At 67.9% G+C, this 54795-nt stretch carries 62 protein-coding genes (1 of these 62 only partly in view); 36 read left to right on the plus strand and 26 right to left on the minus strand.

What is annotated here, in order from left to right:
- The coding region (locus JHD82_RS11955) for a YitT family protein (RefSeq protein ID WP_199136641.1) at window positions 1-396 on the minus strand (396 nt) is incomplete at its 3' end.
- Window positions 397-569: 173 nt separating this feature from the next.
- Window positions 570-1067: an outer membrane protein assembly factor BamE gene (bamE, locus tag JHD82_RS11960; RefSeq protein WP_012203765.1), complete on the minus strand. Its 498-nt coding sequence runs from the start codon at window positions 1065-1067 to the stop codon at window positions 570-572.
- Window positions 1068-1113: 46 nt separating this feature from the next.
- Here bamE and JHD82_RS11965 point away from each other — a divergent pair, with 46 nt between their 5' ends.
- The 10 genes from JHD82_RS11965 (at window position 1114) to JHD82_RS12010 (ending at window position 8162) form a co-directional block, all read left to right on the plus strand.
- Window positions 1114-1317, plus strand: a complete 204-nt coding sequence (locus JHD82_RS11965) for a DUF3460 family protein (protein WP_012203764.1) — start codon at window positions 1114-1116, stop codon at window positions 1315-1317.
- A 75-nt stretch (window positions 1318-1392) separates the two neighbouring features.
- Window positions 1393-2259, plus strand: coding sequence for a ScpA family protein (locus JHD82_RS11970; RefSeq protein WP_013803906.1), 867 nt, complete (start codon window positions 1393-1395; stop codon window positions 2257-2259).
- A 59-nt stretch (window positions 2260-2318) separates the two neighbouring features.
- On the plus strand, window positions 2319-2957 hold the full coding sequence (queE, locus tag JHD82_RS11975) for a 7-carboxy-7-deazaguanine synthase (RefSeq protein WP_034390787.1): 639 nt from the start codon (window positions 2319-2321) through the stop codon (window positions 2955-2957).
- An 8-nt stretch (window positions 2958-2965) separates the two neighbouring features.
- On the plus strand, window positions 2966-3331 hold the full coding sequence (locus tag JHD82_RS11980) for a 6-carboxytetrahydropterin synthase (RefSeq protein WP_012203761.1): 366 nt from the start codon (window positions 2966-2968) through the stop codon (window positions 3329-3331).
- A 143-nt stretch (window positions 3332-3474) separates the two neighbouring features.
- Window positions 3475-3855 (plus strand): aspartate 1-decarboxylase, encoded by a 381-nt coding sequence (gene panD, locus JHD82_RS11985; RefSeq protein WP_012203760.1) that lies wholly within the window; start codon window positions 3475-3477, stop codon window positions 3853-3855.
- 27 nt (window positions 3856-3882) lie between these two features.
- Entirely contained in the window at window positions 3883-5205 is a 1323-nt protein-coding gene (bioA, locus tag JHD82_RS11990) for an adenosylmethionine--8-amino-7-oxononanoate transaminase (RefSeq protein WP_097203313.1), read from the plus strand.
- On the plus strand, window positions 5202-5903 hold the full coding sequence (gene bioD / locus JHD82_RS11995; RefSeq protein WP_046984872.1) for a dethiobiotin synthase: 702 nt from the start codon (window positions 5202-5204) through the stop codon (window positions 5901-5903). The genes bioA and bioD overlap by 4 nt, the downstream gene beginning before the upstream one ends.
- Complete coding sequence (gene bioF, locus JHD82_RS12000; protein WP_199136643.1) at window positions 5900-7117, plus strand: 8-amino-7-oxononanoate synthase; 1218 nt, start codon at window positions 5900-5902, stop codon at window positions 7115-7117. Before bioD ends, bioF begins: the two co-directional genes overlap by 4 nt.
- A 31-nt stretch (window positions 7118-7148) precedes the next feature.
- Window positions 7149-7508: a 5-carboxymethyl-2-hydroxymuconate Delta-isomerase gene (locus JHD82_RS12005; RefSeq protein ID WP_012203756.1), complete on the plus strand. Its 360-nt coding sequence runs from the start codon at window positions 7149-7151 to the stop codon at window positions 7506-7508.
- A 15-nt stretch (window positions 7509-7523) separates the two neighbouring features.
- Window positions 7524-8162 (plus strand): tRNA-uridine aminocarboxypropyltransferase, encoded by a 639-nt coding sequence (locus tag JHD82_RS12010; RefSeq protein WP_199136645.1) that lies wholly within the window; start codon window positions 7524-7526, stop codon window positions 8160-8162.
- A gap of 48 nt (window positions 8163-8210) precedes the next feature.
- On the opposite strand, the gene JHD82_RS12015 is transcribed toward JHD82_RS12010, so the two are convergent.
- From JHD82_RS12015 to JHD82_RS12035, 5 genes are all read right to left on the minus strand, one after another.
- Window positions 8211-9194: a tripartite tricarboxylate transporter substrate binding protein gene (locus JHD82_RS12015; RefSeq protein ID WP_199136647.1), complete on the minus strand. Its 984-nt coding sequence runs from the start codon at window positions 9192-9194 to the stop codon at window positions 8211-8213.
- Between the two features lie 138 nt (window positions 9195-9332).
- The gene (locus JHD82_RS12020; protein ID WP_199136649.1) at window positions 9333-9968 is read right to left on the minus strand and encodes an aminotransferase class IV; all 636 of its coding nucleotides are present in this window, start codon (window positions 9966-9968) and stop codon (window positions 9333-9335) included.
- Window positions 9969-9982: 14 nt separating this feature from the next.
- Window positions 9983-11152 carry an aminodeoxychorismate synthase component I gene (gene pabB, locus JHD82_RS12025; RefSeq protein WP_199136651.1) on the minus strand — a complete coding sequence of 390 codons (1170 nt, stop codon included), beginning with the start codon at window positions 11150-11152 and terminating at the stop codon, window positions 9983-9985.
- A gap of 189 nt (window positions 11153-11341) precedes the next feature.
- Window positions 11342-11653: a DUF4148 domain-containing protein gene (locus JHD82_RS12030; protein ID WP_013803916.1), complete on the minus strand. Its 312-nt coding sequence runs from the start codon at window positions 11651-11653 to the stop codon at window positions 11342-11344.
- 221 nt (window positions 11654-11874) lie between these two features.
- Window positions 11875-12600, minus strand: coding sequence for a Crp/Fnr family transcriptional regulator (locus JHD82_RS12035; RefSeq protein WP_199136653.1), 726 nt, complete (start codon window positions 12598-12600; stop codon window positions 11875-11877).
- A gap of 165 nt (window positions 12601-12765) precedes the next feature.
- On the opposite strand from JHD82_RS12035, the gene JHD82_RS12040 reads away from it, so the two are divergent.
- The 5 genes from JHD82_RS12040 (at window position 12766) to JHD82_RS12060 (ending at window position 17716) form a co-directional block, all read left to right on the plus strand.
- Window positions 12766-13998: an ABC transporter ATP-binding protein gene (locus JHD82_RS12040; protein WP_199136655.1), complete on the plus strand. Its 1233-nt coding sequence runs from the start codon at window positions 12766-12768 to the stop codon at window positions 13996-13998.
- Between the two features lie 3 nt (window positions 13999-14001).
- Window positions 14002-15564, plus strand: a complete 1563-nt coding sequence (locus JHD82_RS12045; protein ID WP_199136657.1) for a hypothetical protein — start codon at window positions 14002-14004, stop codon at window positions 15562-15564.
- 87 nt (window positions 15565-15651) lie between these two features.
- Window positions 15652-16533, plus strand: coding sequence for a 3-methyl-2-oxobutanoate hydroxymethyltransferase (panB, locus tag JHD82_RS12050; protein WP_012203749.1), 882 nt, complete (start codon window positions 15652-15654; stop codon window positions 16531-16533).
- A 73-nt stretch (window positions 16534-16606) separates the two neighbouring features.
- Window positions 16607-17458, plus strand: a complete 852-nt coding sequence (panC, locus tag JHD82_RS12055) for a pantoate--beta-alanine ligase (protein ID WP_199136659.1) — start codon at window positions 16607-16609, stop codon at window positions 17456-17458.
- 45 nt (window positions 17459-17503) lie between these two features.
- Window positions 17504-17716 carry a DUF3079 domain-containing protein gene (locus tag JHD82_RS12060; protein WP_199136661.1) on the plus strand — a complete coding sequence of 71 codons (213 nt, stop codon included), beginning with the start codon at window positions 17504-17506 and terminating at the stop codon, window positions 17714-17716.
- Between the two features lie 22 nt (window positions 17717-17738).
- Here the strand turns inward: JHD82_RS12060 and JHD82_RS12065 are convergent, their stop codons facing one another.
- Window positions 17739-18668 (minus strand): LysR family transcriptional regulator, encoded by a 930-nt coding sequence (locus tag JHD82_RS12065; protein WP_199136663.1) that lies wholly within the window; start codon window positions 18666-18668, stop codon window positions 17739-17741.
- A gap of 102 nt (window positions 18669-18770) precedes the next feature.
- On the opposite strand from JHD82_RS12065, the gene lysA reads away from it, so the two are divergent.
- Window positions 18771-20024: a diaminopimelate decarboxylase gene (gene lysA / locus JHD82_RS12070; RefSeq protein ID WP_199136665.1), complete on the plus strand. Its 1254-nt coding sequence runs from the start codon at window positions 18771-18773 to the stop codon at window positions 20022-20024.
- A gap of 190 nt (window positions 20025-20214) precedes the next feature.
- Here lysA and JHD82_RS12075 read toward each other — a convergent pair whose 3' ends face one another.
- The 4 genes from JHD82_RS12075 to JHD82_RS12090 all read right to left on the minus strand — a co-directional run bounded on the left by JHD82_RS12075 (window position 20215) and on the right by JHD82_RS12090 (window position 22684).
- A complete protein-coding gene (locus JHD82_RS12075) occupies window positions 20215-21225 on the minus strand; it encodes an NAD(P)H-dependent glycerol-3-phosphate dehydrogenase (RefSeq protein WP_013803923.1) in 1011 nt (336 codons plus the stop codon).
- A gap of 120 nt (window positions 21226-21345) precedes the next feature.
- The gene (gene secB, locus JHD82_RS12080) at window positions 21346-21801 is read right to left on the minus strand and encodes a protein-export chaperone SecB (protein ID WP_013803924.1); all 456 of its coding nucleotides are present in this window, start codon (window positions 21799-21801) and stop codon (window positions 21346-21348) included.
- Between the two features lie 129 nt (window positions 21802-21930).
- On the minus strand, window positions 21931-22188 hold the full coding sequence (gene grxC, locus JHD82_RS12085) for a glutaredoxin 3 (RefSeq protein ID WP_034390758.1): 258 nt from the start codon (window positions 22186-22188) through the stop codon (window positions 21931-21933).
- An 88-nt stretch (window positions 22189-22276) separates the two neighbouring features.
- Complete coding sequence (locus tag JHD82_RS12090) at window positions 22277-22684, minus strand: rhodanese-like domain-containing protein (protein WP_097203321.1); 408 nt, start codon at window positions 22682-22684, stop codon at window positions 22277-22279.
- Between the two features lie 98 nt (window positions 22685-22782).
- Here JHD82_RS12090 and gpmA point away from each other — a divergent pair, with 98 nt between their 5' ends.
- The 4 genes from gpmA (at window position 22783) to JHD82_RS12110 (ending at window position 26431) form a co-directional block, all read left to right on the plus strand.
- Entirely contained in the window at window positions 22783-23526 is a 744-nt protein-coding gene (gpmA, locus tag JHD82_RS12095; RefSeq protein WP_012203740.1) for a 2,3-diphosphoglycerate-dependent phosphoglycerate mutase, read from the plus strand.
- A gap of 121 nt (window positions 23527-23647) precedes the next feature.
- The gene (locus JHD82_RS12100) at window positions 23648-25084 is read left to right on the plus strand and encodes a S41 family peptidase (RefSeq protein ID WP_012203739.1); all 1437 of its coding nucleotides are present in this window, start codon (window positions 23648-23650) and stop codon (window positions 25082-25084) included.
- A 76-nt stretch (window positions 25085-25160) separates the two neighbouring features.
- On the plus strand, window positions 25161-25913 hold the full coding sequence (locus JHD82_RS12105) for a HesA/MoeB/ThiF family protein (protein ID WP_012203738.1): 753 nt from the start codon (window positions 25161-25163) through the stop codon (window positions 25911-25913).
- A gap of 119 nt (window positions 25914-26032) precedes the next feature.
- Window positions 26033-26431 carry a response regulator gene (locus JHD82_RS12110; protein ID WP_043781019.1) on the plus strand — a complete coding sequence of 133 codons (399 nt, stop codon included), beginning with the start codon at window positions 26033-26035 and terminating at the stop codon, window positions 26429-26431.
- Window positions 26432-26519: 88 nt separating this feature from the next.
- Here JHD82_RS12110 and JHD82_RS12115 read toward each other — a convergent pair whose 3' ends face one another.
- Window positions 26520-27152 carry a response regulator transcription factor gene (locus tag JHD82_RS12115; protein ID WP_012203736.1) on the minus strand — a complete coding sequence of 211 codons (633 nt, stop codon included), beginning with the start codon at window positions 27150-27152 and terminating at the stop codon, window positions 26520-26522.
- 143 nt (window positions 27153-27295) lie between these two features.
- On the opposite strand from JHD82_RS12115, the gene JHD82_RS12120 reads away from it, so the two are divergent.
- The 5 genes from JHD82_RS12120 (at window position 27296) to JHD82_RS12140 (ending at window position 31310) form a co-directional block, all read left to right on the plus strand.
- Complete coding sequence (locus JHD82_RS12120; protein WP_013803929.1) at window positions 27296-28675, plus strand: CHASE3 domain-containing protein; 1380 nt, start codon at window positions 27296-27298, stop codon at window positions 28673-28675.
- Between the two features lie 275 nt (window positions 28676-28950).
- A complete protein-coding gene (locus tag JHD82_RS12125) occupies window positions 28951-29112 on the plus strand; it encodes a DUF1328 domain-containing protein (RefSeq protein ID WP_013803930.1) in 162 nt (53 codons plus the stop codon).
- 111 nt (window positions 29113-29223) lie between these two features.
- On the plus strand, window positions 29224-29613 hold the full coding sequence (locus JHD82_RS12130) for a hypothetical protein (protein WP_012203733.1): 390 nt from the start codon (window positions 29224-29226) through the stop codon (window positions 29611-29613).
- A 79-nt stretch (window positions 29614-29692) separates the two neighbouring features.
- The gene (locus JHD82_RS12135; protein WP_012203732.1) at window positions 29693-30013 is read left to right on the plus strand and encodes a BON domain-containing protein; all 321 of its coding nucleotides are present in this window, start codon (window positions 29693-29695) and stop codon (window positions 30011-30013) included.
- Between the two features lie 175 nt (window positions 30014-30188).
- Window positions 30189-31310, plus strand: coding sequence for a putative zinc-binding metallopeptidase (locus tag JHD82_RS12140; protein ID WP_199136667.1), 1122 nt, complete (start codon window positions 30189-30191; stop codon window positions 31308-31310).
- Window positions 31311-31424: 114 nt separating this feature from the next.
- On the opposite strand, the gene coaD is transcribed toward JHD82_RS12140, so the two are convergent.
- The 4 genes from coaD to JHD82_RS12160 form a co-directional block, all read right to left on the minus strand.
- A complete protein-coding gene (gene coaD, locus JHD82_RS12145) occupies window positions 31425-31925 on the minus strand; it encodes a pantetheine-phosphate adenylyltransferase (protein WP_013803934.1) in 501 nt (166 codons plus the stop codon).
- Window positions 31926-32055: 130 nt separating this feature from the next.
- The gene (rsmD, locus tag JHD82_RS12150) at window positions 32056-32766 is read right to left on the minus strand and encodes a 16S rRNA (guanine(966)-N(2))-methyltransferase RsmD (RefSeq protein WP_199136669.1); all 711 of its coding nucleotides are present in this window, start codon (window positions 32764-32766) and stop codon (window positions 32056-32058) included.
- Window positions 32763-34124 carry a pitrilysin family protein gene (locus JHD82_RS12155; protein WP_199136671.1) on the minus strand — a complete coding sequence of 454 codons (1362 nt, stop codon included), beginning with the start codon at window positions 34122-34124 and terminating at the stop codon, window positions 32763-32765. The genes rsmD and JHD82_RS12155 overlap by 4 nt, the downstream gene beginning before the upstream one ends.
- 26 nt (window positions 34125-34150) lie before the next feature.
- The gene (locus JHD82_RS12160) at window positions 34151-35629 is read right to left on the minus strand and encodes a pitrilysin family protein (RefSeq protein ID WP_199136673.1); all 1479 of its coding nucleotides are present in this window, start codon (window positions 35627-35629) and stop codon (window positions 34151-34153) included.
- Window positions 35630-35657: 28 nt separating this feature from the next.
- Here JHD82_RS12160 and ftsY point away from each other — a divergent pair, with 28 nt between their 5' ends.
- Window positions 35658-36878, plus strand: coding sequence for a signal recognition particle-docking protein FtsY (gene ftsY / locus JHD82_RS12165; RefSeq protein ID WP_199136675.1), 1221 nt, complete (start codon window positions 35658-35660; stop codon window positions 36876-36878).
- A gap of 239 nt (window positions 36879-37117) precedes the next feature.
- Window positions 37118-38107: a tripartite tricarboxylate transporter substrate binding protein gene (locus JHD82_RS12170; protein ID WP_199136677.1), complete on the plus strand. Its 990-nt coding sequence runs from the start codon at window positions 37118-37120 to the stop codon at window positions 38105-38107.
- Here JHD82_RS12170 and cutA read toward each other — a convergent pair.
- From cutA to JHD82_RS12210, 8 genes are all read right to left on the minus strand, one after another.
- Window positions 38094-38492, minus strand: a complete 399-nt coding sequence (gene cutA, locus JHD82_RS12175) for a divalent-cation tolerance protein CutA (protein ID WP_199136679.1) — start codon at window positions 38490-38492, stop codon at window positions 38094-38096. The genes JHD82_RS12170 and cutA overlap by 14 nt on opposite strands.
- Before the next feature lie 52 nt (window positions 38493-38544).
- On the minus strand, window positions 38545-39570 hold the full coding sequence (locus JHD82_RS12180) for a 2-dehydropantoate 2-reductase (protein WP_199136680.1): 1026 nt from the start codon (window positions 39568-39570) through the stop codon (window positions 38545-38547).
- A gap of 18 nt (window positions 39571-39588) precedes the next feature.
- A complete protein-coding gene (locus JHD82_RS12185; RefSeq protein ID WP_269848140.1) occupies window positions 39589-40422 on the minus strand; it encodes a class II aldolase/adducin family protein in 834 nt (277 codons plus the stop codon).
- Window positions 40415-40972: a MarR family winged helix-turn-helix transcriptional regulator gene (locus JHD82_RS12190; RefSeq protein WP_199136683.1), complete on the minus strand. Its 558-nt coding sequence runs from the start codon at window positions 40970-40972 to the stop codon at window positions 40415-40417. Before JHD82_RS12190 ends, JHD82_RS12185 begins: the two co-directional genes overlap by 8 nt.
- A 174-nt stretch (window positions 40973-41146) precedes the next feature.
- Window positions 41147-42382 carry a dienelactone hydrolase family protein gene (locus JHD82_RS12195; RefSeq protein ID WP_199136685.1) on the minus strand — a complete coding sequence of 412 codons (1236 nt, stop codon included), beginning with the start codon at window positions 42380-42382 and terminating at the stop codon, window positions 41147-41149.
- A gap of 59 nt (window positions 42383-42441) precedes the next feature.
- Window positions 42442-42969 carry a flavin reductase family protein gene (locus JHD82_RS12200; protein ID WP_096915392.1) on the minus strand — a complete coding sequence of 176 codons (528 nt, stop codon included), beginning with the start codon at window positions 42967-42969 and terminating at the stop codon, window positions 42442-42444.
- Between the two features lie 14 nt (window positions 42970-42983).
- Window positions 42984-44279, minus strand: a complete 1296-nt coding sequence (locus JHD82_RS12205; RefSeq protein WP_199136687.1) for a styrene monooxygenase/indole monooxygenase family protein — start codon at window positions 44277-44279, stop codon at window positions 42984-42986.
- Window positions 44280-44315: 36 nt separating this feature from the next.
- Window positions 44316-45107, minus strand: a complete 792-nt coding sequence (locus JHD82_RS12210; protein WP_199136689.1) for an SDR family oxidoreductase — start codon at window positions 45105-45107, stop codon at window positions 44316-44318.
- Between the two features lie 192 nt (window positions 45108-45299).
- Here JHD82_RS12210 and JHD82_RS12215 point away from each other — a divergent pair, with 192 nt between their 5' ends.
- A complete protein-coding gene (locus JHD82_RS12215; protein ID WP_013803946.1) occupies window positions 45300-46307 on the plus strand; it encodes an AraC family transcriptional regulator in 1008 nt (335 codons plus the stop codon).
- An 18-nt stretch (window positions 46308-46325) separates the two neighbouring features.
- Here JHD82_RS12215 and JHD82_RS12220 read toward each other — a convergent pair whose 3' ends face one another.
- Complete coding sequence (locus JHD82_RS12220) at window positions 46326-47096, minus strand: SDR family oxidoreductase (RefSeq protein ID WP_013803947.1); 771 nt, start codon at window positions 47094-47096, stop codon at window positions 46326-46328.
- A 362-nt stretch (window positions 47097-47458) separates the two neighbouring features.
- On the opposite strand from JHD82_RS12220, the gene JHD82_RS12225 reads away from it, so the two are divergent.
- The 8 genes from JHD82_RS12225 to JHD82_RS12260 form a co-directional block, all read left to right on the plus strand.
- A complete protein-coding gene (locus JHD82_RS12225) occupies window positions 47459-48274 on the plus strand; it encodes a MetQ/NlpA family ABC transporter substrate-binding protein (RefSeq protein WP_233174707.1) in 816 nt (271 codons plus the stop codon).
- 47 nt (window positions 48275-48321) lie between these two features.
- Entirely contained in the window at window positions 48322-49128 is an 807-nt protein-coding gene (locus JHD82_RS12230; RefSeq protein ID WP_141830001.1) for a MetQ/NlpA family ABC transporter substrate-binding protein, read from the plus strand.
- A gap of 23 nt (window positions 49129-49151) precedes the next feature.
- Complete coding sequence (locus tag JHD82_RS12235) at window positions 49152-50345, plus strand: methionine ABC transporter ATP-binding protein (protein ID WP_199136691.1); 1194 nt, start codon at window positions 49152-49154, stop codon at window positions 50343-50345.
- Window positions 50317-50979, plus strand: a complete 663-nt coding sequence (locus JHD82_RS12240; RefSeq protein ID WP_012203707.1) for a methionine ABC transporter permease — start codon at window positions 50317-50319, stop codon at window positions 50977-50979. Before JHD82_RS12235 ends, JHD82_RS12240 begins: the two co-directional genes overlap by 29 nt.
- A gap of 83 nt (window positions 50980-51062) precedes the next feature.
- Window positions 51063-52355 carry an SfnB family sulfur acquisition oxidoreductase gene (locus tag JHD82_RS12245; protein WP_199136693.1) on the plus strand — a complete coding sequence of 431 codons (1293 nt, stop codon included), beginning with the start codon at window positions 51063-51065 and terminating at the stop codon, window positions 52353-52355.
- A gap of 5 nt (window positions 52356-52360) precedes the next feature.
- Window positions 52361-53638 carry an SfnB family sulfur acquisition oxidoreductase gene (locus tag JHD82_RS12250; RefSeq protein WP_199136695.1) on the plus strand — a complete coding sequence of 426 codons (1278 nt, stop codon included), beginning with the start codon at window positions 52361-52363 and terminating at the stop codon, window positions 53636-53638.
- A gap of 25 nt (window positions 53639-53663) precedes the next feature.
- Entirely contained in the window at window positions 53664-54488 is an 825-nt protein-coding gene (locus JHD82_RS12255) for a MetQ/NlpA family ABC transporter substrate-binding protein (protein WP_012203704.1), read from the plus strand.
- Window positions 54489-54513: 25 nt separating this feature from the next.
- Window positions 54514-54795: the 5' portion of an LLM class flavin-dependent oxidoreductase gene (locus JHD82_RS12260; RefSeq protein ID WP_074923057.1), read on the plus strand. 1083 nt of this gene lie beyond the right edge of the window; only the first 282 of its 1365 coding nucleotides appear in the window; its start codon is at window positions 54514-54516; its stop codon lies off the right edge, out of view.

The raw sequence follows: 54795 nt of genomic DNA on the forward strand, positions 1-54795 counted from the left end.
CAGGCCACCCGCAATGGCGGCAAAGGCCGGGTGCAGGTAGTCGATGTGGATGAGGCGCGGCCCCATTTCGGTGATCAGCGACAGCGCGCCCACGCAGATGAAGGTCTTGACCGTGAAGGTGCGGCCCACGCGCGTCCAGGCAAACCAGTAGAACGGGATGTTGATCGCGAAGAAGACCAGGCCGAACGGCCAGCCCGTGGCGTAGTGCAGCACGAAGGCCAGGCCCGCCGTGCTTCCCGTCAAAAGCCCCGCCTGGGCGAACATCATCATGGCGATGCCCACGAACAGGGTTCCGGTGAAGAGGGCCTGGACATCCTCGAAGAGGCCATGGCGCAGCGAAGCGGTGGCCGGGACAGGCGCAGCGGGCGCGGCAGCGGGTAGGGAAGGCGTGGACATTGTCGGGGTGATGACAGATCTATCGTCGCAAAGACCCCGGTTCGGGGCCTTCACCGTACCCATGGGGTGTCATAGGTACAAACCCGGATTCTAGAGACAGTTGCTCTGGCGCGCTGTGGCGCGCAGGGTACAGCGCACCGCAGGAGCTTGCAGGAACTTGCAATGGCCTGTTGTCAGGCTCCACCGTGCAGTTTCTCGCGCCCGGCGCTGCGCAGCACGCGGCCGTCGGGGCCGAAGGTCACGGTGAACTCCATGTCGCGCGTGGGGGGATCGATGTAGTTCCAGTCCCAGTCGGTTTCCTGCTTGAGCTGGTAGGGCGTGATCTTGGCGGGCTTGCCCAGCATGCGGCGCACCTGCTCCTCGTCCATGCCGGGGCGGATCTTCTCGAAGTTGTGCGGCGCCAGCACCTGGCGCAGCGCGCTCATGCGGCCATCGGTGCCGATGGTGATCATGTAGTTGCGGCTGCCGGCGGGCTGGCGGTTGTACTCGAAGGTGCGCGAGCCGTCCGGCTCCGTCCAGATGCGTTCGGGCTCGCCAAAGCGGGCGCGGACGTCGGCCTCGGTGGACAGGCCTTCTTCGAGTTCCTTGATGTTTTGGGGATCGCAGCCGGGCAGCGAGAGCATGCCCATCACGGCGACGGCAACCCCCAGAAGACGGGAGACTAGGTTCATCGGCGGTGTCCCGGTAAAATCACGCGATTCAAGAGGTTATCAGACTATGTCATTCTTTCGCCGCCCCGACTATCGCTCCGACGCCACCAACTTCATCAACGACCTGAAGAAGCAAAAGCCCGAGCTGCCCAGCCAGCAGCTGGCCGGCCGCTCGCTGCTGTGGGACAAGGACGTGAACCACGAAGTCTGGGAAGACCTGCGCGCCGGCCGCGTGGACCAGAAGCCCTACGTCTACCAGACGAACTCCTGATTGCCCATGCGATGAAAAATCAGCCTGTTCCCACCGTGCACCCTGCGCATGCGGCATTCGCCCAGGCAGCAAGGCATGGCCGAGGCTGAATCCGCGCTGGCGCCTGCGGGCGCCTCCGCCACATCCCCCCCTCCTGGCGACGGCACCCCGGTCGTGATCGACCAGGTGGCTTTGGCGCGCCTGTACGGCGAGCCGCTGTTCGCCCTGCCGCAGGACCTGTACATCCCGCCCGATGCGCTGGAGGTCTTCCTCGAAGCCTTCGAAGGACCGCTGGACCTGTTGCTGTACCTGATCCGCAAGCAGAACTTCAACATCCTCGACATTCCCATGCTGGACGTGACGCGCCAGTACATGCGCTATGTCGACGAGATCCGCAGCCGCAACCTCGAACTGGCGGCCGAGTACCTGCTGATGGCCGCCATGCTCATCGAGATCAAGTCGCGCATGCTGCTGCCGCCCAAGAAGCAGGAAGGCGGCGAAGAGGCCGAGGACCCGCGCGCCGAGCTGGTGCGCCGGCTGCTCGAGTACGAGCAGATCAAGCTCGCTGCCCACCAGCTCGGCCAGGTGCCGCACTACGGACGCGACTTCCTCAGGGCCCAGATCCACATCGAGCAGAACCTGCAGCCGCGCTTTCCCGATGTGGACGTGGCCGAGCTGCAATCGGCCTGGCGCGACATTCTCAAGCGCGCCAAGCTCGTGCAAAGCCACAAGATCACGCGCGAGGAACTCTCGGTGCGCGAGTACATGAGCCAGGTGCTCAAGGCCCTGCAGGGCCGGCGCTTCGTCGAGTTCGAGACCCTGTTCCAGCCCGAGAAAGGCTCGACCGTGCTGGTCGTGACCTTCATCGCCCTGCTGGAGCTGGCCAAGGAAACGCTGATCGAGATCACCCAGGCCGAAGCCTTTGCGCCCATCTACGTGCGCCTGGCCTATACGCCCGTCTAGCGGGCACGGATACAGGCACGCGCACACCGACAGGCCGGCTCCACCGGCCTCCATGCACCATGACTTACAGCGTCAAAGAAATCTTCTACACCCTGCAGGGCGAGGGCGGCCAGGCCGGCACGCCGGCCATCTTCTGCCGCTTTGCAGGCTGCAACCTCTGGACCGGCCGCGAGCAGGACCGCGCCAGCGCCATCTGCCAGTTCTGCGATACAGACTTCGTGGGCACCGACGGCACGCTGGGCGGCAAGTTCGCCACGGCCGACGCCCTGGCCGAACGCATCCTGTCCCAATGGCCGGCCGGCGACAGCCAGCACCGCATGGTGGTGCTGACCGGGGGGGAGCCCCTGCTGCAGGTGGACGAGCCCCTGATCGCCGCCCTGCATGCGCGCGGCTTTCGCATTTCCGTGGAAAGCAACGGCACCGTGGCCGCGCCCGAGGGCATCGACTGGCTGTGCATCAGCCCCAAGGCCGGCGCCGACTGGGTGCAGCGCAGCGGCCAGGAGCTCAAGCTGGTCTGGCCGCAGCCCGGCTTCGATCTGCAGGCCATCGAGGCCGGCACCCGTTTCGACCGCTATTTCCTGCAGCCCATGGACAACGTCCTTCAGGCCGACAACACGGCCGCCTGCATAGCGCAATGCCTGCAGCGCCCGGCCTGGCGCCTGAGCCTGCAGACCCACAAGCTCACCGGCATCCGCTGATTTTTGCCATGCAGTTCACCGTTCACCAGCGCTTTTTCTTCGATGCCGCCCACACGCTGGAGCGCGCCATCGAGACCGAGAGCAGCCGCCGCATCCACGGCCACACCTACTATGCCGAAGTCAGCGTCACCGGCCCGCGCAATCCGGACAACGGCATGGTGATCGACCTGGGCTACCTGCGCTCGCGCCTGAAGACCCTGGGCGACGCGCTGGACCACCGCTTTCTCGACGAAATCCCCGGCCTGGGCAAGCCCACGCTGGAAAACCTGTGCCTGTTCATTGCCGATTCCCTGGCCGACCTGCAGCCCGCTCCCAGCCGCATCCGCGTATGGCGCGACAGCATCGGCGATGGCTGCGTGCTCGACCTGAACTGAAGCCAGGCCCCGCAGCGGCGCCGCTGCCGTTGAACAACTTCACGGCCTTCATGGGATTTCTCCTTCGCATATAGACTTGGTGGCTTTTTTTGCCAGCCCAGGCCCCATCAAGACCGCGCAAAGCGCCCCTCGAGAGACAAAACATGTTCCGCACCCTGCTCAAATCCAAGATCCACCGCGTCAAGACCACGCAATGCGAGCTGCACTATGAAGGCTCCTGCGCCATCGACGAGGACCTGCTGGACGCCGCCAACATCGTCGAGAACGAGCAGGTGCACATCTGGAACATCGACAACGGCGAGCGCTTCGTCACCTATGCCATCAAGGGCCAGCGCGGCAGCGGCATGATTTCGGTCAACGGCTCGGCCGCGCGCCGTGCCGCCGTGGGCGACCTGCTGATCATTGCCTCCTTCGCCCAGGTGCATGAGACCGACGTGGCCACGCACCAGCCGCAGTTGGTCTTCGTGGACGATGCCAACCGCCAGGTCGAGCTGCGCCACCACGTGCCCACGCAGCAGCTGTGAGCTGCGCTGCGGTGTGACAATCGCGCGATGACTCAATCGCTTGCCGCCCGCAGCCTTGCGGCTGTGTGGCACCCCTGCACCCAGATGAAGCGGCACGAGGCCGCGCCCCCCATCGCCATCGCGCGCGCACAGGGGCCCTGGCTCCACGACACCGAAGGGCGCCGCTACCTGGATGGCGTCAGCTCCTGGTGGGTCAACCTCTTCGGCCACAGCCATCCGCACATCCAGGCCGCGCTCACCGACCAGCTCGCCCGGCTTGACCATGTGATGCTGGCCGGCTTCACGCACGCGCCCGTGGTCGAGCTGTCCGAACGACTGGCCACGCTCACCGGCCTGGGCCATGCCTTCTACGGCAGCGACGGCGCATCGGCCACCGAGATCGCCCTCAAGATGAGCGCGCACTACTGGCGCAACCTGGGCCGCCCCGCCAAGAGCCGCTTTGCCGGCCTGGCCGGCGGCTACCACGGCGAAACCGTGGGCGCGCTGGCCGTGACCGATATTCCCATCTTCCGCGAAGCCTATGCGCCCCTGGTGCGCCTGGCCGACACCGTGCCCAGCCCCGATGCACGCGGCGCGCAAGGCGGCGAAAGCCCGGCCGATGTGGCACGGCGCGCCGCCGAAGGCCTGCGCCAGTGGCTGGAGCAGCACCACGAGACGACGGCCGCCCTCATCGTCGAGCCGCTGGTGCAGTGCGCGGCTGGCATGGCCATGCACGACCCCGAATACCTGCGCCTGGCGCGCGCCCTGTGCGACCGCTACGAGGTGCACCTGGTGGTGGACGAGATCGCCGTGGGCTTCGGCCGCACGGGCAGCATGTTCGCCCACCAGCAGGCCGGCATACGGCCGGACTTCATCTGCCTGTCCAAGGGCCTGACGGGCGGCACGCTGGCCCTGTCGGCCGTGCTGACCACCGAGACCGTCTACGCCGCCTTCTACGACGATTCCGTGGCGCGCGGCTTCCTGCACTCGCACTCGTACACCGGCAACCCGCTGGCCTGCCGCGCCGCCCTGGCCACGCTGGAGCTGTTCGAGCAGACCGATGCCATCAACGCCAACCTCGCGCTGGCGCAAAGGCTTGACGGCGCCTTCGCCCCTTTGAACCAGCACGCCCGCGTGCGCCACGCACGGCGCCAGGGAATGATCTGGGCCTGGGATGTGCAGACCTCGCTGCCCGACTTCTCGCGCCGCTACAGCGCAGCCGCACTGGAGCGCGGGCTGCTGCTGCGCCCGATCAGCAACACCCTCTACGCCATGCCTCCCTATTTGCTGGACGAAGAGGCCGTGCAGCACCTGGCCGCCAGCGCGCTGGCCGCCCTTGAAGACACCCTGGCCCAGGAGAACCATTCGTGAACGCCCACCGCACCATTGGCTGCTTTGTCACCGGCACCGACACGGGCGTGGGCAAGACCCTGGCCTCCTGCGGGCTGCTGCATGCGCTGGCCCGCCACCATGCCCGCGTGGTGGGCATGAAGGCCGTGGCCGCAGGCGCCGAGCCCGACGGCCAGGGCGGCTGGGCCAATGAGGACACGCTGGCGCTGCGCGCCGCCTCCACCCTGGCCGTGCCGCCCGAACTGGACAACCCCGTGCTGCTGCCCGATCCCATGTCGCCACACATCGCCGCGCAGCGTGCGGGCCGCTCCATAGAGATCGCGCACATCGTGGACAGCTACCGGCGCCTGGCCGAACAGGCCGACGCCGTGGTGGTGGAAGGCGCGGGCGGCTTTCTCGTGCCGCTGTCCGACCAGCTCTCGGGCGCCGACCTGGCCTGCGCGCTGGACCTGCCCGTGGTCATGGTCGTGGGCCTGCGGCTGGGCTGCCTGAACCACGCTGCCCTCACGGCCGAGGCCATCCGCGCGCGCGGACTGCGCCTGGCCGGCTGGATTGCCAGCCGCGTGGACCCCGCCATGCTGGTGCCCGAGGAAAACATGGCCTGGCTGCGCCAGCACCTGGACCGGCAACTGCAGGCGCCGCTGCTGGCCGACATCCCCTTCCAGCAGCACCCCGACCCGCGCGCCACCACCTACACCCTGCCGGAGCAATGGCAATGAGCGGCTCCTGGCTGGACGAAATCCCCGCGCGCATCGCCGAGCTCGACGCAGCCCACCTGCGCCGCCGCCGCCGCGCCACGGCGCCGCTGCAGGGCGCCGCCAGCGGCGCCCACATGGAGGTGGACGGCCACCCCATGCTGGCCTTTTGCAGCAACGACTACCTGGGCCTGGCCGGCCACCCCACCCTGGTGCGCGCCGCCTGCGCGGGCGCCCAGGCCTTTGGCGTGGGCTCGGGCGGCTCGCCCCTGGTCAGCGGCCACAGCACGGCCAACGCCGCGCTGGAGGAACAGCTGGCGCACTTCGTGCAACTGCCGCGCGCGCTCTACTTCTATGCGGGCTACGCCACCAATGCCGGCATCGTGCCGGCCCTGGTGGGTGCTGGCGATGCCCTGTTCTCCGATGCGCTCAACCACGCCTGCCTGATCGACGGCGCCCGCCTGTCGCGCGCCCAGGTCCACCGCTATGCCCATGCCGACCTGGGCGATCTGGCCGCGCAACTGGCCGCCAGCACGGCCCGGCGCAAGCTGGTCATCAGCGATGCCGTGTTCAGCATGGATGGCAACGTGGCCGACATCCGCGGCCTGCTGGCGCTGTGCGAGCAATACGACGCGCTGCTGCTGCTCGACGACGCGCATGGCTTCGGCGTGCTCGGCCCACAAGGCCGGGGCAGCCTGGCCGAGGCGGGACTGACGGGCGCAAATGCCTCGCCCCGCGTGCTCTATATGGCCACGCTGGGCAAGGCCGCTGGCGTGGCCGGCGCCTTTGTCGCAGGCAGCGACATGCTGGTCGAATGGCTGCTGCAAAAGACGCGCAGCTACATCTTCGCCACGGCCGCGCCGCCCATGCTGGCCAGCGCGCTGCAGGCCAGCGTGGCCCTGATCGAGGCCGAGGACGAGCGCCGCGAGTCCCTGGCCGAACGCATTGCCGAGCTGCGCGCCGGCCTCACGCCGCTGCTGGCGCGCACGGGCTGGCAGCTGCTGCCTTCGCGCACCGCCGTGCAGGCCCTGGTCATAGGCTCCAACGCCACGGCGCTGGCCGTGATGGAAGGCCTGCGCGAGCGCGGCCTGTGGGTGCCCGCCATCCGCCCGCCCACCGTGCCCGAAGGCACGGCGCGGCTGCGCATTGCGCTGTCGGCCTCCCACACGCGCATCGACGTGCAGCTGCTGCTGACGGCGCTGGACGAGGTCTCGCGCCTGGCCCCACCCCTCCCCTGAATCCCTCTTCACCACCGGAACGGAGACATCCATGCCCCATCTCTACGTCGAATACACCGACAACCTCGCCGGCCTGCCCGGCCAGCAACTGCTGACCGAACTCAACGCCTTCGTCTGCGGCCACCCCAGCATCCTGGACGAGGCCGACGTCAAGGCCCGCCTGCTGCCGGTCAGCCAGTTCGAGATCGGCTCGGCACCCGCCAACCGCGGCTTCGTCCATGTGCAGCTGCGCCTGCTGGCAGGCCGTACCGACACGGCCAAGAAGGAACTGTCCGAAGGCATTGCCGCGGTGCTGCGCCGCCTCACGCCCCAGCCGGCCGGCATGATGGTCCAGCTCAGCGTGGAAATCGCCGACATGGACAAGCCCAGCTACTACAAGGGTCGCCTGTAAGGCAGGCGCCCGGCCTTGTCCGCCGTGAGCACCCGCGCACGCTGCGCGCAATGCCTGCGCCCTGAGCGCACCTGCCTGTGCCCCCTGGTGCAGCCGGTGCCGCATGCGGTGCAGCTGCTGGTGCTCCAGCATCCCGAGGAAGAACTGCAGGCCAAGGGCACGGGCCGGCTGCTGCACCTGTGCCTGCCCGCCAGCCGCCTGGCGGTGGGCGAGGCCTTCGAGCCAGCGCAGTTGCAGGCACTGCTGCACGCGCCCTGGCAGGCGGGCGACGCCCCGCGACGGGCTGTATTGCTCTATCCGGAAACACCGCACGGCGACCAGCTGGGCCTTGCCAGGCAAGCGCCCTGGCCGCAGCCCGCGCCATGCCCCGAGGACCTGCGCCTGGTGGTGCTGGACGCCACCTGGCGCAAGAGCCGCAAGATGCTCTACCTCAACCCCGGCCTGCAGGCCCTGCCGCGCCTGGCACTGCAGGGCGACCTGCCCGCCTCGCGCTACGGCGCCCTGCGCAAGGCCCATGCGCCGGGCCAGCTGTCCACGCTGGAGGCAGCGGCCTGCGCGCTGCAACGGCTGGCGCCTGCCGGCCCGTCGCTGCAGCCGCTGCGCGATGCGTTCGAGGGGCTGCTGTCCCTGCATGCCCTGCACAGGCCCGAATGAAAAAACGCCTCGGGGAGCGAGGCGTTTTTCATGGCGGCAGGCCGTGCTTCAGTTTTCCGGCGTGATCTTGGCGAACTTGACCAGTTCGGCGTACTTGCCCATGTCGGTACGGATGATCTGGGCCAGGTTTTCGTCGCCCGTGGCGGCAATGATGCCCGCTCCTTCCAGGCGCGCGCGCATCGCCGGATCGGCCAGGCCCGCCTTCAAGGCCTTCTGCAGGCTGGCCACCACATCGGCAGGCAGATCCTTGGGTCCCGCCAGCCCGAACCAGCCGCTCAGCGCGTAGCCCTTGAGCGCTGCGTTCTCGCCCAGTGCGGGCACGTCCTTCATCATGGCGATGCGGTGGGCCGTGGTCACGCCCAGGGCCTTGATCTTGCCGCTCTGGATGAACGGAGCCGCCACCGAGGGAGAGACGATGGCGAAATCCAGGTTGCCGCCGGCCAGGTCGCTGGTCATCGCGGCCGATCCCTTGTAGGGCACATGGACGATGTCCACCCCGGCGATCTTCTTGATCAGCTCGCCCGAGAAATGCGGCGTGGACCCGATGCCCGGGCTGCCGTAGCTGTACTTGCCGGGATGGGCCTTGGCCAGGGCGATGAACTCGTCGATGGTCCTGGCCGGCATCTTGGTGCCGGCCACCCACAGGTTGGGCAGCACGCCGGTCAGCGCGATGCCGGTCAGGTCCGTGGCCGGGTCGTACTTCTGCGCGGCGTTGACGAACTTCGTGCCCGCCAATTCGTTGCTGGAGCCTGCGAGCAGGGTATAGCCGTCGGCCTTGGCACCGACCACGCGCTGCGCGGCCACCACGCCGGCGGCACCGGGCACGTTGTCGACCACGACGGTCGCATTGAGGTGCTTGGCCAGGATGTCACCCACCACGCGCCCCACCAGGTCGACCGAGCCGCCTGCCGCGTAGCCGACGACGACGCGAATGGGCTTGTTGGGATAGATGGTCTGGGCGCACAGCGGACCCGCCGCCAGGACAGCCGCGGCGCTGATCAGCGCGCGGCGGGAAATACGGAATTCATGCATGGATCGATCTCATGAGAGACAGGTATCAGCCAACAATCAAAATGATATTGCTCAACAATATTCACCGATTGTCTGACATTGCCTTGTGGAATCCATCCCTGAAAACCATGAGTTCCGCCCGTGGCCCTAGCCTGCAGCTCAGCGCAGAACCGCCGGCAGCCAGCCGCGCAGGCTGTTGACGAAGGCCCAGCCCTGCACGCGCGGCAGATCGTCCAGCCGCACCGGGTGCTCCACCACGCGGCCCTCGTCCAGCGCCACAGCGCGGCCCACGCCGGGCAGCAGGCCGCTGGACAGCGGCGGGGTCACCCAGCGGCCCGCCAGCAGCACGGCGATGTTGCCGCGCGTGCCCTCGGTGATCTCGCCGTCCTCGTTGTGGAGCACGGTGTCGAACACCGAGGCATCGGTGGGCTGCAGGCTGTCGTAGTGCGCGCGGCGCGAGGTCTTGAAACGCACCCAGTCGCCACGCGCCACCGCATTGGCGATGGGCCGGTCGGCCAGCGCCAGCCGAACAGGCGTGGCGGAAGGCGGCAGCGGCGCCGCCTGGGTCTGTATCCGCCCCGTGGCACCCAGCGCCAGGCGCACGCGCCAGTGGCCGCTGGCGTGCGCCTGGCGCAGCTGCTGCAATGCCTGCTCCAGCACGTCATCCGTGCAGGGCCGGCCGAAATGCCGCGCCGCGTCCTGCATGCGCGTCACATGGCGCTGAAGGTGGATGAAACCGCCATCCCGCAGGGCCAGGGTTTCCAGAATGTCGAAATCCAAGTCCGTATCCGCCATGGCTGCACGCCCTTTCACACCTTGTCCAGAAAAGCCCTCTTGTGGCGCCATTCCTGCCATTCGGCAGGCGCCTCGGCGCCCGAGGTGACGCCGCTGCCGATGCCGCAGTGCAGTTCCGTGCCACGCGCCACCACCGTGCGTATGGGCACATTGAAGGTGGCGTGCACGCGCCCCGCGGCGATGCCGGGCCGCACCACGCCCACGGCGCCGCAGTAGACGCCGCGCGGACCCGACTCCAGTTCGTGGATGAGCCGCATGGCCTGGCGCTTGGGCGCGCCCGTGATGGAGCCGCAGGGAAACAGTGCCGCAAACACGTCCGCCAGGCCGGTGCCGGGCCGCGTGCGCGCCTGCACGTCGGACGTCATCTGCCACACGGTGGGCAGGGGTTCGGCATGGAACAGGCGCGGCACCTGGACGCTGAAAGGCTCGGCAATGCGCGAGACATCGTTGCGCAGCAGGTCCACGATCATCACGTTCTCGGCCCGCTCCTTGGGCGAGGACCGCATGGCCTGGACATTCGCCTCGTCCTGTTCAGGCGTGGCGCCACGCGGCGCCGTGCCCTTCATGGGGCGCGTGAGGATGCGCTCGCCATCCCAGTCGAAGAACAGCTCGGGCGAGACGGACAGCACCTGCTCGTCGCCGCTGTCCATGCAGGCCACGTAGCCGCCGGGCTGGGCACGGCGCAGCGCGGCGAACAGCGATGGGATGTCTCCCAGCAGCCGGCCCATGAACTGGGCCGTGTAATTGATCTGATAGCAGTCACCGGCCGCAATCGCCTCGTGGATGCGCGCAATGGCGGCATCGAAATCGGCACGCTCCAGGCCGGGCTGCCATTGCACCTGAGATTGCACCTGAGATTGCGCCTGAGGGCCGGCATCGACTGCGTCCGCGTCTTCAGGCCAGGGCCGGGGGCCGTCGAAGACGGCAAACCAGGCCAGCGGCTCGCCTTGCGGCGTGGCATGCAAGGCGCCAGCGTAGGCCGCGTCAAACGCCGCCGCCGCCTCGTAGCGCACCCAGCCCAGGCACCACAGGCCGGCCTGGGCGGCCTGCTGCACGGCGTCAAGCACACCGCGCACCTGCTCGGGCGCATGGGCTGCCAGGCTGCGCAGCGGCGGCCCGAAGCCATGGCGCAGCCGGGCGGCCGAACCGTCATGGGGGTTGGGAAAATCGATCAGAAACTTCACAAAACGGCCGTCAACGCATGCTGTACTTGCATCAGCAGCTTCGCTATCGATAGCAGCCACTGACACGGGGCCGCCCAGTGTAGAGCGAGGGAAACAAAAAAGCGCCCCGAAGGGCGCCAAACCAAGCATCCCGAAAGGACGCTTTCCACCAACAGGCCCGGCACCATGCCGGACCCATATCCATTCACATCACTTCTGCGTGACGGTGTGCTGGCCTTCCAGGCGGGCCACGGCCTCACGGTAGGCGGGGCCGCTGCGCAGTTGCTGGTAACGGGCCAGGCCGCGCTGGTATTCGGCCGAGTTGTAGCTGATGTCGCGGTCTGCCGAAGGCGAGGGCAGGTAGGTCATGCCCGCCTGGTGCCACATTTCGAGGTCGGCCAGCACTTCGGCGCGGCTCAGGCCTGCGGTGGCGGAGGACGAGGGGGAAACGGCTTCTTGGGCCATTGCAGTGCCGGCGAGGCCCAGGGTCAGGGCGGCCAGTGCAGCGGAGAGGGTACGCATGTCAGATCCTTTCAAAAGGCCGCTCGGCATTCATTTCCTCACGGCATGGACGTACTATGCGGCGCTGCAGCATTCTTCGTCTGTGCGTTTTCTCACGTGTTTTCGCATCCGGCCCGGGCGGCCCGCTGCCTTTTCACCCGTGCTCCCCTCGACAGAGGGCGAATTCACGCGTTCCTGAAACAGTGTTTTTCGCGGCTTGAAACAGCTGCGGCAGACAAGGCTCAGCGCGCTTCCTCAAGCAGCACGCGCAGGCCTTCGACATGGCAGATGCGCAGGTTGCGGCCTTCGCGCCGCAGCAGGCCCAGGCGCACCAGGCGCGACATCTCGCGCGCCACTTCCTCGCGGCTGGAGCCCAGCATCAGGGCCAGGTCGGTCTGCCGGGGTGCGGGCGCCAGCAGGGCCTGCCCCTGGTCGATGCCCGCGCGCTCGGCACGTTCCAGCAACTGGGTATGCAGGCGGCTGCGCACCGACAGCGTTCCCAGATCCACCATGCGGCGCGCCAGCGCCACGGCCAGATCGCTGAGCCGGCCGATGAAGGCGCGCAGGACCTGGGGCTCGTTCATGAGCAGGGCTTCCACATCCTCATGGGCCAGCGAGGCAATCAGGCTGGGCACGCCCGCCTCCACCACCAGGGGCATTGCCGTGCAACCCGCCTGCTGCTGCGGCAGGCCGCCGAAGAACACGCCCTGGGCAATCTCGCCCAGTGTGAGCCCGCGCCCGTTGGGGGCATAGCTGCTGACGCGCAAGCCGCCCTGCACGAGCATGTAGAGACGCTGATCGGTGTACGCGCCCTCCAGCGTCTGGTGCAGCGCCAGATACTGCCAACGGCACTGCGCGGCCAGTTCGGCCAGTCGCTCGTCGGTCAGGCTTTGCAGCACATGGACCTGGCGCAGGCCCTGCCAGGCCACGGCGGGAAGAAGCGGAGATGTCTGTAAGGAACCGGACATGGTGCAACACCGTTGAAGCGCATCCGCAGGGCCTGTGCGGGCCCTGTCGTCCGTCGCGGGAAGTACAGCATAGCGGGATCGCATAGACTCGTCGCGCGCCGGGAATCGCACTGTCCGGCTCCCCGGATGGCCGCACCGCGCAGCACAGAAAAAAGGGAGGGCTTCATGGAATCGAGCATCGAATCGGCACCACCGCCAGGGCCGTGGCAGGCCTGTGTGGCGACCTGTGTCGCGGCCTGGGCGCAATCCGTCGAACAGGCGATCGCCAGCCAGCAATGGCATGGCGCGTGGCGTGCACTCATAGACGCCGCCCTGCCGGCCGAAACCGCCGTGCAGCAGAGCCTGCTGACTGCGCTGGACGCCTGGGATGGCCTTGCGGCCGATTCCGGTGCAGAGCCCCGCCGCGCGCTGGTGCAGCAGGCCTTCGATGCCCTGCATGCCGCCCATGCCCCGGGCCAGGCGCTGCAGGCCGACTCCGCACATCCCCGCGCGCACCGCGCGTACCGTGTACAGGGTCGGCAACTGGTCAAGCGCTACCGGCGCGGCGGCTTTGCGCTGGGGCCGGTGGATGTGGCCGTGGAGCCCGGCACCATCCTGGGACTGGTGGGCGAGAACGGCAACGGCAAGACCACATTGCTGCGCCTGCTGGCCGCCGATCTGGCGCCCGACGCAGGGCAGCTGGACTGGGGCGTTCCCGCCACCGATGCCTACCTGCTGCGCACCCAGCTCGCCTATATCCCCCAGCGCCCGGCCGTCTGGGGCGGGCGCCTGATGGACCATCTGCAATTCGCCGCGCGCAGCCATGGCGCCGTGGGCCAACGCAACATCTGCCTAGTACAGGTGGTCATCGCGCAGCTGGGGCTGCGCGCCTTCCGGGGCCACCAGTGGAAACAGCTGTCCTCGGGCTACAAGATGCGCTTCGAGCTGGCGCGCGCCCTGCTCTGCCGGCCGCGCGTGCTGCTGCTGGACGAGCCGCTGGCCAATCTGGACATCAACGCCCAGCAGACCCTGCTGACCGATCTGCAGTCGCTGGCGCGCTCGCCCTGGCAACCCATGGCCCTGGTGCTGAGTTCACAGCAGCTGTACGAGGTGGAAAAGGTGGCCGACCAGGTGCTGTTCCTGGAGCAAGGCCAGCCGCGCAGCGTCCAGCAGAGCTTTGCCGCCATGGAAGGCTGCGCCATCGAGTTCGAGACCGGCTGGGCCATGGCGCAGCTGAAACCCTGGCTGGACCGGCTGCCATCCCATACGCACCAGCTCAGCGGCCAGACCCACATCGTGAGCTTTCACGTGCCGTTCACGGCAGCTCAGTTCCTGGCGCAGGCCGTGCAGGCACAGATGCCCGTGCGCTATTTCCGCGACATCACCGCATCCACCCGCCGCCTGTTCGTGAGGGACTGAGCCATGCCACGTTTTTCCGATATGACGAACCGCTGGGACCAATGGGTGCTGATGCGCTGCCCCCTGCTGTGGCAGCTGCGCCTGCACTGGTATCTGCCGCTGGCGCTGCTGTGGTGCGTGCTGGTGCTCGGCGTTTGGATGCAATGGATGGCCGAACCCGCGCGCTGGATGGGCTCCCTGCCCGGCGTTGCGTCCACGGCCCGGCAAACGCCCGAGCAATTGGCACTGGACATCGGCTTCGTCGTGGCCTGGATCGTGGCGATCGGCCTGGCGCTGTGGTGGTTGCTGCGCGTGCGCATCCACAACCGCTGGCGTGAACACGCCCCCGTGGGCCGCTGGGGCCTGTGGTGGGAGTACCTGTGGGGAGCCTTGTTCCTATCGCTATTGTTCGCGCCTGCGATCGCCTTTTCGCCCATCTATGAAATGCGGATGCAGCGCCAATGGTCGGACACGGATGTCAGTGCACAGATCCAGACTGTCGAGCAAGTCGCCGCCCTGGAGGCGCTCGTCGCGCCACGCCAGGCGGCCATGCTCGTGGAATGGATACGTGTGCTGCGCGAGGAAGAGGTCGATCCGGCGAAGTACCCGAGCATCCAGGCCCTGGTCTGGTTAATGCGCGGAGACCAGGCCGCGATTGCCCAGACACTCGAGCGCTACGGCCAGCCATTGCAGGCCAGAGGCTATGTGCGCCAGTCTGCCAGCTCCGCCCAGGACGAGGCGGAGCACCTGCTGGCCAGCTACCGCAGCGCGCTGCAATCCCCCCTGGCCGAGGAATGGCGCGCCTACTTGGCCGCCAGCCCACCATCAGAGACTGGCGAGAAGGTATCCAGAGCGCAGAACTCCAACTGCAAACCAGCCTGGGGTCGCAGCAGGCCTTTGGATCTGGAGCCGGATCCGCGCAAATGCTTCGGTACCTATCTGGCCCAGAGCAACCGTGAGTGGCTCATGCTGCTGGAGATGTTCGACAGCCGATGGAGCCCGCTGCAGCATGTGCAATGGAAGCACGCGCGCTACGGCTTGGCCCTGCCGGCCTACCAGGAAAGCCATCTGCGGCGCGCTGACAGGTCCCGCGACGACGAATGGCCAAGGATGTCCCAGTTGCTGGCGGCCGCCAGCGTTGGCTTTTTCCTCGCCTTGGCCCTGGTGCTGGTGCGCCTGATGCCTGCCATGCAGCTGGTGGCCTGGGGCGCATGCCTGGTCCTGACCTTGCTTGGCAGCGTGCTGGCCGGGATGCTGGGAATCACCAGCCTCTATGTGCTGGGGCTGTTTCCAGCCGCGCTGATATCGGTCGCCTGGCTGCGCATCCGTGTGCTCAAGCGCCCCTGGGCCGGCGCGGTGCTGCTGGCCCTGGGCATGTCGCTGGCCCTGATATGGCTCGCCGCCGCCTGGTCCAAGTGGTCCGCACTGCTGTTGCCCCAACCCGCCGGCAGCGCAGGCCCTTGGACGGATACCCAGCACTGGCTGGACCTGCTGATGGGCGCGCCTGCCGTGGCAGCCAGCACGGCCATGCTCGTGGCCCTGCTGTCTCCGCTGTGGCGCCGATGGCGTGGCCTGCCCGAAAGGTGACGGAAAAGCAAAGGACAGCTCAGGGACAGGTGCCCACCGCGCGCATCGCATAGACTCGCGGCAATTCCATCCCCCTCCGAGCGCCCCATGACCCAAGCACCCGTCACCGCCGGCACGCCCTACGGCACCATCCCTCCCGCCTCGCCGCTGCCCCAGCGCCGCCCCGTGAGCCTTCCGCGCCTGGCGCAGATGCGCGAGGCCGGCGAGAAGATCACCATGGTCACCGCCTATGACGCCACCTTCGCGGCCGTGGCCGATGCGGCCGGCGTGGAGTGCATTTTGGTGGGCGATTCGCTGGGCATGGTCTGCCAGGGCCTGCACAGCACCGTGGGCGTGTCGCTGCAGGACATGTGCTACCACACGGCCAGCGTGGCGCGCGGCCTGCACCGCGTGCAGGGCACGGCCTGGCTGATCGCCGACATGCCCTATGGCAGCTATGCAGAAAGCCGCGAGCAGGCCATGCGCAGCGCCTGCGAGCTGATGCAGGCCGGCGCCCATATGGTCAAGCTCGAAGGCGGCGGCTGGACCGCGCCCACCGTGCAATTCCTTGTGGAGCGCGGCGTGCCCGTCTGCGCCCACCTGGGCCTGACGCCGCAGACCGTGCATGCGCTGGGCGGCTACCGCGTCCAGGGCAAGAGCGACGAGGGCGCGGCCACGCTGCGCCGCCATGCGCTGGAGCTGCAGGATGCAGGCGCCTCCATGCTGGTGCTGGAGATGGTGCCGGCACAGCTGTCGCGCGAACTCACGGCCGAGCTGCCGCACTGCCACACCATCGGCATCGGCGCGGGCAGCGGCACGGCCGGACAGGTCCTGGTGCTGCACGACATGCTGGGCGTGAACCTGGGCAAGATGGCCCGCTTCGTGCACAACTTCATGGCGGATGCGGGCAGCGTCAAGGGCGCCTTCGAGGCCTATGTGCATGCCGTGAAGAACGGCAGCTTCCCCGACGACAGCAAGCACGCCTGGTAGTCCGGCAGGCTGCACGATCCGTTTTTCCTCTTCCCGCTTCCCGCTTCCCGTTCCCCCGTTTTCCCGTTTTCCCATGCAAATCGTCCACTCCATCGCCGACCTGCGCGCCATCCTGTCGAGCAAGGGCCGCCCCGCCTTCGTGCCCACCATGGGCAATCTGCACGACGGCCACCTGTCCCTGGTGCGCGCCGCGCGCCAGCACGGCGACATTGCCGTGGCCAGCATCTTCGTGAACCGCCTGCAGTTCCTGCCGCACGAGGATTTCGACAGCTATCCGCGCACCTGGGAGGCCGACTGCGCCAAGCTGGAGGCCGAAGGCTGCGACCTGCTGTTCGCCCCGCGCGAAGCCGATCTCTACCCCGAGCCGCAGACGTTCAAGATCCAGCCCGATGCGCAGCTGGCCGACATCCTCGAAGGCCATTTCCGCCCCGGCTTCTTCACGGGCGTGTGCACCGTGGTGATGAAGCTGTTCTCGGCCGTATTCTTCGCCAGCGGCGGCGGAACGGCCGTGTTCGGCAAAAAGGACTACCAGCAGTTGATGGTGATCCGCCGCATGGTCGAGCAATTCGCCCTGCCCGTGAACATCGTGGCCGGCGACACGGCGCGCGCCGACGACGGCCTGGCGCTGAGTTCGCGCAACGGCTACCTGAGCGACGACGAGCGGCAGCAGGCCATGGCGCTGTCGCTGGCGCTCAAGCAACTGGCCGAGGCCGCGCGTGCGGGCCAGGCGCCACTGGCCGAACTGGAAGCCTGGGCCATGCAATCCCTGGCCGCCCAGGGCTGGGAGCCCGACTACCTGACCGTGCGCCTGCGCCGTGACCTGCAGCCCCCCGCCGAGGGCGCGCAACTGGCCGGTGCACCACTGGTGGCCCTGGGCGCCGCACGCCTGGGCAAGACGCGCCTGATCGACAACCTGGAGTTCTGATCCAGCGCAAAACCCTGGCGGCCATGGCGGTCCAAGCTGGATGCCATGGCCAAGAAATTCCCCATCCACCCCGCCCATCCCGAGCGCACCTGTTGGGGTTGCGACCGCTACTGCGCTCGTGACGAACTGGCCTGCGGCAACGGATCGGACCGCACACAGCACCCGGTGGAGGTCTTTGGCGACGACTGGATGGAGTGGGGCCTGCCACCCGAGCCCGCTGCAGACAAGGCTCCCGGCCTGGACAGCGCGGCGCGCTGATACCGCACCCCGCCCTCTGCCTTCAGCCGACCGCAGCCACCTCGGCGGAGAGCGCGTCCACCAGCCACTGCACCTCGGCCACGGCCGGCCGGTGCAGCGGCAGCAGCGCATGGACCTGGAAGGGAATGGAAAACGCCAGCGGCCGCACCACCAGCTGCGGCCCGGCGCAGGCACGCGCCGTCAGCGGATTGACGATGGCCACGCCCAGGCCATGCTGGACCATGGCGCAGACCGCCACGGCGCTGTGGGTCTCCAGGTGCAGCTGGCGCTGCACGCCGGCCTGCTCGAACACGGCATCGATCTGCTGGCGATAGGGATCGTCGCGCGCCAGGCTGACAAAGCTTTCCCCGGCAAAGTCAGCCACCTCCAGCACCGGCCTTGCGGCCAGCGCATGGCCTGCGGGCAGCACGGCCACCTCGTCCATGGCGGGCAGCGCAAGGGCACGCGTGCCCGGAGGCGCCTCGGCCAGCTCGGCCAGGCCCAGGTCGTAGCGCTGGGCGGCCATCCACTCCTGCAGCAGCGGCGCCTCCTGCGTGGCCACGCTGACGGCCACGGGGCCGTGCTCCGCATGCAGGCGCGCCAGCGCTGCGGGCAGCAGCGCATGGCTGAGGGCGGGCAGGCACAGCACGTTGATGCGCGCCTGGTGCGGCCGCGCCAGGGCCAGCGCATGCTCGACCACGCGGTCCAGCCCCTGCCAGCTGCGCTGCACCTCGGCCCACAGCGAGAGGGCGCGTGCCGTGGGCCGCAGCCGGCCCTGGGCACGCTCGAACAGCGCATAGCCCAGCAGGCTTTCCAGGCGCGCCAGTTCGCGGCTGACGGTGGGCTGGGAGCTGAACAGCATCTGCGCCGCCGCCGTGGCGCTGCCGCTGAGCATGAGCGCGCGAAACACCTCCAGGTGGCGGTGGGAGATGCGGGGTTCGGGAGACGTGTGCGGCAGCTCGGGGTCTTGCATGGCAAGAGCATATCCAAATCAAATAGACACCATAAGAACAAGCATTGGACTGAATGACCGCCATCCGCCATCATGCGCGGCAGTTCCCCTGAAAGAGACACCATGTCCAATCCCTTCTCGCCCGCCCAGCTCTGGGCCCTGGCCGACCAGCACGGCACGCCGCTGTGGGTCTATGACGCCGCCACCATCCGCGCACGCATCGCCCAGCTCAAGGCCTTCGACACCATCCGCTTTGCGCAGAAGGCCTGCTCCAACATCCACATCCTGCGGCTGATGCGCGAGCAGGGCGTGAAGGTGGACGCCGTCTCGCGCGGCGAAATCCTGCGCGCGCTGGCCGCCGGCTACGCGGCCGGCCATGGCGACGACCTGCACAGCGACATCGTGTTCACCGCCGACGTGATGGACGAGGCCACGCTGGCCTGCGTGGCCGAGCACAAGGTGCCCGTGAATGCCGGCTCCATCGACATGCTGCACCAACTGGCCCAGGCCTCGCCCGGCCATCCCGTGTGGCTGCGCATCAACCCCGGCTTCGGCCACGGTCACAGCAACAAGACCAACACGGGCGGCGAGCACAGCAAGCACGGCATCTGGCACAGCGACCTGCTGGCGGCGCTGCAGGCCATCCGCGACGGCGGCCTGAAGCTGGCCGGCCTGCACATGCACATCGGCTCGGGCGTGGACTACGGCCACCTGCAGCAGGTCTGCGGCGCCATGGTCGAGCTGGTGCGCGCCACCCGCCAAGCAGGCCATGACCTGCAGGCCATCTCGGCCGGCGGCGGCCTGTCCATTCCCTACCGCGATGGCGACGCCACCATCGACACCGCCCACTACCACGGCCTGTGGGATGCGGCACGCAAGGACGCCGAGGCCATCGTGGGCCATGCGCTGGGCCTGGAGATCGAGCCGGGCCGCTTCCTGGTGGCCGAGTCGGGCGTGCTGCTGGGCCAGGTGCGCGCCACCAAGAACGCGGGCAACAACCATTTCGTGCTGGTCGATACGGGCTTCAACGAACTGATGCGCCCTTCCATGTACGGCAGCTGGCACGGCATGGAAGTGCTGCGCCGCGACGGCCAGGCCATGCCCCTGCGCGATGCCGTGGTCGCCGGCCCGCTGTGCGAATCGGGCGACGTGTTCACCCAGGGCGACGGCGGCGTGGTGCTGCCGCGCGCGCTGGCAGGCGCCTCGGTGGGCGACCTGCTGGTCATCCATGACACGGGGGCCTATGGCAGCTCCATGTCCAGCAACTACAACACGCGCCCGCTGGCCGCCGAGGTGCTGGTCGATGGCGACAGCACCCGCCTCATCCGTCGCCGCCAGACGGTGGAGGAACTGCTGGGCCTGGAGCTGGGCCTGTAACTGGGCCTGTAACTAGGCATGTAGCGCGCCAGGCGCCAGGATTTCTGACGCAAAAAAGCCCCGGAGCCTTCCAGCTCCGGGGTTTTTTCATGGCCGGGCTGCTCCAAGATGAAAAGCGGCCCCCTCGGGGGGCAGTGGACCTTGCGCAGCAAGGGGAGCGTGTGGGCCATTTTTCATGGACACCGAAGAATCACTCGCCGCGTGGATCGCGCGCCATCAGGTGCTGCACGGCCTCGGCCGCCTGCAGCCGGCCGTCCAGCAGCTCGACCACGGTTTCGGTGATCGGCATCTCCACATTCAGCAGCCGCGCGCGCGCCAGCACGGTGCGCGCGCTGTACACGCCCTCGGCCACATGGCCCAGCGAAGCCACGGCCTGCTCCAGCGTGCGGCCCTGGGCCAGCAGCAGGCCCACCTTGCGGTTGCGCGACAGATCGCCCGTGGCCGTCAGCACCAGATCGCCCAGGCCCGACAGGCCCATGAAGGTCTCGGTGCGCGCGCCCAGGGCCAGGCCCAAACGCGTCATCTCGGCCAGGCCGCGCGTGATCAGTGCGGCGCGGGCGTTCAGGCCCAGCTGCAGGCCGTCGCACAGGCCGGTGGCAATGGCCAGCACGTTCTTCACGGCGCCGCCCACTTCCACGCCCACGATGTCGGCATTGGCATAGACGCGCATGGCGCCGCCGTGGAAGGCGGCCACCAGGGCGTCATTGACCTGGGCATGGCGGCTGGCCGCCACCAGGGCCGTGGGCTGGTGGCGTGCCACCTCGGCCGCGAAGCTGGGGCCGCTGAGCACGCCGCACAGCAGATCGGGCGCCACCTCGGCGCAGACCTCGTGGGCCATCAGTCCATGGGCGGCGGCCGAAGCGCCTGCGGGCACGGCCTCGAAGCCCTTGCACAGCCAGGCCACGGGTGCGGGCACATGCTGCAGCCGGCCCAGCCATTCGCGCAGGGCAGCCATGGGCGTGCCGATCACGATCAGGTCGGCGGCCGCCAGATGGCCGTCGATCTCGCCATGCACCACCTGCAGCGCGGCAGGCAGCGCCACGCCCGGCAGGTAGCGTGCGTTCTCGCCGCTGCCGTGCATGGCCTGCGCCTGGGCGGCGTCGCGCGCCCAAAGGGTCACGACACGCCCGTCACCGCGCGAGGCCGCGCTCATCGCCAGCGCCGTGCCCCAGGCGCCTGCGCCAATCACCACTATGTTCATATCTGCTCGACGTTGAAGAAGCGACGTTGATGAAAAAAAGAGGCCCTCGGGCCTCTTTTCTTGTACCACAGCGATGCGACGCGCCTGGGCGCAAATCACATCGTCCGGGAATGGACCGGCTTACTGCGGCAGCGAGTTGCCGTCCGCCTGGGCGGCTGCCTGCTGCTGCTCGTACATGGCCTGGAAGTTGATCTCGGCCAGGTGCACGGGCGGGAAGCCGGCGCGGGTGACCACGTCAGCCACGTTGCCGCGCAGGTAGGGATAGATGATCTGGGGGCAGGCAATGCCGATCACGCCACCCATCTGGTCTTCGGGCACGTTGCGGATCTCGAAGATGCCGGCCTGCTTGGCCTCGACCAGGAAAACGGTCTTGTCCTGGATCTTGGTCTGCACGGTGGCGGTCACGGCCACTTCGTAGATGCCTTCGGCCACGGGAGTCGCCTCGACGCCAAGCTGGATGTCCACGCTGGGCTGCTCCTGCTCCAGCAGGATGGCGGGCGAATTGGGCTGCTCCAGCGACAGGTCCTTGAGGTAGACGCGCTGGATCTGGAAGACGGGAGTGTCCTGTTCGGCCATGGAATCAGTCTTTCTGGGCAAAAAGCCCTGGTGCGGTGACCAGGGCATCAAAAAAATCACCAACAAAATGCCCGCTGCCAAGAGCTTGCGCAGCGGGCACCTGGGCCAGCATTATGCAGTGCCCGTGTTTCAGCTTTGCAGCAGAGGCACCAGACCGCCGTCGGCGTCCAGCGCCATCAGGTCGTCGCAGCCGCCCACATGGTGGTCGCCGATGAAGATCTGGGGCACCGTGCGGCGGCCCGTGCTCTGCATCATCACGTCGCGCGCGGCCGGATCGGTGTCGATGCGGATCTCTTCGATCTGCTCCACGCCCTTGGACTTGAGGATCTGCTTGGCCCGGATGCAATAGGGGCAGACAGCGGTGGTGTACATCTTCACGGCTTGCATGTGCGTCTTTCTTCGAGTTTGCGGCGTGCCGCCGGCTGGCGCCTAAGGCGCGGAGCAGCGGCTTGCATCGCCGTCAGATGGGGGCGTCTCAGGCCTTTTCAACCGGCATGCCGGCATCGCGCCAGGCCTTCAGGCCACCGGCCAGGGCCTGGGCCTTTTCGTAGCCCAGCTTCTTCGCAATGCCTTCGGCACGGGAGGCGCGGTTGCCCTTGGTGCAGATCAGCACCAGCGGCAGCGCCTTGTTCTTCACCGTGGTGGGCAGCTTTTCCTCGAACTGGCTCAGCGGCACATTCCTGGCGCCGTTGGCATGGGCGGCCGCGTACTCTTCGGGCTCGCAGACATCGATGACCACGGCCTTTTGGCGGTTGATCAGTTGCACGGCCTGCGCCGCCGTCAGCGAGCCGCCGCCTGCGCCGCGCACCAGGGGCAGCAGCAGCATCACGCCGGAAGCCAGCGCAATCAGGATCAAATACCAGTTATCGATGATGAATTTCACGTCATTCCTTGGGTTGGCAAACCTGTCAATTCTAGAATGCTGGCTTTTGCCCCCGCGACAGCCCAGCTTTGTCGCATCGAGAGACTTAGAAAGCCGCCATGTACAAGCTCGTGCTGATCCGCCACGGTGAATCCACCTGGAACCTCGAAAACCGCTTCACCGGCTGGACCGATGTGGACCTGACCGCCACCGGCGTCGAACAGGCCAAGAACGCTGGCCGCCTGCTCAAGGCCGAAGGCTATGACTTCGACCTGGCCTACACCAGCGTGCTCAAGCGCGCCACGCGCACGCTGTGGCACACGCTGGACGAAATGGACCGCACCTGGCTGCCCGTGCAGCACAGCTGGCGCCTGAACGAGCGCCACTACGGCGGCCTGCAGGGCCTGAACAAGGCGGACATGGCCAAGCAATACGGCGACGCCCAGGTGCTGGTGTGGCGCCGCAGCTACGACACGCCCCCGCCGGCCCTGGAGCCGCAAGACCCGCGCAGCGAGCGCAGCGACGTGCGCTACGCCCAGCTGGACCCCAGCCAGGTGCCGCTGACCGAATGCCTGAAGGACACGGTGGCGCGCGTTCTGCCGTTCTGGAACGAGTCCATCGCGCCCGCCATCCTGTCCGGCAAGCGCGTCGTGGTTGCGGCCCACGGCAACTCCATCCGCGCGCTGATCAAGTACCTGGACGGCATCTCGGATGACGCCATCGTCGGCGTCAACGTGCCCAATGGCATTCCGCTGGTCTATGAGCTGGATGCCAATCTCAAGCCCATTCGCCACTATTACCTGGGCGATGCAGAAGCTGCCGCCAAGGCTGCAGCCGCCGTGGCCGCACAGGGCAAGGCCTGAGCCGGGCCCGCTTGAGGTGAGCGCCTGCTGCGGAAATTGCGCTTGCTGTGCCGTTTTTAGGGAACCACGCGGGCGCTTGCCTTTCCAAGCGGGTGTATATTGACGCGGTTAAAGGGGTGATATGGGCCAGAAAATCAAAATTGCCGGCTGGGTTTCCGTAGGCGTAATCGCCGGAGCACTGACCACGGTTTCCTTGCAGACCGTGGCCCGCGGTGCCATGACCCCGCTGCCGCTGGAGGAAATCCAGCAGCTGTCCGCCGTCTTCGGCCTGATCAAGACCGACTATGTCGAGCCGGTCGATGACAAGAAGCTGATCACCGATGCCATCTCCGGCATGGTGTCCAGCCTCGATCCGCATTCGCAGTACTTCGACAAGAAGTCCTACAAGGAATTCCGCGAGGGCACCTCGGGCCGCTTCGTCGGCGTGGGCATCGAGATCACGCAGGAAGACGGCCTGATCAAGGTCGTCTCGCCCATCGAAGGCTCCCCCGCCTTCCGCGCCGGCCTCAAGACCGGCGACCTGATCACCAAGATCGACGACACGGCCGTCAAGGGCCTGTCGCTCAACGACGCCGTCAAGCGCATGCGCGGCGAGCCCAACACCAAGGTGCAGCTGACCATCCTGCGCAAGGATGAAAGCCGCAGCTTCCCCGTGACCATCACGCGCGAGGAAATCAAGACGCAGTCCGTCAAGGGCAAGGTGATCGAGCCCGGCTACGGCTGGATCCGCCTGAGCCAGTTCCAGGAACGCACGGTGGACGACTTCGTGCGCAAGGTCGAGGAACTGTACAAGCAGGACCCCAACATGAAGGGCCTGGTGCTGGACCTGCGCAACGACCCGGGCGGCCTGCTGGACGCTGCCGTCGCCATCTCGGCCGCCTTCCTGCCGCCGGATGTGACCGTGGTCTCCACCAACGGCCAACTGGCCGAGAGCAAGGAAACCTACAAGGCATCGCCCAGCTTCTATGCCCGCCGCGGCATGGGTGACCCGCTGCAGCGCCTGCCCGCCTCGCTCAAGAAACTGCCGCTGGTGGTGCTGGTCAACGAAGGCTCGGCCTCGGCCAGCGAGATCGTGGCCGGCGCACTGCAGGACCACAAGCGCGCCATCATCATGGGCAGCCAGACCTTCGGCAAGGGCTCCGTGCAGACCGTGCGCCCCCTGGGCCCCGATACGGGCCTGAAGCTGACCACGGCGCGCTACTACACGCCCAGCGGCAAGTCCATCCAGGCCAAGGGCATCGTGCCCGACGTGATGGTGGATGAGACGCCCGAAGGCGACCTGTTCGCCGCCCTGCGCATGCGCGAGGCCGACCTGGAAAAGCACCTGTCCAGCGGACAGGGTGCCGAGGTCAAGGACGAGGTGCGCGAGAAGGCCCGCGAGGAAGCACGCAAACGCCTGGAAGAGGAAGCCAAGAAGCCGCCGGCCGAGCGCCGCCTGCCCGAGTTCGGCACCGAAAAGGACTTCCAGCTGCAGCAGGCGCTCAACCGCCTCAAGGGCCAGCCCGTCATGGTCAGCAAGACCCTGACCGAGCGCGAGCCCGAGAAGAAGGAAAACTGACAGCGCGGCGCGGACCGGGTCCGCGCCTGCACCAAGCCGGGCCTTGCGCCCGGCTTTTTCACGTCTGGAGACGCGAATGAACGACGATCAACTGCTGCGCTACTCGCGCCACATCCTTCTCGACGAAATCGGCATCGAGGGCCAGGAGCGCATCCTGGCGGCGCATGTGCTCATCATCGGCGCAGGCGGCCTGGGCGCGCCCGCCGCGCTGTACCTGGGCTCGGCCGGCATAGGCCGTATCACCCTGGTGGACGACGATGCGGTGGACATGACCAACCTGCAGCGCCAGATCGCGCACACCACGGATCGCGTGGGCCAGCCCAAGGTGGAATCCATACGCACGGCCGTGCACGCCATCAACCCCGGCATCCGCATCGACTGCCGTCAGCAGCGCGCCGACGACGCCCTGCTCGACGAGCTCGTGCCCCAGGCCAGCCTGGTGCTGGACTGCACGGACAACTACCGCACGCGCCACATGATCAACGCGGCCTGCGTGCGGCACAAGGTGCCCCTGGTGGCGGGGGCGGCCATCCGGCTGGACGGCCAGCTCATGGTCATGGACCCGCGCGACGAGAACTGCGCCTGCTATGCCTGCGTGTTCCCGCCCGATGCGCAGTTCGAGGAAGTGCAGTGCTCGACCATGGGCGTCTTCGCGCCCGTGGTGGGCGTCATGGGCACGCTGCAGGCGGCGGAAGCCCTCAAGCTGATCGCGGGATTTGGCACGCCTGCAACAAACCGCCTGACCATGTTCGACAGCCGCAGCCTGGATTGGAGTAGCATGCAAACCACTCGTGTACCGGAATGTCCCGTTTGCGGTAACAAGGCGTAGGAATCGACTGACCCCGACGCCGATCCCTCACTGGCACAATCGCCCGCTGTCGCGCAGGACAATGGAGGCCGGGCTCCACCGGACTCCGATTGCCATCCGCGTCCCTATTGGATACAGCCGTGAAATTGCGCACCTATCTTGTTGAAGACAACCCTACGATCCGCGAGAACCTGATCGCCACGCTCGAAGAACTGGCCGATGTCGAGGCCGTGGGCATCGCGGAGACGGAGAGCGCGGGGACGGACTGGCTCCAGCAGAACCCCGACGCATGGGATCTCGCCATCGTCGACCTGTTCCTGCGGCAGGGCAGCGGCTTGGGTGTGCTCACCGCCTGCCGCGAGCGCCAGCCGCACCAGAAGATCGTGGTGCTCAGCAACTATGCCACCCCCGACATCCGCAGCCGCTGCGCCCAGCTCGGCGTGGATGCCGTCTTCGACAAGTCCAATGAAATCGACGCACTCATGGACTATTGCATGAATATCGATGCGGCGTCACTCAAACAACTCAAAACAGCCTGAACCCAAAGCACTGCATTTGATTTTTCACCAAAGAAAAAGGCTGCACGACTTGATAATCGTGCAGCCCGTATTTTCTATTGACTGAAAATCAATCGATCAGCCTGTTCTTCAGTGCGTAATACGTCAGATCGCTGTTGGACGACAATCCCATTTTCTCCATGAGTCGCGTGCGATAGGTGCTGACCGTCTTTACGCTCAGCGAAAGCGACTTTGCAATATCACCTGCGGTTTCGCCACGCGCGAGCTTGAGGAAGACCTGGAACTCACGCTCGGACAGCTGCTCATGCGCTGGCGCGTCATCCTTGCGGTTGAGCTGCTGGGCCAGCAGGTCGGCCACGGCGGGCGTCAGGTAGCGGCGGCCCAGGGCCACGGTGCGGATCGCTTCGGCAATCTCCTGGGGATCGCATTCCTTGTTCAGGTAGCCGCTGGCGCCTTGGCGGATCAGGTTGATCGCGTAGTGCTCCTCGGGATAGCCGCTCAGGATCAGGATGCCCATGTCCGGCGCCTTGGCGCGCAGCATGGCAAGCGCGTCGATACCGCTTTGGCCAGGCATGGACAGGTCCATCAACAGCACGTCGATCTCGTGGGCACGCACCAGATCGATGGCCTCGCGGCCATTGGCGGCCTCACCGACTACACGCAGGTCCACGTGTTCCGAGAGAAACTGACGCAGGCCCGAGCGCACAATTGCATGGTCGTCCACAATGCCAATTCTGATCATGAATACCTCTTTTTCGGGGGACCAGCGGGATCGCTGGTCGTGCAAACAATATATGGTAACGGCCGGCGCAGGAACTGCCCCGGCAGCCGATAACACGAATTATGCAGAATATCGGCGAAGATCTTGTAGGTGAGAGGATGCTTATGCGTTGGATAAATTTCCGAAGAATTGCGATCAGCCTGGCATTCGCCATCGTCGCGGCCGTGCTGCTGGTGAGCATTAACGAGGCCAGCTACAAGCGCTCCACCAAGGCGCTGGAGGCCATGACCCAGACCCAGAACACCCGCTCGGAGATCAGCCAGCTGCTGCGGCTGATGCTGGATGCGGAGACCGGCCTGCGCGGCTACCTGCTCACGGGCGAGGAGCGCTACCTGGAGCCCTACAGCAAGGCGATCACGGCCATCAACTACAACATGGACGAGTTGCGCCAGATCTTCATCTACGACCCGCAGGAGCTGGCGATCTTCACGCCGCTGGCGCGCCAGGTCGAACGCAAGATGAGCGAGATGGAACTCAGCCTGCGCCTGTACCGCCAGGGCAACGAGGAAGCCTGGCGCTTCGTCATGTTCACCGACGTGGGCATGGAGAACATGGACGCCATCCGCGACTACACGGGCAAGCTGCTGTCAGGCATAGACCAGCGCTCGGCCAAGAACCTGCAGGACATCGAGCACACGCTGTCGCTGTCACGCATAGGCATCGCCACGGTCACCGCCCTGGGCGTGCTGGGCTTTTTCATGTACCTGCGCCAGGCCCACGCGCTGCAACAGGCACACCAGCGCGAGCAGGAGATCCAGCGCGACGAGCGCAACCGCCTCGAAGCCCTGGTGCGCGAGCGCACGGCCACGCTGACGGAGCTGGCCAACCACTTGCAGCAGGTGCGCGAGGACGAGCGCGGACACCTGGCGCGCGAACTGCACGACGAGCTGGGCTCGCTGCTGACGGCCGCCAAGCTCGACGTGGCGCGCCTCAAATCCAAGATCGACCTCAGCGCGCCGGACGTGGGCGAACGCGTCAGCCATCTGGTGGAGACGCTCAACAGCGGCATCGCCCTCAAGCGCCGCATCATCGAGGACCTGCGCCCCTCCTCCCTGTCCAACCTGGGCCTGACGACGGCGCTGGAAATCCTGGCGCGCGAGTTCGGCGAGCGCAGCGGCATCGAAGTCACGGCCAACCTGGAGCAGGTGGAGCTGCCGGAATCCACCCAGCTCACGGTCTACCGCATCGTCCAGGAGTCGCTGACCAACATCGGCAAATATGCCAAGGCCAGCCATGTCCTGGTCTCCGTGCACAACTATCCGACCTATGTGACGGTGCAGATCCAGGACGACGGCGAAGGCTTCGAGACCTCGGCCATGCGCCCCAACTCCCACGGGCTGGCCGGCATGCGCCACCGCGTGGAGGCCGCAGGCGGCCGCCTGACCGTCTCGTCCGAACTGGGCAAGGGCACGGCGATCTCCGCCGTCATCCCGCTGGCGCCCATTTCCACGGACAAAAGCGCCGGTACGGTCGCCACCGCCTGAAGCGGCAGCATCCGCCATGCAAAAGCCCCAGCGCGCCCGCGCGCCAGGGGCTTTTTTTCATATGCACTCCTGGATGGTTGCAGCCAGCGGCGGCTGCAAGCCCTGTGCAGCCGGAGCATTCCTACACCACCCCCCCTCCTAACCCTGACGCCATGCCACGCCGGCCACCGTCAGATACACCTTTGGTGGCTCAGTACAGTCGAACCCATGCAAACAGCACTTGGCCCATCCGCCCCGTGCCGTTTCTTGGAAACGAACAACCCAAGGAGTTTTACATGCTGCACTACGCCATCGTGTTCTTCGTCATCGCCCTGGTAGCTGCCATATTCGGTTTTGGTGGTATTGCGGCAGGTGCTGTAGGCATCGCCAAGATCCTGTTCTATATTTTCGTGATCATGGCTGTCGTCACCTTTGTGATGAGCCTGATCAAGAAGTAGCGGCGGCGCCGCCTTCAACCCCCTGCCAGCCCAAGCCCGCTTCCCGCGGGCAGCCAGCCCGGCAGCCCGACCGCCTTTCGCATTCATGCCAGTTTTGAGGAGATAGAACCAATGAGCCAAGCCGAGAAAGCCGTGAACAAAGCCGCCGATACCGCCAAGGACGTTGCCCAGGATGTCGCGGATGCCGCCAAGGAAGCCGTCAACACCACACGCCGCACTGCAGCGAATGCGCTGGACAAGGCCGAGGAAGGCGTGAAGTCCGTCGAGCGTGAACTGAACCCCGTCATCGATGACCTCGCAGCCCGTGCCCAGGAACTGGCCACGCGCGGCATCAACTTCTGCGCCGACAGCTCCGACCGCGCCCGCCGCCAGCTGCAATCGGCCACCGAGGCCACCACGCGCTACGTCATCGAGCAGCCTGGCCGCTCCATCCTGCTGGCCGCGGCCACGGGCGCAGCCCTGGCCACCGCGTTCTTCATGAGCTCACGCTCGCGCAAGTGAGCGGTCGCAAAGCTCCCAGAGTCTCCCGAGTACCGTTAGTCCAGTTACCCCAGTTTTCTTACTCAAGAAAGAATTGATCATGCAAAAGTACACCCGTGCCATCGCTTTCGCTCTCGTCGCCGGCGCCACCGTGCTCGGCACCACCGCCTGCTCCGTCGCCCGCGACCAGCAGACCGTGGGCTCGTATGTGGATGACGCCGGCATCACCACCGCGGTGAAGGCCAAGATGGCAGAAGACAAGAGCGTCTCGGCCACTTCCATCAGCGTCGAGACCCTGAACGGCACGGTGCAACTGTCGGGCTTTGCCAAGTCCGAATCGGAAAAGGCCCGCGCCGCCGAGATCGCCCGCACCACTAAGAACGTGCGTGAAGTGCGCAACAGCATCGTGGTTCGTCCCTGATGCAGGCCCCTGCGGGGGCTGATCCAAGTACAAGGCCGGAGACTTCCGGCCTTTTTTCATCCAGGGCCCCAACTGCCGCACGGTGGTCCGCCGCAAGGATTGCCGGCCATTGCAGCCGACGGCAGGTACGACCCCTTTCCACCGTGCGCCGGACATACGGCGTAAAGTGACCGACATGCGAGTCTTCAACTGTGATGCCTGTGGCCACCCGGTCTTCTTCGACAGCGTTCAATGCGTGCACTGCGGCGCCACCCTGGCCTTCCTGCCCGAGCAACTGCATGTGGCCTGCCTGCGCCCGGTTTCCGGCACGCGGGACAGCGTGCTGTGGGAGAGCCTGTCCTCGCTGACGAGCGGCAAGCCGCCAGGCCGGCTCTACAAGATGTGCAGCCACCGGGGTCCCGTGGGGCAGTGCAACTTCGCCCTGCCCGCAGACGATCCCCATGCGCTGTGCGAGTCCTGCCGCCAGACACGCTGGCTGCCCGATCTGTCAGACCCGTCCAATGCGCTGCGCTGGACCCGGATCGAGGCCGCCAAGCGCCAGCTGTTCTATACGCTGGCCCGCCTGGGCCTGGGTCCCCGGCCTGGAGAGGATGGGCCGCGCTTCGAGCTGCTGGCCGACCTGCCGGGGCAGGCGCCCGTGATGACCGGCCATGCCAACGGCACCATCACGCTGAACGTGGTGGAGGCCGACGATGCCGAGCGTGCCCGGCGCCGCCAGGCCCTGCACGAGCCCTACCGGACGCTGGTGGGCCATCTGCGCCATGAGTCGGGCCACTTCTTCTGGGACAGGCTGGTGGTGGGCGCGGGCCGTATCGAGGAATTCCGCCGCCTGTTCGGCGACGAGCGCCAGGACTATGGCCAGGCCCTGCAGAACTACTATGCGCGCAACCCGATGGATGAGCAGTGGCGCGACAACTTCGTCAGCGCCTATGCCACCTCCCATCCGTGGGAAGACTGGGCCGAAAGCTGGGCCCATTACCTGCACATGGTGGATCTGCTGGAGACGGCGGCCAGCTACGGCACCTGCATCACCATGCCTGGAGGCTCAGGGACAAGTACAGGCTCGGGCACGCAGCCTGCGCTGTGCGTGCAGGACCCTTTCGCGGTCCATGCAAGCCCGGACTTCGGCACCATGCTGGACCAGTGGGTGCCTCTGACGCTGCTGACCAACAGCCTCAACCGCAGCCTGGGCCATGGTGATGCCTATCCGTTCGCCCTTTCGGCCGGGGCCAGGCGCAAGCTGGAATTCGTGCACGCCGCCGTGAATGCGAGCGCCACGCGGCAGGCTGCCTTCTAAGAAGGAACTGCGAGAGGGTCCTGGCCCTTGCCGAGCCTCAGGACAGCCAGGCGGTCAGGGCATCAGGGCGCGGGATCAAGGCGGGCGATCAGGTTGTGCGATCAGCTCGTGCGATCACGACCCACGATTGGCCTGCACCTTCTGCAGAAGCCGGGTACGCACGCTGGGAGAGACAAACTTGTCGATCTCGCCATCCAGCGTGGCGATCTCGCGCACGAAGGTGCTGCTGATGAACTGGTAGCGGTCGCTGGGCGTGAGGAAGACGGTCTCCACCTCGGGCATCAGCGTACGGTTCATGCCGGCAAGCTGGAACTCGTAGTCGAAGTCGGTGACCGCACGCAGGCCGCGCACCATGGCCTTGCCGCCGCGCTCGACCACGAAGTCGCGCAGCAGGCCATGAAAGCTCTCGACCTGGACATGGGGATAGATGGACACGGCCTCGCGCACCATCTGCATGCGCTCCTCAAGATTGAACATGGTCTTCTTGTGGTGGCCTGCCGCCACGGCGACGATGACGTGGCTGAACAGCTGGGTCGCGCGGCGCACCACGTCTTCATGACCCAGCGTGATCGGATCGAAAGTTCCGGGATAGACGGCAATCACGTCGTGGCTCATGGCGGTCGCTTTCATTGGCTGCGCGTGCCCTGTCCGGCACGGATGGCGCATTATGCATTGCGCTGCAGCATGGCCGGTCGGCTGTGCGACAGCCGCGCTCCTGCCAGGGAACGCGGCCGCCGCAGCGCCTTTACTCGTCCTGCGGTGCCTTGCGCAGCAGGTGGGCGTGGACGGCGCCCGCCTTCAGATGGCGGAACAGCTGCAGGCCACCGGCCTCGGCCAGTTGCTCCTCGGTCCAGGCCTGGGGCGCCTCCAGATAGACATAGCCCGTGGCGGACACCGCCTGCGCGGCGGCCTTCAGCGCAGGCTCGAACAGATCGGCATGGTCGAAGGGCGGATCGATCAGCACCAGGTCCAGCGTGCCCGGCGCCACCTGGCGCAGGCAGCCGATGCCATCGCCGCGCAGCACGCGCACGGACTGGGCGTCCAGGCGCTCGCGCAGGCGCTGCAACTGCTGGACCAGGGCGGCGTCCTGCTCGTTCATCAGCACATTGGTCGCGCCGCGCGATGCGGCCTCGAAGCCCAGCGCGCCCGTGCCCGCGAAGGCATCCAGGCAGTGCCAGCCCGTCAGGTCCTGGCCCAGCCAGTTGAACAGGGTCTCGCGCACGCGATCCGGCGTGGGCCGCAGGCCCGGGTGCTGCGCCACGGGCAGCCGCGTGCGGCGCCATTGGCCGCCGATGATGCGGACCTCGCCCGCGCCCACCGGCGCCGGCCGTCCGGCTTTCGCCTTGGCGGCAGCAGGCGCTGCGGCAGCTGCCTTGGGTGCTGCGGCCTCGGCCGTGGCCTTTTCCAGCCAGCGCTTGCCGGCAGGGGTATGAATTTTGATGCTGTTGCGGCTCATTGTTTGCCTCCCACGACGACGGTCACCATGCGCTCGGGCTGCAGCATGCGCTGCATGGCCTCGCGCACATCACGCACGGTAAGCGCCTGCACGCGCTCGGTCCAGTGCTCCAGGTAGTCCAGCGGCAAGCCGTTCCAGGCGATGTTGGACACATTGCCCAGCAGCTTGCGGTTGCTGTCGATGCGCAGCGCAAAGCCGCCGATCAGGTTGTCCTTGGCGGCCTTGAGCTCCTTCTCGGTCGGGCCTTCGGCCACGAAGCGGCGCAGCGTGTCCTGCGACACCTTCAGGGCCTCGTCTGCCTGGTCGGGGCGCGTCTGCAGGGCGATCGTGAAGGCGCCTGCGTCCAGGCCCGGCGAGAAGTCGCTGTAGACGCTGTAGCTCAGGCCGCGCTTTTCGCGCACTTCCTCGGTCAGCCGCGAGGTGAAGCCGCCGCCACCCAGGATGTGGTTGCCCACCAGCACGGCCATGAAGTCCGGGCTGTTGCGTGCAATGCCGGGCTGGGCGATCAGCACCTGCGCCTGGGCCGAGGCGAAGGGGATGTTCTCGTTGACCGGCGCCTTGAGCGCCTGCACCTTGGGCACGTCGGGCAGGGGCGCGCAGGCACTGGCGTCCTGGCCCTGCGCCGCCTGCAGCGGAGCCAGCAGTTGCTGCACCAACTGGTCGGCCTTTTCACGGCTGACCGCACCGACGATGCTGACCTTGGCGCGGCAGGCCGCGATCAGGCGGCGGTGGAAGGACTGCATGTCGGACAGGTCGATGTGCGCGAGGCTCTCGCCCGTGGCGCGTGCGCCGTAGGGATGCGTGCCGAACACGCCCTGGCTCAGGGCCTTGCCGGCCACCGTGCCGGGGCGCGTGTCCGATTCCTTGATGGCCGCAGTCCAGCGCTCGCGCTCGCGCAGCCACACGTCCTGCGGCCAGCTGGGGGTGGCGATCTGGCGCGCCGCCAGCGCCACGGCGCGCTGCAGCAGCGCAGGCTCGGTCAGGGAGCGCAGCCCGTAGCTGAAGCTGTCGCGGCCCGCCTGCGCGCCAAAGCTGGCACCCAGATCGGCCCAGGCCTGGCCCAGGCCGTTCTCGTCCAGCGCAGGCGCATCGCCCTGGGCGGTGACGCCCTTGGAGGCCATCAGCGCCACGGCGCTGGCTAGGCCGACCTGGCTGGCGGGATCGCGCCGGCTGCCGGCATCGAAGTCCATCTGCACATCGACCATGGGAATGCCCGGGCTGTCCACCAGCCAGACCTGAGCCCCGCTGGGCTGGGTCCAGTGCTGGATGGGCAGCAGGGCCCATGCGGACGTGGCACCAAAGCCCAGGCCCACGCCTGCCAGCACCGTGCTGGCCACCATTTTTTTCATGTTCTTCATCTTCACTCCAGCGTGCTTCGGGGGCATCAATGCAGGGGTCCGCCGAGGCCGGCACCCGCATCGGGGCGACGGGGCTTGCCGCCTTCGGGCAGGGGTTGCGGCACCAGGGTGCCCACCGTGAGCTGGTCATCGCCAAAGTACTTGGCAGCCACACGCTTGACGTCATCGGGCGTGATGGTGCGCAGCTGGGTCAGCAGTTGGTCTTCCGCATCCAGCGGCATGCCCTGTATCCAGTAATTGCCCAGGCTCTGGGCCTGGCCCATGACCGAATCGCGCTCGTAGACATTGGAGGCCATCCACTGCGTCTTCACGCGCTCCAGCTCGGCGGGCTCCACGCCATCCTTGGCAACCTTGGCCACTTCGGCGCGCAATGCCGCCTCGACCTCGGCGGCAGTCTTGCCTGTGGCGGGCACGCCCGTCAGCATGAACAGGCCGGGGCCGCGGCTCATGAGGGACATGGAGCTGCCCGCGCCGTCGGCCACGCGGCCTTCGCCCTGCACCAGGGCGCGCTCCAGGCGGGCGCCGTCATAGCCGTCCAGCACGGCCGACAGAACCAGCAGCGCCAGCGCATCGCGGTCGTCGGCCTGCAGGTCGCTGACGCGCGTCAGCGAGGGCGCGCGGAAGGCCAGGGCCACCAGGGCCTGCTCGGCCGGCTGCTTGACCTCGATGCGGCGGATGCCGATCTGCGCGGGCTCGGAGCGCGGCTTGCGCACCGGCAAGGCGCGTGCGGGAATGCTGCCGTAGTACTTCTCGGCCCAGGCGCGGACCTTGGCCACGTCCACATCGCCGGCAATGACGATGGTGGCATTGCCGGGCACATACCAGCGGCCGTGGAAGTCGCGCACGTCGCCGGGCGTCAGCGCGTCCAGGTCGCTCATCCAGCCGATCACGGGGCGGTGGTAGGGCGAGGCCACGAAGGTCGCCGCCATCAACTGCTCCATGAGCACGGCGCGCGGCTGGTCCTCGGTGCGCATGCGGCGCTCTTCCTTGATGACCTCGATCTCCTTCTTGAACTCGCTGTCGGGCCAGTGGTTGTTGGCGAAGCGGTCGGATTCGAGCTTCATCACGTCTTCCAGGCGGCTGGACGGAATCTGCTGGTAGTAGCCCGTGTAGTCGCGGCTGGTGAAGGCGTTCTCCTGCCCGCCCAGCGCGGCCACGCGGCGCGAGAACTCGCCGGGAGCCACCTTGCGCGAGCCCTTGAACATCATGTGTTCGAGCGCGTGGGCCACGCCCGAGGTGCCATCGACCTCGTCCACGGAGCCCACGCGCACCCAGACCATGTGCACGGCCGTAGGCGCGCGCCGGTCGGGCTGCACGATGAGCTGCATGCCGTTCTTCAAGGTGAATTGCTGTGCCGAAGTGGCGGTGCGCGTGCCGCCGGCGGCCTGGCTGGCCACCGTCTGCAGCAGCGATGAAGGGATGGAAGAGGATGCATCCGGGGCTGCCAAAGCAGCCCCGGTGCCCATGCAGGCCATTAAGCCCAGGAGGGTGAGTGCATGTTTCATAGAATGCTGTGATTCTAAGAACCTGCCGATGTTCAGTTTTTTCAAGAAAAAGCCCACCCCCTCCGCCGCCGAGATTTCCCCGGCGGACAGCAGCGCCGCGCCTGAAAAGGCCGGCATTCCCGCAACCCCACCGAAGGACAGCCCCCCCGCCCTGCCACCGGCCGCGCCAGCAGCGCCGGCCGCCGACACCGGCAGTGCCTGGTGGCGCAAGCCCTTTGGCGGCGGCAAGGGCGATGCCGCGCCCCCCGAGACCCCGCCTGCCCCAGCTGCTGCACCCGCGTCCACCATCGCGCCTGCGGACTTCATTGCCGCGCCCGAGCCCACGGCCAAGCCCGAGGCCGAAGGTGCCAGCCGCCAGAACTGGATGCAGCGCCTCAAGACCGGCCTGCGCAAGACCGGCAGCAGCATTGCCACGGTCTTCACGGGCACGCAGATCAACGATGCGCTGTACGAGGAACTGGAAGACGCCCTGCTGATGGCCGACACCGGCGTCAAGGCCACCGAGCACCTGCTCGCCGACCTGCGCCGCCGCGTCAAGGAGGCCAAGGCCACCGACCCCGCCGCCGTCAAGGCGCTGCTGGCCGATGCCCTGGCCGACCTGCTGCGCCCGCTGGAGAAGCCGCTGGTCATCGGCGAGCACCAGCCCACCGTGATCATGGTGGCTGGCGTCAACGGCGCGGGCAAGACCACCTCCATCGGCAAGCTGACCCGCCACCTGGCCGACGAAGGCCAGAGCGTGCTGCTGGCCGCCGCCGACACCTTCCGTGCCGCCGCGCGCGAGCAGCTTGGCGTCTGGGCCAACCGCAACACGGTGGAGATCGTCAGCCAGGAAGGGGGCGATCCTGCGGCCGTGAGCTTTGACGCCGTCACCGCCGGCCGCGCGCGCAAGAAGGATGTGGTGCTGGTGGACACGGCTGGCCGCCTGCCCACCCAGCTGCACCTGATGGAAGAGCTGCGCAAGATCCGCCGCGTGGTCAGCAAGGCCGACGCCACGGCACCCCATGAGGTGCTGCTGGTCATCGACGGCAACACCGGCCAGAACGCGCTGGCCCAGGTGCGCGCCTTCGACGATGCGCTGCAGCTCACGGGCCTGATCGTCACCAAGCTCGACGGCACGGCCAAGGGCGGCGTGCTGGCTGCCATTGCCCAGGAACGGCCGATCCCCGTGTACTTCATCGGCGTGGGCGAAAAGGTCGAGGACCTGGAAACCTTCAACGCCCGGGAATTCGCGCAGGCGCTGCTGTCCTGAGGCCACCCGGCACACCACCACCCAAAGGAGCGCGCTGCGCTCCTTTTTTCATGGGCATGCGAGCGCAGCGAAGGCCCAGGCATGCAGGCAAGGGTTTTCCCTTGATTCGAATCAAGCCGCAGGTTTTATGCTTTGCATTTGATTTATAAGAAGAACGTTGTTTTATACAAGAAACAATCGATAGCCCTCAGGCATTTCTTTTGCTTGTACCTGCCTTGCCTTGTTCCCCGGAGTTCCCCATGAAAGCCCCCACCTTGCTCGGCGCTGCCGCCCTGCTGGCCGCAGCCGCATGCCAGAGCGCCCTGGCCCAGGATGCCGCCGCCCAGCAGCAACTGGCCGCCAAGCCTTTCACCATCGTCGCGCCCTTTCCGCCCGGAGGCCCGGTCGATGCGCTGGCCCGCCTGCTGTCCACGGGATTGGCCGAGCGCTACAAGCAGACTTCGGTGGTGGAGAACAAGCCCGGGGCCAACGGCAATATCGGCATCGACATGGTCAAGCGTGCCGCGCCGGACGGCCATACGCTGCTGGTCGTGCCACAGGGCAACCTGACCATCAATCCCACGCTGCTGGCCAGGCCCGGCTACAGCGTGGAGGCGGACTTCGCGCCCGTGGCCTCGCTGGCCAAGGCGGCCAATGTGATCGCCGTGCACCCTGGCGTGCCCGCCAAAACGGTGCAGGAGCTGGTGGCCCTGTCCAAGGCCAGGCCGGCCACCATCAGCTATGCCTCGCCCGGCGTGGGCTCCAGCCTGCATCTGGCCGGCGAGCTGTTCAAGCAGCAGACCGGCGCCGACATCCTGCACGTGGCCTACAAGGGCACGGCGCCCGGCCTCAACGATGTGCTGGGCGGCACGGTGCCAATGATCGTGGGCAATGTGCCCGCGCTGCTGCCGCATGTGCAGTCGGGCAAGCTGCGTGCGCTGGCCGTGACCGACCCGGCCCGCAGCAAGTACCTGCCTGATGTGCCCACGCTGGCCCAGGCGGGCGTGCCGGGCATTGCCATCTCGTCCTGGTACGGCGTGATGGCGCCAAAGAAGACGCCGCCGGCCGTGCTCAAGCAGCTGGAAAAGGATATTCAGGAGATCTTCAACACGCCGGCCGTGGTCAGGCAGCTGGACCTGCAGGGGATCGAGCCGTGGGTGGTCACGGGCAGCGCCTTCGGCGAGCTGATCCGCAAGGAGACAACGACCTGGGTGCCCGTGATCAAGGCCGCCAACGTCACGCCGCAGTGATGCGGGGCGCGGCGGCCATTTCTGCAGTGTCCGCCACGTCCCGGGTCGAGACCTGGGAGCGCAGCCACTGCGCATAGTCGGCCATGCAGCGCTCGGTTCGCATGGTGATCTGCGGCACGCTGTAGCTGTGGCCGGCGCGCAGCAGCCGGGCAAGGCGCTCCAGCACGTCGGGCAAGGTCTTGCAGACCAGCCGCCACTCGGGCGTGGCGTGCATCTCGCCCTCCCACACGTAGTGCGAGGTGATGGGCTCCACCTGCACGCAGGCCGCGGCCTGCTGCTGCACCAGGCTGCGCGCCAGATGGGCGGCCTCCTCGGCGCTGGGGACGGTGGTGGCCACCACGCACAGCGTGGACCAGGGCGAGGCGGGGTTCTTGGCGGAAGTCATGGAGGCGTAGTCTACGGTTGCGCGCTGCAGGCCGGTAGGGGCCTTTGCGGCGTCAGGCCATCAGCCCCTTTTGCCGCGCCTGCAGCCGTGCCAGGCCCAGCAGCGCATCCGTGAAGGGCGTGTCCACGCCGCACAGCTGGCCCATTTCGCGCACCGCGCCCACCAGGGCGTCGAGTTCCACGGGCTTGCCCGCTTCCACGTCCTGCAGCATGGAGGTCTTGAAGGCGCCCAGCTTGAGCGTGACCGCATGGCGGTCTTCGGGCGATTCGTTGATGGGCAGGCCGATGCGCGCACCGATCTCCTTGGCCTCCAGCATCACGCGCGTGATCAGGCCGCGCACCAGGTCGTCGCCCAGGATGCGGTCCGAGGTGGCACCCGTCAGCGCGCTGACGGGGTTGACGGTCATGTTGCCCCAGAGCTTGTACCAGGCGTCGCGCTGGATGTTGTCGGAGACCTTGGCCTCAATGCCGCCACGCTGCAGCAGTTGGGCCAGTGCCGCCAGGCGTGGTGTGGGCGTCTGGCCGGGGCCGTTGGCCAGGGGCTCGCCCAGGATCAGGCTGTTGCCGAAGTGCCGACGCACCACGCCCGGCGCATCGTTGGAGCAGCTGGCATGGACCACCGAACCCAGCACCTGGCCCAGCGGTATGGCTTGCGCAATGCGGCCTTCAGGGTCCACGGCTTTCAGCTGCCTGCCGCGCACGCTGGCATCGACACCGCCGTGCAGGAACCACCAGGGCACGCCGTTCATGGCCGTGAGCACCACGGTCTGCGGGCCGATCAGCGGGGCGATGCGCTCGGCCACATCGGGCATGCCCGGCGCCTTGACGGAGATGATGACCAGGTCCTGCACGCCCAGGGCGGCCGGGTCCTGTTCGGCACGCAGCGCGAAGTGCTCGCGCTGCTCGCCGTGCACGAGGGTCAGGCCCTGGGTGCGCAGGGCCTGCAGTGCAGCGCCGCGCGCCACGGCGCTGAGCTGGCAGCCGGCGCGGGCCAGGGCCGCGCCCATCCAGCCGCCGATGGCACCGGCGCCGAAGATGCAGGCCTTGTCGAATGAAATGCTTGTCTGTTCCATGGTCATGCGCGGGAAGCTCCGGGTTCAAAGATCGAGATAGCTGCTGTCGCGCCGGTTCACGCGGCGCACCAGGTGGTCGAACACATCACGGGCACCGCCGTGGCTGTCGTTGAAAGTCAGCGAGTCCTCGTTGCAGCGCCGCGCCATGGCGTCGGAGACCATGCGCGGCGCCCCCATGGACAGGGTGGCCATCTGCACGTCGCAGGCGCGCTGCAGCGTCCACAGCACCACGAAGGCCTGGGGCAGGTCGCTGCCCCAGCTGAGCAGGCCATGGTTGCGCAGGATCACGGCCTTGCGGTGGCCGATGCTGGCCAGCAGGCGCGGCCCTTCGTCGGCATGGATGGTGATGCCCTCGAAGTCATGGTAGGCCACCATGCCGTGCAGCTGGGCGCTGTAGAAGTTGCTTTGCGACAGGCCCTGCTCCAGGCAGGCCACGCCCATGCCCGATGTGGTGTGCGTGTGCATCACGCAGTGCGCGCCCGGCAGGCCGTCGTGGATGGCCGCATGCACCACGAAGCCAGCCGGATTCACCGGATGCCGCGAGCCGTCCAGCACCTCGCCGCGCACATTGATGCGTACCAGGTTGCTGGCCGTGACCTCTTCGTAATGCAGGCCGAAGGGATTGATCAGGAACTGCTTTTCACCGCCCGTCACGCTGTCGGGCAGGCGCACCGTGATGTGGTTGTAGATCAGTTCGTCCCAGCCCAGCATGGCAAAGACGCGGTAGCAGGCGGCCAGTTCGATGCGGGCGGCCCGCTCATCAGGGTGCATGGAGCAATTCATGGTGTGGCTCGTGGGGTGGGTTCTGAGGTGGGGCTTGAGGTGGGTTGTGCAGTGGCTTGTGGGGAAATCAGGCATCCAGCCCCTGGTCCAGCCCCTGGTCCAGCGCCTGGTCCAGCGCCTGGGAGGCACGGCCCAGCTTGTCCAGGATGCGGTCCAGCATGGCGCGCTCATCGGCCGTCAGGGCATTGAGCAGGGCCGCCTGGTAGGGGCGTGCGCGGGACAGCACCTCGTCGAAGAGCGCCTGCCCTGCTTCGCTCAGCTGCAACAGGTGGCGCCGCGCGTGCTGCGGATCGGCGCGGCGCAGCACCCAGCCCCGGTCGATCAGCGGCTGCAGCGCGCGGCTGATCTGGGCCTTGTCCATCAGGCTCAGGCGTGACAGCGCGCTGGCATGCAGCTCGCCATGGCGCTGGATCTGGCCCATGAGCCGCCACTCGGTCAGCCCCACGGGCGATGCCGGCGCGATGTAGTGGCGCGTCACCTGGGTCTGCAGCGCATTGGACAACGCGCCCAGGCGGAAGGTGATGAAGTCCTCCAGCGCCAGCGTCTGGGGGCAGACCTGCGTGTCCGGTGCAGGGCCGGTGGCGGCATCGGCGGCAGGGATCGTGGATGTGCGTGGGCGGGGCATTGGGCGGAGGGAACCGGGCGGCGATGGCGATGGCGATTGCGATTGCGATTGCGATTGCGATGGCCGCATGATCCACCAATGTTGACATATCAACATTGGTGGCAACCCTGAGAGCCCTGGCGGCCTGCAGGCCGCCAGCGGGCGCAGGGTAAAACCCATGCGCCCGCGCCGCGCTCAGCGCTTGAGCAGTTCGTTGGAGGGCAGGGTCTCGTCCAACAGCTTGCGGGCCGTCTCCACGCCCGCCACGGGCAGCAGCGCCGGGTCCAGCAGGCCCACCTGCACCAGCACGCTGGCCTGGTCCCAGTAGATGTGCTCGTGGTAGAGCTTGTCGCCCCGGAACTTGACCACGGCCAGCAGCGGGATCTCCACGCGCCGTCCCGTGGGACGCACGCCGGGCAGCATCCACGGGATCTCGGTGGTGTGCGTGAAGCAGAACAGCATCTCGTCCACCACCTGCGAGGCCCCCACCGTGCGTGAAATCGGGGTCAGCGACGTGTCGGGCGGATTGCTGTTGACGAAGTGGTTCGTGTAGAAGGCGTGCAGGTTGCTGAAGCCCACGCCGCCGGTCATGGTGGGGATGTGGTTCACATAGGGCTCGGCCACCATGGTGGCCATGGTGTCGTCCACGTTGCGCGTGGCGAATTCGTACTCGCAGTGCTTGTCCCACAGCGCGGCCAGGTCGAAGTGCGGGCCGATGGCGGACTTGAGCGTGGCAATGCTGCGCTCGTGCGCCATCAGGGCCGAGGCGCGGTGGAAATGGTCGCCGCCCTTGCGCGCGAAGGCATGGTCCACGCCCGGATAGACATGCACGGCCACGCCGGGGCGCCCGCCCAGCGCCTGGACGATGCGCTGGCGCGCCTCGGGCGGGCAGAAGGCGTCGAGCTCGGCCACATGCAGGGTGAGCGGGCAGCGGATGCGCTCGGCCTCGTCCAGCGCCGCCTCGATGCCCACGCCGTAGTAGCCGACCACCGCATCGGCATCGGTGCGGCAGGCGGCCAGGTAGGCCAGCTTGCCGCCCAGGCAAAAGCCCAGCACGCCGGCCTTGCCGTCCGTGACGTCGGGGCGCTGGCGCAAGGCGTTCAGGCAGGCCTGGATGTCCTGCACGCCCAGGGCCTCGTCGAATCCCTTGTAGAAGCCGAAGGCGCGCTCCCAGTCCGCCGGCGTGTAGCCCAGCTCCACATCGGGCTGCTGGCGCCAGAACAGGTCGGGCACCAGCACCACGTAACCTTCTTCGGCGTAGTAGTCGGCCACCTCGCGCATGGTGGCGTTGACGCCGAAGATCTCCTGCGCCAGCACCAGGCCGGGGCCGCTGCCCGAGGCCGGCACGGCCAGGTAGGCGTTGAAGCTGCCGCTGCCGTCCAGCGCGTTGATGCGCACATGGCGGCTGGCCGGGGGTTCTTTCTGCTGCATGGGGTTGTCTCCGTTTCAAAGGGTGGGGAAAGCTGCGGTGCCGCTTTTTTCATGACCCGTCATACGCATTCGGGGTGCCGCACCGTCACCTGATAGTAGCCCGCGTGAAAGGCCAGGGGCTCGCCGTCGAAGCGTTCGCAGCGCTCGACCTGGCCGATGAAGATGAGGTGGTCGCCGCCATCGTATTGCCGGACGTTGCGGCAGACGAAGCGGGCCAGCACGCCATCGATCAGGGGCACGCCGGCCGGGCCTTCCGCGCAGTCCAGGCCGACGAACTTGTCTTGCTGCGGCGTGGAAAAGCGCCGCGACAGAAGGTGCTGGCCCGCAGCCAGCACGTGGATGGCGAAATGGCTGGCGCCCTGGAAATCGCAGACGCTGGGCGCCTGGCGCGCCAGGCTCCACAGCACCAGCGGCGGGTCCAGCGAGACCGAGGAGAACGAGTTGGCCGTCATGCCCACGCGCCGCCCGTCCGGCGCGCGCGTGGTGATGACGGTCACGCCCGTGGTGAACTGGCCGAAGGCCTTGCGCAGCTCGCGCGGATCGAAGGAGCAGGCCGGGGCGGCGGCCGGGGTGTCGCATGTGCTCATGGCGGCCTCTGCGGCTAGGCGGGGACGGCTGCCATGGCGGCGATGGCCGCGCAGCTGTCGATGTAGTGGTCCGCCTCGCCCGCATCCGCGAACCAGGGGAAGAAGGTGCGCGGGTCGTCGAAGCCGTTGGCAAGGGCGCTGGCCAGCGGTGCCAGCGTGCCCGCGCTGGCCAGCAGCTTGAGCACATGGGGCGGCGGTGGCGCCAGCAGCATGTTGGTCCACTGCGTAACCCATTGCGCATAGCCGAACCAGTAGCGGTCGAAGGTCTGCTGCATCCAGGCGGCGTCGAATGCGCCATTGCCGTCGCCACTACCGTCACCATGGCCGCGCGCCAGGATGCTGCGCAGATAGGTGTCGGCGCACTTGGCCGCGTTGTTGGAGCCCTGGCCCGTGATGGGGTCGTTGAGCACCACCACGTCGCCCATGCCCAGCACCTTGCGCCCCGACGGCAGTGTGGCCACGGGCTTGCGCACCGTGGGGGCGAAGCGGCCCGCGAGGATGCCGTTGTCATCGGTCAGCGCAATGTCGCGGCAGCGCTCGGCCTCCCAGGGCACGAAGGTGTCGAGGATCCAGCGGCTGCGCTCCAGGTGCTGCTCCGGTGTCTTCACATCGCCCCAGCAGTCCATGGGGCCGCCGGGCACGCCCTCGAACACCATGATCTCGCAGGGGCCCGTGGTCGTCAGCGCAGGGAACACGAAATACTCGCCCACGCCCGGCAGCAGGTTGAAGGACACGGCGGAGAACGGCTCGCGCGGCTTCATGCCCGTCACATAGGTCAGCGCCAGCGCGCGCTGGGGCTGGTCGAAGCGCGAGCGGTGGGCATCGCGCTCGAACAGCCTCGATATCTCGCCCTTGCCGCTGGCGACCAGGGTCAGGTCATGGCTGCGCGTGCATTCCTCCAGTTCGGCGATGCCCGCGTCCTTGAGCACCAGCTCGCCGCCCTGGCGGCGGAAGTCGTCCATCCATGCGGGGATCTTCAGGCGCTGGTCCACGGACTGCGCGCCCGCGTTCAGCCGCGCGGCCCAGTCGATGGCCTTGCCGGCCGCTTTCTCGCCGTGTTGCCCAGGGTGCGGCACGCACAGGCCGATGCCCTCGACCACCGGGCATTCGCGCGACCAGTGGTCCAGGCCCAGGCCGCGCTCTATCTGCAGCGCGCTGTCGAACATGCACTGGCTGGACATGACCCGGCCCTGGGCGATGTCCTGCGCCGTGCGGTTGCTCAGTATCGTGACCTGATGGCCCGCGGCCAGCAGGCCCAGGCCCAGTTGCAGGCCCGACTGGCCGGCTCCGACGATGGCGATTTTCTTCATGGCTGTCTCCTTGCGGCTCCGTGTCCGTACTGCGTGCTAGTCCATCAATTGGGGAATGGCGGCCACGGCGCGCTCGGGCCCCATGGCGCCGTAGCCGCCGTCCACCGCGTAGTCGGCCCCCGTCACGAAGCTGGCATGGTCCGAGCACAGGAACAGCACCACCTGCGCCACCTCGTGCGGATCACCCACGCGGCCCAGCAGGTGAAAGGGCGCGGCCACGCGGTCGGTCTTGGCGCGGTCGCCGCCACTGAGCCGGTCCATCACCGCCGACCAGGTCCAGCCCGGACAGACGCTGTTGACGCGGATGCCATCGGCCGCCAGGTCCATGGCCATGCTGCGCGTGAGCTGCTTCATGGCCGCCTTGCTGGCCGGGTAGAGCCAGCGCCCCGTCTGCGCGGCCTCGGAGGAGATGCTGGTGAAGTTCACCACGGCCCCGCCACCGGCAGCCACCATGTGCGGGTGCACGGCCTGCAGCATGGCCACGGCACTGGCGACGTTCACGTTGAACGAGGCCAGCCAGTCGGCACGCGGCGACTGCAGGCCTTCGTCTACATACGAGCAGGCCAGGTTGACCAGGATTTGCACGCCGCCGTGCCGGCTGCATGCCTGCTGCACGCAGGCGGCGACCTGCGCGTCGTCGGTGATGTCGGTGCGCACGAAAAGCGCGCCCTCGCCCAGCGCATCGGCCAGCGCCTGGCCGTTGTCGGCATCGATGTCGGCAATGACCACCTTCACGCCGGCCGCGTGCAGCGCACGCACCACGCCGGCGCCTATCAGGGTGGAGCCGCCGGTGACGATGGCGCTTTTGCCTTCGAGTCCCTTGAACATGACGCTTGTTCTCCCGTGTGGATGCCAGGCCGGGCTGGCCTGTGCAGCACACGTTACGGGGGGCCGGGCCGCGCAGGCATCCGGCAAGCGCAGGCACTGTCCCTGGCGCGCAGAAATCGGCTCCCGGGGAATGGTCCGAATTGTGGGAGCGGGTGGTTTTTGCTACGTTCTGCCCAGCCTATGGAACACGCCATGCACACACCGCTGCCGCTGCAGCGCTACCGGCTTTTCGAGAGCCACGACATGGACGAGGCCCGCGAAAGCGTGGCGCGCGTCTTCTGTCCGCATGGCCTGGGCATGCTGCGCCCGCGCGCCGAGCTGGACGCCTGCCACCACAGCGCGCCGCTTTCCCGCAACGTCAGCCTGAACTATGTGCAGTACGGTCCCGGCGTGCACATCGAGCCCGGCTACCTGCGGGACTTCTTCCTGCTGCAGATTCCCCTGCGCGGCAGTGCCGAGATCCGCTGCGGCGCGCAGCAGGTGGATGCCACGCCGCGCCTGGCCTCCCTGCCCTCGCCGACCGAGCCGCTGTCCATGCGCTGGGCCGACGACAGCCCGCACCTGATCGTGCGCATGGCCCGCCCGGCCCTGGTGGCGCGGCTGGAGGCGCTGCTGCAGGCGCCCGCAGGCCGGCCCCTGGTGTTCGATCTGGGCGTGCCGCTGGACCAGCCGGCGCTGGCACCGCTGGTGCATTTCATCGACTGCCTGCGGCACACGCTGGATGCGGGCAACGCCCTGCAGGCCACGCAGGCGCTGGCCCAGCATGCGGAGGAATACCTGCTGACCAGCCTGCTGATGTCGGCCACGCACAGCCACAGCCGCGCACTGGCCGGGGACAGCCGGCGCAGCCTGCTGCCGCGCGGCGTGCGCAAGGCCCAGGAGTACATGCAGGCCCATGCCGACCAGCCCCTGTCGCTGGCCGATGTCTGCCGCGAGGCCGGCTGCAGCGCGCGCACGCTGCAGGCCGCCTTCCGCCAGCACGCGGGCATGGGGCCCATGGATTTCCTGCGCCAGCTGCGGCTGGACCGGGTGCGCGCCGAACTCCAGGCGGCCAAGGGCCCGGGCGCCGCAGCCGGCTCCGGCGTGCGCGACGTGGCGCAGAAATACGGCTTCCTGCACCTGGGCCACTTCGCGGCCCAGTACCGCAGCCGCTTCGGCGAGCTCCCGTCCGAGACGGCGAGCCGCCGCGTGCAGGCCTGAGGGCCTGCCTTTGCCGGTTCAGCCCCGGCCCACGAAGGGCATCTTGGTGGCCATCACCGTGTGGAACAGCACATTGGCCTCCAGCGGCAGGCTGGCCATGTAGAGCACGGACTGGCCCACCACATCCGCGTCGATCAGCGGCTCCACCGCGATCTCGCCATTGGCCTGGGGCACGCCCTTGGCCATGCGCGATGCCAGCTCGGTCATGGCATTGCCGATGTCGATCTGGCCCACGGCGATGTCGTAGGCACGGCCGTCGAGCGCAGCGGTCTTGGTCAGGCCCATGACGGCATGCTTGGTGGCCGTGTAGGCGCTGGAATTGGGGCGCGGCGCATGCGCGGAGATGGAGCCGTTGTTGATGATGCGGCCGCCGCGCGGCGACTGGTCGCGCATGGTGCGGAACGCCTGCTGCAGGCAATAGAACATGCCGTTGAGGTTGACATCGACCACCTCGCGCCACTGCTCAGGCGTCCAGTCCAGGAAGGAGCCGGGCGGATTGCCCCGGCCCGCGTTGTTGAACAGCAGGTCCACGCGACCGAAGCGCTGCACCGTGCGCGCGAACAGCTGCTCCACGGCAGCCGGGTCGCTGACATCGGTGGCAATGCCCAGCATGCGCTCGCCCGCGCCGTACTTTGCCTGGGCCTCGGCGCAGGTCTCATCCAGCGGCGCCTGGCGGCGGCCTGCCACCACCACCTGGTAGCCGGCGCCCGCCAGGGCCAGCGCCACGGCCTTGCCCACGCCGGTTCCTCCGCCCGTGACCACGGCCGTCTTTGCGTTCTTCATCTCCATTGCTTGTCCATCCTGTAGTGCATGTGTTGCAGCCGCCGCCCGCGCACCGGTGGCGGGCGGCGCCGCTGCATTGTCCCCCACGGCGATGGCGCAGTCCGTGCGTGGACTGTCGCCCACGGCGATTGCTGCACCGCCGCACAACCGGCAGCCATCCATAGCTATTGCGGCAATAAGCTCAAGCGCAGGCGGCATGGAAAGTCTTTCAAAACAAAGACTTGCAGCGCTTCACAGTCGCTATAAGGAAATGTGAATTCCGTCGTGGTGCGCGCCGGGGCCGGGTGTTGCAATGCCTTCAGAGGCCATGCCGGCAGGCGCCATGTGGGCGCCGGCGCCGGGCCTGGCCGAGCTGGAGGAACCACGCCTTGCCCACGCGCAGAAACACATTGCTCTGGTCGCTCGCCGCCGCGCTGGCGCTGCCCGGCCTTGCGGCGGCCGCCGCGCTGAAGATAGGCGTCACGCCCGGCTCGCTGGCCGACTCCGTGGAGGTCGCCGCCAAGGAGGCGCGCGCCCAGGGGCTGGACGTGCAGGTCATCGAGTTCACCGACTGGACCACGCCCAACACGGCGCTGGCAGCCGGCGACATCGACCTCAACTACTTCCAGCACCAGGCCTTCCTGGACAACGCCATACGCGAGCGCGGCTATGCCTTCACCAGCGTGGCCACGGGCCTGCTGCCCAACATCGGCCTGTACTCGCTCAAGACCCAGCGCTTTGCCGACCTGAAGGAGGGTGCGCGCGTGGGCGTGGCCAACGACCCCGTCAACCAGGGGCGCGGCCTGCTGCTGCTGGAGAAGGCCGGCCTGATCCAGCTGCGCGAAGGCAAGGGCCCGCGCGCGGGGCTGGACGACATCGTGTCCAACCCGCGCAGGCTGCGCTTTGTCGAGATCGAAGGGCCGCAGCTGGTGCGCGCGCTGGACGATGTGGACCTGGCCCAGGGCTACCCGGCCCACTTCGTCAATGCCGGGCGGCCGCAGGTGGCCGGCAATGCGCTGCTGTATTCGGGCATTGACGACCTGTACTACGCCATCCGCTTCGTCTCGCGCCAGGACAACGCCCGGGACCCGCGCATTGCGCAGTTCGTGCGCATCTACCAGACCTCGGGCGCCGTGCAGGCGCAGATCCACAAGTCATTCGCCGCCAACGACAGGCTGTACAGCCTGCCGTGGCGCAAGCCGTGACGCGGCCCCTTCCTGCCTTTTAGAACCCTTTTTTTCCGGAGATCCCGATGAAGCTTTCCCGTGCCCTGATCGCCCCGCTGGCCGCCCTGGCCCTGTTCTCCGCCCACGCTGCCGACAAGCTGCGCATCGGCGTGGTGCCCGGCGCCTACGCCGACTCGGTGGCCGTGGCCGCCAGGGAGGCCAAGGCCCAGGGCATCGATGTGCAAGTGGTGGAGTTCACCGACTGGACCACACCCAACGTGGCCGTGGACTCGGGCGACCTGGACATCAACTACTTCCAGCACCAGCCCTTCCTGGACAACGCCATCCAGAAGAACGGCTACAAGCTGGCCAGCGCGGGCACGGGCATCCTGGCCAACGTGGGCCTGTACTCGCTCAAGCACAAGGCCATCGCCCAGGTGCCGCAGGGCGGCAAGGTGGGCATTGCCAACGACCCCGTGAACCAGGGGCGCGGCCTGCTCTTGCTGCAGAAGGTGGGGCTGATCAAGCTCAAGCCCGGCGTGGGCTACCTGGGCAGCCTGGACGACATCGTCGAGAACCCCAAGAAGCTCAGCTTCGTCGAGGTCGAGGGGCCGCAGCTGGTGCGCATCACGGGCGACGTGGACCTCGCCCAGGGCTACCCGCACTTCATCGTGGCGGCCAAGGCCTTCGATCCGTCCAGCGGGCTTGCATATTCGGGCATCGAGGACGCGCGCTTTTCAATCCAGTTCGTGGTCAAGGCCAACCGCACGCAGGACCCCGTGGTGCAGAAGTTCATCCGCATCTACCAGAACTCCGATGCGGTAAAGGCCGAGGCCCAGCGCGCCTTCTCCAACGACAAGCGCCTGTACAACCTGGCCTGGGTCAAGCCCTGAGCGGCACGGGGAGGACTTCAGCCATGTCAACCAGCATTGCAGCCAGGCAGCCCCTGGCGGACAGGCCGGCCCACGAGACGGACAGGCCGGCCCATGACGCGGGCAGGCGCTCATCGGCAGCGGCCGGCACCACGCGGGAATCCATCCGTGGACCCGGCGCCGTGGCCTTCAGCGGCGTGGCCAAGACCTACCAGTCTTCGGCCGGTCCCGTACAGGCGCTGGACGCGATCAGCCTGGAGATCGCGCCGGGCAGCGTCTTCGGCATCATCGGGCGCAGCGGCGCGGGCAAGTCCAGCCTGCTGCGCACCATCAACCGGCTGGAGCAGCCCAGCAGCGGCCAGGTGCGGGTCGACGGCGTGGACATCGGCACGCTGGACGAATCGCAGCTGGTGCAGCTGCGCCGGCGCATCGGCATGATCTTCCAGCACTTCAACCTGCTGTCGGCCAAGACGGTGCATGACAACGTGGCCCTGCCCCTGCAGGTGGCGGGCCTGCCGCGCGCACGCATCGATGCGCGGGTGAAAGAGTTGCTGGCCCTGGTGGGCCTGCAGGAGAAGGCTGGCACCTATCCGAGCCGGCTGTCTGGCGGGCAAAAGCAGCGCGTGGGCATTGCCCGCGCCCTGGCCACCGACCCCGAGATCCTGCTGTGCGACGAGGCCACCTCGGCCCTGGACCCCGAGACCACGCAGTCCATCCTGGAGCTGCTGCGCACCATCAACCGCAAGCTGGGCATCACCATCATCCTGATCACGCACGAGATGAGCGTGATCCGCGAGATCGCCGACCGCGTGCTGGTGCTGGAGCAGGGCCGCATCGCCGAGCTGGGTGAGGTCTGGAAGGTCTTCGGCAACCCGCAGCACCCGGCCACGCGTGCCCTGCTGGCACCGCTGCAGCACGGCCTGCCCGACGACCTGCGCCAGCGCCTGCTGAGCACCGCGCCCGCAGGCCGCCACGAACGCATCCTGCAGCTGGCCTACCGCGGCGAGGACGGGCTGGAGCCCGACTTCCCGCGCATCGCCCAGGCCCTGGGCGGCCGGGTGCGCCTGCTGCATGGCGGCGTGGACCGCATCCAGGGCCATGCCCAGGGGCAGCTGCTGATCGCGCTGGGCGGCGGCACAGCCACGCATGACTGGCACACACTGACGCAGGGCCCGGCGGCCATTGCGCATGACATCAAGGATCTCGGATATGTCGCTGAATCTGTCCATTCCCATTGAGCGCTACGGCAACGCGCTGGCCGACACGCTGATGATGGTCGGCGTCTCGGGCGGCATCGCGCTGGCGGCGGGCATTCCGCTGGCGGTGCTGCTCATCGTCACCGCGCCCGGCGGCTTCCTGGCCTCGCCGCGCACGCACCGTGCGCTGGGCAGCGTGATCAACGGCTTCCGTGCCACGCCCTTCATCGTGCTGCTGGTGGCGCTGATCCCGTTCACGCGGCTGGTGACGGGCACGACCATCGGCGTGTGGGCGGCCATCGTGCCGCTGGCCATCAGCGCCACGCCGTTCTTCGCGCGCATCGTCGAGGTCAGCCTGCGCGAGGTCGATCCCGGCCTCATCGAAGCCGCCCAGGCCATGGGCTGCCGCAAGTGGGACATCGTGCGCCACGTCTACCTGCCCGAGGCCCTGCCCGGCATCGTGGGCGGCTTCACCATCACCCTGGTGGCGCTGATCAGTTCCTCGGCCATGGCCGGCGCCGTGGGCGCGGGCGGCCTGGGCGACCTGGCCATCCGCTACGGCTACCAGCGCTTCGACACCCAGGTGATGCTGCTGGTGATTGCCGTGCTGATCGCGCTGGTCACCGTGGTCCAGGTGCTGGGCGACCGCTACGTGCGCCGGCTGCGCAGCCGCTGACGCTGAAAACAGGCACCACGCCTTTCCCTCCGGGGCCGCCGCCTGGCGGCCCTCTCACCACCGACTCAGCAACGAGGCACGGAATGACCACACCGGATGCCCTGGGCGCAGCCTTGCCCGGCAACACACACCACACCCCCGGCGGGGCGCTGCGGCGCCTGCCCCTGCCGCCCTCCACCCCGCACCGCATCACCAGCGAGGCCGAGGCCCTGCAGGCCGCCCAGGCCCTGGCCGGTGAATGGCGCGTGGACGCAGCGGCCCGCGACCACGAGCGGCGCCTGCCCTGGCAGGAAATCGAGCGCCACACGGCCAGCGGGCTGGGCGCCATCACCGTGCCCCGCGCCTACGGCGGCCTGGGCGCTTCCTACGAGACGCTGGCCCAGGTCTTCGTCACGCTGTGCGCGGCCGACCCTTCGCTGGGCCAGATTCCGCAGAACCATTTCGCCGTGCTGCAGAACCTGCGGGACATGGGCAGCGAGCCCCAGAAGCGCCGCTGGTTCGCCGACGTGCTGGCCGGCCACCGCCTGGGCAATGCCGGGCCGGAGCGCAAGGGCCGCGCGGCCCATGTGCTGGAGGCCACGGCGCGCCTGTCGCGCGATGCCGCAGGCGGCCTGCGCGTCAGCGGCACGCGCTTTTACTCCACGGGCTCGGCCTTCGCGCACTGGGTGCCGTTTCGCGCACAGGACGAGGAAGGCCGCATCGTGCAGGTCTGGGTGCGGCGCGATGCGCCAGGCGTGACCGTGTTCGACGACTGGGACTCCTTCGGCCAGCGCACCACGGCCAGCGGCAGCGTGCAGCTGGACCAGGTGCAGGTACAGCCCGAGGACGTGGTGCCTGCCTGGCAGTTCGAGGCCACGCCCTCGCTGTCCGGCCCGGTGTCGCAGCTGATCCAGGCCTCCATCGACGCGGGCATTGCCCAGGGCGCGCTGCGCGACGCGGTGGACTTCGTGCGCGACAAGAGCCGGCCCTGGATGGACTCCGGCGTGGCGCGTGCCAGCGACGATCCCCACCTCATCCACGAGGTCGGCCAGCTGCAGATCGAGGTGGACGCGGCCCATGCCGTTCTGCTGGAGGCCGCGCGCACGCTGGATGCGCTGGCTGCAGCGGCTGCTGGCCCGGTGGACGAGCAGGCCAGCGCCCAGGCCTCGGTGGCCGTGGCCGAGGCCAAGATCCTCACCACCGAGGCCGCGCTGCAGGCCGGCGAGCACCTGTTCGCGCTGGCCGGCTCCTCGGCCAGCCGCGCCGCCCACCGCCTGGACCGCCACTGGCGCAACGCCCGCGTGCACACGCTGCACGACCCCGTGCGCTGGAAATACCACCTGCTGGGCAACTACCTGCTCAACGGCGCCCTGCCGCGCCGCCACCAGTGGAACTGACCGCCATGACACAGACATCGACCCAAGAGCTGCAGGCCCTGGCCTCCACGCCGGGCAGCCAGCCCGCTCCCGCAGCGCCTGCGGCCCGGCCCGCCCACATCATCGGCAGCGAGGCCGAGGCGCTGGAGGCGGCCCGCAGTTTTGCCGCCCTCATCGCCCCCGGCGCCCTGGCGCGCGACCGCGACCGCCTGCTGCCCTGGCAGGAGGTGGAGCAGTTCAGCCAGAGCGGCCTGTGGGGCATCACCATTCCCCGGGAGTACGGCGGCGCGGGCGTGTCCACGGCCACGCTGACGCGGGCCATTGCCCTGATTGCGGCGGCCGATGGCAACTTCGGCCACATTCCGCAGAACCACTACTACTCGCTGGAAGTGCTGCGCGTGGGCGGATCGCCCGCGCAAAAGGCCTTCTTCTATGACCGTGTGCTGCGCGGCGAGCGCCTGGGCAATGCGCTGGCCGAGATCGGCCACCGCGACTTCCAGCGCCGCACCCGGCTGCTGCGCGAGAGCGGCGGCTGGTTCGTGCAGGGGCGCAAGTTCTATTGCACGGGCGCCCTGTTCGCGCACTGGATTCCCACCCTGGTCAGCGCGCAGGAAGAGGCGCCGGGGCAAGGCGAGCGCATGTATCTGGTCTTCATCCCGCGCGATGCGGCCGGCGTCACCGTCACCGACGACTGGGACGGCTTCGGCCAGCGCGTGACGGGCAGCGGCTCCGTGCAGTTCGACCGCGTGCGCGTGGAGCCCGAATGGGTGGTGCCCTTCACCAGTTCCTTCGAGCGGCCCACCACCATCGGCCCCTTTGCCCAGATCATCCATGCCGCCCTGGATGCGGGCATTGGCCACGGCGCGCTGCAGGCCGCCCTGCCCTTCATCCGCGAGCATGCGCGGCCCTGGGTGGACGCGGGCGTGGCCAGCGCCACGCAGGACCCGCTGCTGCTGCAGCAACTGGGCAATGTCCACGTGCGCCTGCGCGCCGCCGATGCCCTCGTGGCCCGCGCGGCCCTGGCCGTGGACGCCGCCCAGCGCGCGCCCACGGACGACAGCGTGGCCGCCGCCTCGGTGGCCGTGGCCCAGGCCAAGGCGCTGAGCACCAGCGCCAGCCTGCTGGCGGGCAGCAAGCTGTTCGAGCTGGCAGGCACGGCCTCCACCCTGGCGGGACAGGGCCTGGACCGCTTCTGGCGCAACGCGCGCACCCACACCCTGCACGACCCCGTGCGCTGGAAATACCACGCCGTGGGCAACTACGTGCTCAACGGCATACGCCCGCCGCGCCATGGCGCGCTCTGACCTTTATCAACGACACAGGAATGCAATGATGACAACGACCTCCCCCACCCTCTGGCCCCGGCTGGCCGCCTTCCTGGGCGCTGCCCTGCTCGCGGGCAGCGCCCTGGCCGCGCCCCTGAAGATCGGCGTGGTGCCGGGCATCTTCGCGGACTCGGTGGAAGCCGCCGCCAAGGAGGCCAAGAAGCAGGGCCTGGACGTGCAGGTGGTGGAATTCACCGACTGGGCCACGCCCAACGTGGCGCTGGACGCGGGCGACATCGACCTCAACTACTACCAGAACAGCAACTACCTGGCCAATGCAGCGCGCAGCAAGGGCTTCAAGTTCACCAGCGTGCAGGCGGGCATCCTGTCCTATCTGGGCCTGTACTCCACGCGCCACAAATCCCTGGCCGACCTGCCCACGGGCGCCAAGGTGGCCATTGCCAGCGACCCCGTCAACGTGGGCCGCGGCCTGCGCCTGCTGCAGCACGCGGGCCTGATCACGCTGCGCCCCGACACCGGGCTGCTGGGCACCCAGGCGGACATCGTCTCCAACCCCAGGAAGCTGCAGTTCGTGGAGATCGAGGGCCCGCAGCTGGCGCGCACCACGCCCGACGTGGACCTGGCCCAGGGCTTTCCGTATTTCATCATCGCCTCCAAGGCCTTCGATGCCAGCAAGGGCCTGGCCTACACCAGCTACGAGGACGACTCCTGGGCCATCCAGTTCGTGGCCCGCAGCGACCGCGCGGCCGACCCTCGCATCGCCCGCTTCCTGGACATCTACAAAAACTCCGACGTGGTGCGCAAGACCATCCACGCCTTCTACCTGAACGACCAGAAGCTCTACCGCCTGGCCTGGTTGAAGAACTGATGCAACGGACTGCAGGACCCGCCCCATGACGCAAGCCAAGCGCCACATCCACGTCAACGCCTTCAACATGAACTGCGTGGGCCACATACACCACGGCCTGTGGACCCATCCGCGCGACCGCTCCACCGAGTACGGCACGCTGGCCTACTGGACCCACATCGCCAGGGTGCTGGAGGAAGGCCTGTTCGACGGCATCTTCATCGCCGATGTGGTCGGCTACTACGACGTCTACCAGGGCGGCGTGGACCTGACCCTGCGCGAAGGCATACAGCTGCCCGTCAACAACCCCTGGCTGCTGGTCTCGGCC

The sequence above is a fragment of the Delftia sp. ASV31 genome (genome assembly GCF_016428765.1).
Lineage (GTDB): Bacteria > Pseudomonadota > Gammaproteobacteria > Burkholderiales > Burkholderiaceae_C > Comamonas > Comamonas acidovorans.

Coding starts and splice junctions, on each gene's coding strand:
- JHD82_RS11980 (WP_012203761.1), top strand. CDS start 2,966: ATGCAGTTCACCGTTCACCAGCGCTTTTTCTTCGATGCCGCCCACACG.
- grxC (WP_034390758.1), bottom strand. CDS start 22,188: ATGCAAGCCGTGAAGATGTACACCACCGCTGTCTGCCCCTATTGCATC.
- JHD82_RS12035 (WP_199136653.1), bottom strand. CDS start 12,600: ATGTCCGGTTCCTTACAGACATCTCCGCTTCTTCCCGCCGTGGCCTGG.
- JHD82_RS12240 (WP_012203707.1), top strand. CDS start 50,317: ATGTCGCTGAATCTGTCCATTCCCATTGAGCGCTACGGCAACGCGCTG.
- JHD82_RS12040 (WP_199136655.1), top strand. CDS start 12,766: ATGGAATCGAGCATCGAATCGGCACCACCGCCAGGGCCGTGGCAGGCC.
- JHD82_RS12020 (WP_199136649.1), bottom strand. CDS start 9,968: ATGGCGGATACGGACTTGGATTTCGACATTCTGGAAACCCTGGCCCTG.
- bioF (WP_199136643.1), top strand. CDS start 5,900: ATGAGCGGCTCCTGGCTGGACGAAATCCCCGCGCGCATCGCCGAGCTC.
- JHD82_RS12105 (WP_012203738.1), top strand. CDS start 25,161: ATGAACGACGATCAACTGCTGCGCTACTCGCGCCACATCCTTCTCGAC.
- JHD82_RS12065 (WP_199136663.1), bottom strand. CDS start 18,668: ATGCAAGACCCCGAGCTGCCGCACACGTCTCCCGAACCCCGCATCTCC.
- JHD82_RS12140 (WP_199136667.1), top strand. CDS start 30,189: ATGCGAGTCTTCAACTGTGATGCCTGTGGCCACCCGGTCTTCTTCGAC.
- JHD82_RS12060 (WP_199136661.1), top strand. CDS start 17,504: ATGGCCAAGAAATTCCCCATCCACCCCGCCCATCCCGAGCGCACCTGT.
- JHD82_RS12160 (WP_199136673.1), bottom strand. CDS start 35,629: ATGAAACATGCACTCACCCTCCTGGGCTTAATGGCCTGCATGGGCACC.
- JHD82_RS12100 (WP_012203739.1), top strand. CDS start 23,648: ATGGGCCAGAAAATCAAAATTGCCGGCTGGGTTTCCGTAGGCGTAATC.
- bioA (WP_097203313.1), top strand. CDS start 3,883: ATGACTCAATCGCTTGCCGCCCGCAGCCTTGCGGCTGTGTGGCACCCC.
- bamE (WP_012203765.1), bottom strand. CDS start 1,067: ATGAACCTAGTCTCCCGTCTTCTGGGGGTTGCCGTCGCCGTGATGGGC.
- JHD82_RS12255 (WP_012203704.1), top strand. CDS start 53,664: ATGATGACAACGACCTCCCCCACCCTCTGGCCCCGGCTGGCCGCCTTC.
- rsmD (WP_199136669.1), bottom strand. CDS start 32,766: ATGAGCCGCAACAGCATCAAAATTCATACCCCTGCCGGCAAGCGCTGG.
- JHD82_RS12210 (WP_199136689.1), bottom strand. CDS start 45,107: ATGTTCAAGGGACTCGAAGGCAAAAGCGCCATCGTCACCGGCGGCTCC.
- JHD82_RS12205 (WP_199136687.1), bottom strand. CDS start 44,279: ATGAAGAAAATCGCCATCGTCGGAGCCGGCCAGTCGGGCCTGCAACTG.
- cutA (WP_199136679.1), bottom strand. CDS start 38,492: ATGACTTCCGCCAAGAACCCCGCCTCGCCCTGGTCCACGCTGTGCGTG.
- JHD82_RS12235 (WP_199136691.1), top strand. CDS start 49,152: ATGTCAACCAGCATTGCAGCCAGGCAGCCCCTGGCGGACAGGCCGGCC.
- JHD82_RS12115 (WP_012203736.1), bottom strand. CDS start 27,152: ATGATCAGAATTGGCATTGTGGACGACCATGCAATTGTGCGCTCGGGC.
- JHD82_RS12030 (WP_013803916.1), bottom strand. CDS start 11,653: ATGCGTACCCTCTCCGCTGCACTGGCCGCCCTGACCCTGGGCCTCGCC.
- queE (WP_034390787.1), top strand. CDS start 2,319: ATGACTTACAGCGTCAAAGAAATCTTCTACACCCTGCAGGGCGAGGGC.
- JHD82_RS12215 (WP_013803946.1), top strand. CDS start 45,300: ATGCACACACCGCTGCCGCTGCAGCGCTACCGGCTTTTCGAGAGCCAC.
- panD (WP_012203760.1), top strand. CDS start 3,475: ATGTTCCGCACCCTGCTCAAATCCAAGATCCACCGCGTCAAGACCACG.
- JHD82_RS11970 (WP_013803906.1), top strand. CDS start 1,393: ATGGCCGAGGCTGAATCCGCGCTGGCGCCTGCGGGCGCCTCCGCCACA.
- secB (WP_013803924.1), bottom strand. CDS start 21,801: ATGGCCGAACAGGACACTCCCGTCTTCCAGATCCAGCGCGTCTACCTC.
- JHD82_RS12200 (WP_096915392.1), bottom strand. CDS start 42,969: ATGAGCACATGCGACACCCCGGCCGCCGCCCCGGCCTGCTCCTTCGAT.
- JHD82_RS11965 (WP_012203764.1), top strand. CDS start 1,114: ATGTCATTCTTTCGCCGCCCCGACTATCGCTCCGACGCCACCAACTTC.
- JHD82_RS12170 (WP_199136677.1), top strand. CDS start 37,118: ATGAAAGCCCCCACCTTGCTCGGCGCTGCCGCCCTGCTGGCCGCAGCC.
- coaD (WP_013803934.1), bottom strand. CDS start 31,925: ATGAGCCACGACGTGATTGCCGTCTATCCCGGAACTTTCGATCCGATC.
- JHD82_RS12185 (WP_269848140.1), bottom strand. CDS start 40,422: ATGCCTGATTTCCCCACAAGCCACTGCACAACCCACCTCAAGCCCCAC.
- JHD82_RS12135 (WP_012203732.1), top strand. CDS start 29,693: ATGCAAAAGTACACCCGTGCCATCGCTTTCGCTCTCGTCGCCGGCGCC.
- JHD82_RS12005 (WP_012203756.1), top strand. CDS start 7,149: ATGCCCCATCTCTACGTCGAATACACCGACAACCTCGCCGGCCTGCCC.
- JHD82_RS12045 (WP_199136657.1), top strand. CDS start 14,002: ATGCCACGTTTTTCCGATATGACGAACCGCTGGGACCAATGGGTGCTG.
- lysA (WP_199136665.1), top strand. CDS start 18,771: ATGTCCAATCCCTTCTCGCCCGCCCAGCTCTGGGCCCTGGCCGACCAG.
- JHD82_RS12230 (WP_141830001.1), top strand. CDS start 48,322: ATGAAGCTTTCCCGTGCCCTGATCGCCCCGCTGGCCGCCCTGGCCCTG.
- JHD82_RS12180 (WP_199136680.1), bottom strand. CDS start 39,570: ATGACCATGGAACAGACAAGCATTTCATTCGACAAGGCCTGCATCTTC.
- JHD82_RS12075 (WP_013803923.1), bottom strand. CDS start 21,225: ATGAACATAGTGGTGATTGGCGCAGGCGCCTGGGGCACGGCGCTGGCG.
- JHD82_RS12155 (WP_199136671.1), bottom strand. CDS start 34,124: ATGAAGAACATGAAAAAAATGGTGGCCAGCACGGTGCTGGCAGGCGTG.
- JHD82_RS12195 (WP_199136685.1), bottom strand. CDS start 42,382: ATGCAGCAGAAAGAACCCCCGGCCAGCCGCCATGTGCGCATCAACGCG.
- JHD82_RS12015 (WP_199136647.1), bottom strand. CDS start 9,194: ATGCATGAATTCCGTATTTCCCGCCGCGCGCTGATCAGCGCCGCGGCT.
- JHD82_RS12120 (WP_013803929.1), top strand. CDS start 27,296: ATGCGTTGGATAAATTTCCGAAGAATTGCGATCAGCCTGGCATTCGCC.
- panB (WP_012203749.1), top strand. CDS start 15,652: ATGACCCAAGCACCCGTCACCGCCGGCACGCCCTACGGCACCATCCCT.
- JHD82_RS12125 (WP_013803930.1), top strand. CDS start 28,951: ATGCTGCACTACGCCATCGTGTTCTTCGTCATCGCCCTGGTAGCTGCC.
- gpmA (WP_012203740.1), top strand. CDS start 22,783: ATGTACAAGCTCGTGCTGATCCGCCACGGTGAATCCACCTGGAACCTC.
- JHD82_RS12250 (WP_199136695.1), top strand. CDS start 52,361: ATGACACAGACATCGACCCAAGAGCTGCAGGCCCTGGCCTCCACGCCG.
- ftsY (WP_199136675.1), top strand. CDS start 35,658: ATGTTCAGTTTTTTCAAGAAAAAGCCCACCCCCTCCGCCGCCGAGATT.
- JHD82_RS12245 (WP_199136693.1), top strand. CDS start 51,063: ATGACCACACCGGATGCCCTGGGCGCAGCCTTGCCCGGCAACACACAC.
- JHD82_RS12130 (WP_012203733.1), top strand. CDS start 29,224: ATGAGCCAAGCCGAGAAAGCCGTGAACAAAGCCGCCGATACCGCCAAG.
- panC (WP_199136659.1), top strand. CDS start 16,607: ATGCAAATCGTCCACTCCATCGCCGACCTGCGCGCCATCCTGTCGAGC.
- JHD82_RS12190 (WP_199136683.1), bottom strand. CDS start 40,972: ATGCCCCGCCCACGCACATCCACGATCCCTGCCGCCGATGCCGCCACC.
- JHD82_RS12220 (WP_013803947.1), bottom strand. CDS start 47,096: ATGGAGATGAAGAACGCAAAGACGGCCGTGGTCACGGGCGGAGGAACC.